The organism is Paenibacillus sp. IHBB 3054 (genome assembly GCF_051594305.1).
Taxonomy (GTDB): domain Bacteria; phylum Bacillota; class Bacilli; order Paenibacillales; family Paenibacillaceae; genus Paenibacillus_AQ.
Genome location: NZ_JBOFBG010000011.1, coordinates 115,343 through 173,013, shown reverse-complemented (window position 1 = coordinate 173,013; position 57,671 = coordinate 115,343). Strand labels below are relative to the sequence as shown.

Genomic DNA, 57,671 nt, shown 5'->3' with positions numbered 1-57,671 from the left:
GAACGAGATCTATAAAAGCGTCTACCCGGCTGACCTGCAGGCCAAAGTTGAAGAAGTGAAGCAGAAGCTCATCAACAAAGAGATTACTGTAGACAATGCAATGGGCATGGAAACCTCGGAAGTTGAAGCTATCCGTAATGCCGTTAAACCTTAATCGTATTTAAGATTTAACATGTTAACTCATGCAGTTGGAATTCTTCCGCAAGAAGATTTCCAGCTGCCTATTTTTGCAGACACCTAAGTTGAAAGGCGTTGATGACCCATGCAGAACGCTCTGCTGGAAATGCGGGGAATTACCAAAGTATATCCAAATGGCGTCGTTGCAAACAAAGACGTTCACTTTTCTCTGCGTGAAGGAGAGATCCATGCGATTGCGGGAGAGAATGGGGCCGGCAAATCGACCCTGATGAAGATTATGTTCGGGATGGAAGAGCCGAGTGAAGGCGAGATCTACATCAGGGGTGAAAAGGTGAAGCTGCAATCTCCCCAGGACGCCATTGACCGGGGCATTGGCATGGTCCATCAGCATTTCATGCTGGTGCCGTCCTTTACCGTAGCCGAGAATATGGTGCTTGGCATGGAGCCGCGCAAAGGCGTGAGCTTCAACTACAACGAAGCCGTGCGGTTGACCGAAGAGACGGCGCGTAAATATAACCTTGCGGTGAATGCCAAAGCCAAGGTCGAGGATCTTACCGTCGGCATGAAGCAGAAGGTGGAGATTCTGAAGGCACTGGTACGCGGTGCCAAAATTCTGATTCTGGACGAGCCGACAGCGGTTCTGACTCCGCAGGAAACGGAAGAGCTGTTCCATGAGCTGCAGCAGCTTAGGGAGCAGGGTCATACGATTGTGTTTATTTCACACAAGCTGAAGGAGGTCAAAGCGATCTGCGACCGGATTTCGATCATGCGCGGCGGCAGAAGCGAAGGTGTCTTTCAGACTAAGGATGTAACGGAGCAGGAAATTTCACGGCTGATGGTGGGCCGGGATGTGGTCTTGAAATATGACAAGGACAACGTGGCTCTTGGGAACTCCGTGCTTTCTGTAGAGAGCCTGGGTGTCCATGACAGTCAGGGCAAGGCGCTGCTGTCAGACATTAATTTCTCTGTCCGCGCAGGGCAGATTGTTGGAATCGCCGGTGTGGAAGGCAATGGACAGTCGCAGCTGATTGAGGCTCTGACAGGCGGACTTCGCGGAGTGTCTTGTACCGGATCTGTCAAGGTGAAAGGGACGGAGATCCGTGAATCAGATATCCGTGACATCCGCAGCCTGGGCGTCTCTTATATTCCAGAGGACCGGATGCGGCAGGGCTCAGCCGGGGAGGCCAGCATTTCCGATAACCTGATCTCTACCCGTTACCGCTCCAAGGATATGAATAAAGGCCCTCTTCTGCATGGCTCCAGAATTGCCAGCCTGGCCGCGTCACTGGTGGAGGAGTTCAAAGTGCGCTGCTCAGGACCGCAGCAGCCGATTGCCATGCTGTCCGGAGGAAATATGCAGAAGGTTGTAGTGGCGCGGGAATGTTCGACCGGTCCGGAGCTGCTGATTGCCGAGCAGCCGACCCGGGGCGTGGATATCGGCGCGGCCCAGTTCATTCACCAGAAGCTGCTGGAGCTGCGTTCCGGCAGTTGTGCCATTGTGCTGGTGTCGGCGGACTTGAATGAAATTCTGGAGCTGAGCGATCAGTTGCTCGTGATGTATGAAGGTCAGATTGTTGCCTGCTTCGATGAGCCTTCTAAGGTCAGCGAAGAGGAGCTCGGACTATATATGCTGGGGATCAACCGGCAGGACAAGCAGCACACCGGGAGGGCCGAAAACCATGTTTAAAGTCAAATATTTTGAGGCAATCCGGACAACAGCGGTCATATTGATTGCACTGGTCATCGCCTTTATGATCATCTCGCTGGTCAGTGACCAGCCGCTCAAGACGATTGGCATTTTCTTATGGGAGCCTATATCGACGAAAGGGCATATCGGCAACGTGATCGAGATGGCCATTCCGCTGATGTTCACGGGTCTGGCCGTCTCCCTGCTGTTCCGGGCCAATATGTTCAACCTTGGTGCGGAAGGAATCTTTTATTTCTCCGGGGTAGTGACCTTGGTGCTGGCGATCCATTTGACCCTGAACAGCTGGATTCATCCGCTTGTGGCGATTGCAGCCGGTTCGATTGTAGGCGCTTTGCTGTCGGCGATTCCCGGAATTCTCAAGGCCAAGTGGAATGCCAACGAACTCGTTACCTCTTTAATGTTCAACAATATCCTGTTCGGGATTGGCCTGTATCTGCTCAACTATCATCTTCGTGATGCCAAGGCATTCGCCAACGTTTCTTTTAAATTCGAGAAGACGGCGCAGCTGGATAAAATCTTTCAGGGAACCCGGATTCATACCGGTCTTATTATCGTGCTGGTGCTTATTGTGCTCGCCCATCTGTTCCTTTACAAAACCAAGTGGGGCTATGAGCTGCGGATGACCGGAGTGAACCGGGAGTTTGCCCGCTACTCGGGAATGAAGACCGCCAAGGTCATTATCCTCGTCCACCTGATTGCAGGATTTATCGCCGGAATGGGCGGATCGGTGGAGGTGCTGGGGATGTACAACCGGTTCCAGTGGACCTCACTGCCGGGTTACGGTATGGACGGTGCACTTGTTGCGATGCTGGCCAAAAATAACCCGCTGTCCGTGATCGCCTCGGCGCTGTTCCTTGCGTATATCCGTATTGGAGCGGATCTGATGGCACGCCTGTCCGATGTACCTTCCGAGATGATCTCGATCATCCAGGCTGTCATTATTCTGCTGATTTCCGCTGAACAGTTCCTGAAATTCTGGAAGAACCGGATGCTGCTGAAGGAGGCGAAAAATAACGCATGAACAGCCTGCTGGATGTTATTTTTACCACGGACTTCGCGTTCTCTCTGCTGCGTGTAACGACGCCAATTCTGTTCGCCGCGCTGGGGGCGCTGATCTCAAACCGGGCGGGTATTATCAATATCGGGATGGAAGGGATCATGCTGGTGTCCGCCTTGGCCGGTGTTATTGTAAGTGCCTATAGCCACAGTGCCTGGATAGGGCTGCTCGGTGCGGTGCTGTCGGGGACGATCATCGCCGGAATTCTGGCTTTTTTCACCCTGAGATTCAAGACGCATATCATTCTCGGCGGTGTGGCGATCAATATGTTCGCATCCGGAGGGACGGTATTTATCCTGTATCTGCTCAGCGGGGACAAGGGTTCTTCCACCTCCCTGGCGAGCAAGGTGCTGCCGAGTGTGCAGATTCCGCTGCTGAAGGATATCCCGGTGCTTGGCCCAATCCTCTCGGGTCACCATATCCTGACCTACTTCTCTATACTGTCTGTGCTGATCGTCTATTACCTGCTGAACCGTACACCGCTTGGTTTGCGCATCCGTTCCGTAGGGGAGAACCCGCATGCAGCCCAGTCGGTTGGTGTCAGTGTGATCAAGATTCAATATGCGGCTCTGCTGCTTAGCGGATTTTTTGCCAGCCTGGGCGGCGCTTATATGTCGATGGGTTATCTGTCGCTCTTTACCCGCGATATGATTGCAGGCCGGGGCTGGATTGCTATTGCGGCAGAATCAATGGGCCGGAGCACAACGGTCGGAACGGCGCTTACCTCACTCCTGTTCGGGGCGGCTGATGCGCTATCCAATGCGCTCCAGGTGCTGAAGATCCCGGCGGAGCTGATTGCGACGCTTCCTTATGTGGCAACGGTCATCGGCCTGGTGATTTACGCGGTCTCCGAGACCCGGAAGAAGAACCGCAAAATAAAAACTACGACCACGAAATAATTCAGAATTCACATATACACACACAAGGGAGCGAACGTTATGCCAACACCTATAATTATTGACTGCGATCCGGGGCATGATGACGCGATTGCCATTCTGCTCGCGCTGGCTCATCCGGAGAAGCTGGAGATCCGGGGAATTACGACGGTTGGGGGCAACCAGATTCTGGACAAAATTACCGACAACGCGTTGAAGGTGCTCAGCTTTGTGAATGCCGACATTCCTGTGGCTAAAGGAGCTGTAGGTCCGCTGCTCGGCAAGCTGGTTACGGGCGCAGAAGCGCATGGGGAATCCGGGATGGACGGCCCGGCACTTCCGGTCAGCAAATTCAAGCCTGTAGATCAGGGGGCGGTAGAATTTATGTTGGATATTATCCGCTCTTCGGAGGAGAAGATTACACTTGTGCCGATGGCGCCTTTAACGAATATAGCCCTGCTGATCACTGCTTACCCAGAGGTGAAGGAAAGAATCGAGAAGATTTCACTGATGGGCGGCGGCTTGGCATACGGAAATGTAACAGTGACTGCAGAGTTCAACATTTATGTTGACCCGGAGGCGGCCCGGATCGTCTATGAATCCGGTATTCCGATTGTGATGAGCGGTCTGGAGGTGACGGATCAGGCGGCTATATTTGAGGATGAAATTCTCGAACTGAAACGCCGGGGACCCGTCTCTGTCATGGTAGGGGAGCTGCTTGATTTCTATTCGATATATGGCAAAAAAATGGGCTATGTCGGCAACGCGCTGCATGATCCGTGTGCCGTGGCCTGGCTGCTGCACCCGGAGCTGTTCGAATCGCAGCATCTGTATGTCACGGTGGAGACGGAAGGCAAGCTGACCCGCGGGATGACCGTGGCCGACAGAAGGAAGAAACCGGACCGCGCCGCGAACACGGAGGTGCTGCTGGGGATCGACCGGGAAGCGTTCATGAAGCTGCTGTTTGATTCGCTGGACAGACTTGACCGCGAGCTTCTGCTTGCGTCCGGGGGGAATTAGCGGATGGCTGGATGGGAACAGCTTCAGGAGACGGTCCGGCTGGAACTGCTGCAGCGGATGGAAGAAGGCTGCCAGGCCGGTAGTCTGACCGACAAGCTTGCCGCCGCCGGAAGCGATGAAATGAAGCTTATGGAGGTATACCGTGAGCTGATGGAGCTCAAGGTAGCTGAGGATTTCCCGTACCGGGAGCCGTCCGGTCTTGCGGAAATCCGCAGCCTGCGCCCGGATGGACCGCGGAAGCTTGACGCCCGGTGGAGTCCGGCGGAGTGGAGGGACAAATTCTACGGGGCTTGGCTGGGCAGAAGTGTCGGCTGTGCGCTGGGCAAGCCGCTGGAATACTGGGATTACCTGTATGGTAAAGACGGCCGGGCTGGCAGAATATTGAGCTGTGGTTCCAAGGTGCAGACGCGTGGCCGATTACCGGCTATACCCCGGAGCATTCACGGGCGGAGAAGGAATACGGTCTGGGCTTAAGCGGCTGGTCCTTTACCAGTACCCGGGAGACCATCCGGTATATGGAGAGTGACGACGATATCCGCTATACGGTCCTCGGTCTGATGCTGCTGGAGCAGAAAGGCTTGGACTGGGATTCATGGGATATCGGCAAGCTCTGGCATGGAAACCTGACATATAGCCAGGTCTGCACAGCAGAGACCCAGGCTTACATGAATTTTGCCCGGGAAACTTCCCATATGCATGGAGAAAAGCCGGGTGATTGGCCGCAGCGGCAGGAGCGGGTGCGGATGTTTCTCAATCCGTACCGCGAATGGATCGGTGCAGCAATACGCGCGGATGGTTTGGCCTACGGTGCGGCTGGACATCCGGAGCTCGCAGCAGAGCTGGGCTGGCGGGACGCATCCTTCTCGCATGTGAAGAACGGAATCTATGGGGAGATGCTGAATGCCGCGATGATATCCGCCGCCTTCGCCGAGCAGGATAACGAACGCATCCTGGAGATCGGGCTCAGCGAGATCCCAAGCACAAGCCGTCTGGCCAGCGATGTGCAACGCGGAATCGATATTGGCCGGAAGGCCAAAAGCGAACGTGAGCTGGTGAGCACAATCTGGGATCAATTCAGCCATTATGATCCGGTGCACACCAATAATAATGCTGCGCTGGTCGCCGCCTCACTTGTCTATGGCGGCAATGATTTCGAGAAGGCCGTAGTCACCTCTGTGTACGGCGGGATGGATACGGATTGCAACGGTGCCACGGTCGGCTCGATTATGGGAGCGAAGCTTGGCGCGAAGGAGCTGCCGGCGAGCTGGACAGCACCGCTGAATGACACACTATATGCCGATCTGCCCGGCTTCCATCCGATAGCCATTTCGGAATGCGCCGAGCGGAGTTATCAGGTATTTCTGAAGATCCGCAAGGAGCTTGATCAACGAGATTAGCATGTTGGAGTGAAGCATAGGGATGTTCCAAAAGTGGGTTTTCTATGACCAGGGCTCGCCTTCTTCTTTCTAAAAACCACAAAAAGTGAACAGAGCAGCGATTCTCCCGTTAGTGGAGAATCGCTGCTCTTCGTTTTTGCTCTATTGCGGCTTACTTCAGCAAGTTATGAGTAAGCGAAAGTCAACCGGCCTCAAGCGTCACTTTTTCTATGCCGCAAAGCAGAAATCCCCGGAAGCCCCAGTTGTTCTTCAGTTGTCCAAACACACACTCCGGTTTCGTAATCCGGCGCACGGCCAAGGCGTAACCGTCCTCACTCCGTAGCATTTTCCGTGCCTGATTCTGATACCGTAATCGTTCCAAACTGACGACCACTTCCCGATTCCCTGATGCTTTTGTACAACATTCCTCAGTGCGCAACCGTCACAGCTTGGGCTAAGGTAATGTCGTTTTCGAATTTCATACCAACTCTCTGAGATTTCCTTGCTTTCTTTGCGATAATGCAGCGTTTGTCCGGCTGGGCACGTCCACGTATCCTCGGCTTTATCGTAGCCCCAGTTCTCAATCTTTCCGGCATTCTCTTTCCAGGCTTTGCTTTCTCTTTATGGTAGTTGAGATGGTTGGTGGTACTTCCATTTTACCGAAAAGGGCGATTTCTTTTTCGTTTTTAAAAGATTGCAGAAACTTTTTCTGCTTAAACAGTGGAGAGAACGGACTGATTGTGGAAAAGCGGCAGCGGTCGCCTTGGTCTCCGGATTTTCACCGCTAAGGGAAATAAAAAAAATCTGGAGAGCACAGCGATTGGAACAACGGTCCGTTCGCGGAGCGTCCACCCAAGTGATCACGTTGATCCTGCTCAAAAATGAGGGTGTCCCAAGTAGCCATTTCATGGCTTTTGGGACACTCTATTGAACCGGGAAGATCTAAAGCTTCTGCGGGAGTACCATGGGAAATTCCCGTAATTTACTGAATTGGGAAGTTCTCTTGGATAAAGAGTTTATGCCCAGAACCTATTCCATAATTTAGTCTTTCTGTGTTAGCATGATCTATAGTAATTTTGCTAACGCAGTTTATTTATGTAAAAAAAGGATATGAAGGAGCGAGACTCATGCTGAAGGTCATGCTTGTTGACGATGAACCGTGGGTTCTTGAAGGTCTGAGAACGATGGTGAATTGGGGGAAGTTCGGTTTCGAGATATGCGGGGAAGCCCTGAACGGCCCGGATGCGCTCAGGCTTATCCAGGAGCAGAAGCCGGATTTAGTATTAACGGATATCAATATGCCCGTATTCAATGGTCTCGAATTGATTGCCAAGCTAAATGTAAGTATGGCCAAGCCGCCAAAGTTTGTCATTCTAAGCGGTTATGACGATTTCCAGTATGCCCGGACCGCGCTCCGCCAGCGGGTGGATCAATACCTGCTGAAGCCGATCGACGACGAAGAAATCGAGTCCTTGCTGGGCAAGATGCAAACGATCATTCAAAATGAAATCGCTTCCAATGTGGATCGTCAGAAAAAGCGGGCATTTATCGTAAATAATCTGATCACTCGTCTGATTCAGGGTGAGCATAGTGAAGAGCTGCGGGTTATGGCGGTCAATCTGCTGAACCTGCAGCCGGATACGGAGCTGGTATGCATTCTTATCGCCCCGCCTTATACCGCCGCCGATATCGACCAGCGCCTAAACGATTATTTCCCCTGGGAATCCACTTGTTTCTTTCAGGATGCGGCGGGCCGGTCGGGCATGATGATTCAGTCGGCTTCGATCAGCTGCGATAGTCTGGCGGAGAATGCCAGGCGGCTCCAGAAAGCACTTGCGGAACAGCTGCTTGAACCGGCAGCCATTATGATCAGTGACAGAACGACCGGGATGGAGTCCATGCGGGAAATTTATTCGCAGACGCTTGAAGTATGGAAGCTGAAGTACCACCGGGAGAAGGGCGGGGTCTTTTTTTATAGTGACCTCAAGAGAATGAGTGCAGGGACGGAGCTTCAGAATGACAATCTGGAGAGGCTGCTGGAGAAGGTTAAGGCTAACGATACGGCTGGAATTGAGCCCAGTATCAGGGAACTATTCTCTTCTTTTGCAGAACAGCTGCTGACTGTTGAAGCGGTGCAGGCTCAGGTGGCTCATCTGGAGATGACGTTATGCCGGCTGCTCGCAGAGATGAACGGGGACCCGGTTACCCTTATGAATGAGCTTCAGAAGGAACATGGAGAACTTGGCAGTCTCGCCGATTATTTTATGCTGGGCAAATACGCGGATGGACTATGCAGGCAGACAGCTGTCTATCTGGCAGAGCTGCACAGCGCCAATGAAGGGAATACGATTTTTAACGTTATCCAGTATGTCGATCTTGAATTCCGCAACAAGCTGCAGCTTCAGGAGCTGGCGAGACAATTCCACATGAATTCCGCTTATTTGGGACAGTTGTTCCGTAAAGAGACAGGCCGCAGCTTCAGTGAGTATTTGAATGAGAAACGGATTGAAGCAGCGAAAGGACTTCTTAAGCGGACGCAGCTGAAAATCTCCGATATTGCCCTTCAAGTCGGGTTCTCCAATACGGATTATTTTATCGATAAATTCAAGCTGATCGTGGGTGTTGTACCCTCGGTCTATAAAAAGGCCAAAAAGAATAAGCAGCTCTAAGAAAGCCGGGTGCATGAGGCATGGAAACCAAAAAAGTAAAAAGATTCGGAAATATCGTCAACGACATTCCGCTGAATTATAAGTTCATCCTTATTTACATCGTGGGTGTGCTGTTGCCGATTATGGTAATCAATCTGGTCTTTTTGGACCGGATCACGGATTTGATCAAATCAAGGGAGCAGCAGAACCTGGAGATTTCTTTGGAGCGGGCGCGAAAGGATGTTCATGATTTTATCGAGGGAGGCGTAGCTGTCAGCTATACGCTGTCTGCGGATAAGAGTTTGTATGAAATGCTGGACCGGACGTATAAGGACTCGATCGACTTTTACAATACCTATGATGAGCAGCTGCGGGACCGGCTCAACAGCTATATGCCGGTGAATAATCAGATTGAGCGGATCAGTGTGTTCACCAATAATACATCGATTGTGTCCGGCGGCAACTATCAGGTCATGAACCAGAAAGTCTGGAAGAGCGAATGGTACAAGCAGGCGAGAGCATCGGGCAACCGGGTTATTGTCACCGCTTACAGGACCAGCGAGAACGAGCTCGGCACCTCCTCCATTCCCATGCTCAGCGTGGTTGAGCAGATGGACAATTACAGCTCACTGAATAAATTTGATAAGCTGCTGCGGATTGATCTGGATCTTAGTGAAATTTACGACATCATTGTCAGGGAAAAAGACTATCTGAGCCTGTACCTGGTCAACGAGCAGAATCAGATCGTCATGTCAGCGGACGGCGGTTACCAGCGGGTGACAGATGAGCCGTATCCGCTGTTCGGACAGCTGGATGAAGGCAAGCAGGAGGATGTTCATGTTGTGGCTGTGGGCACAGCCAACTACCTCAAGGGCTGGAGAATCATCGGAATTACCCAGGGAGAACGGATTGCCCAGGCCATTCTGGATATGCAGCTGTATGCGGCAGTTCTGGCGACTACAGTCACCCTGCTGACCTTCTGCTTTATCTACGTGATGTTAAGATCCTATAATTACCGCGTAAAACGGCTGTCCAGACATATGCAGAAGGTATCGAACGAAAAGTTTGAGCTGATCCGCATCGATGAGGGCCGGGATGAGATCGGCGGTCTGATCCATAATTTCAACCGGATGACATCCAGGATCAATTCGTTGATTAATGATGTGTATAAGCTGGAGATTCAGAGTAAGAATCTGGAGATGGAACGGGTCAGGGCGGAGCTCAATTTCCTGCAAAGCCAGATGAACCCGCATTTTCTGTTCAATACCTTAAATGCAATTCTTGTGGTCTGCACCAAAAACAACTACTCCGATGTAACAGATATTGTGAAGAGCTTGTCGAAGCTGCTGCGCAGACTGCTCAGCTGGAAGGAGGATGTGGTGTCGGTACAGGAGGAAATGTTGTTTATTGAAATGTATCTGAAGATTGAAAAGTTCAGGTTCAGAGATAAATTTGACTATCAGTTTGACATCGATGAACAGGCGCTGCGGTACAAGATTCCAAAGCTGAGCATGCAGCCGCTTGTGGAGAACTCCTGCAAGCACGGCCTGCAGACCATAGAGGGGCTCGGCATTATTAAGGTGAAAGCTGCGGTTCAGGATAACCGCCTGCAGATTACGGTTTCGGATAACGGCAAAGGAATGGAAGCCGCGAAGCTGAAAGAGCTGCTGTCCGCGATCTCCACGGAGGACTCCTCTGGAGCGAACATCGGACTCCGCAACGTGTACCGTAGACTGGAGCTGAATTATGCGGATCAGGTCCGCTTTGAGATTGTCAGTGCGCCGAACCAGGGGACGATAGTTTCCTTCGGTATCCCGCTTAAGCTGCTTGAACAAATTAGTCCGCCGGGAAATGAGGGGAACCCATGAAGTATAAAGTGCTGTTGATCGATGATGAACCGAGTGCCCTGGAGGGGATGCTTCTATGGATTGATTGGCAGGAGCTGGGGTTCGAGGTGTGCGGAACCAGCAGCAATGGCAGGGAAGGGCTGCAGCAGATGAAAGAGCTAGAGCCGGATCTGGTCATTACGGATGTGAATATGCCGCTGCTGAACGGGCTGGAGATGATTGCGGCCTGGCAGCGGGAGGGCCAAAGAGAGATTAAATTTGCCATATTGAGCGGCTACAGCGAGTTCGAATATGCCCAGACAGCTATCCGGTACGGCATTAACCATTATCTGCTCAAACCGGTATTTCCGGAAGAGGCGGCGGAGGAATTGCGGGAAATACACCAGGAGCTGAAGCAAGAGACCCGCAGCCGGATGATGAATCTGATCGCGACGTCGGAGGAGAGCAGCACTCTTATTAAGGAACTGCTGAATGAAAATCCGCTGGACAAGATCTATATGGCGCTGTATGCCAGGCTGTCGGAGGACATCAGCTACTGGAACCTGTGCCTGATTCAAAGTGCGCCGGAAATGTACGCGGAGGTAAGAGAAAAGGCGGCATCCCTGCTGACCGGGAAAGCTGCGATGTATTTGATTGATCTGGAGGCGGGAAGCTTCTGCATTGTGTATGGGAGTTCCCCGTATGCCGTGGAGGGCGAGGGTATTCATGAACTAACGCTTGCCTTGCGGGAGGCGTACCCTGGCCAGCCCTTATTTATTGCGGGTGGAGACCGTGAAGAATCCTTGTGCTGTATAGCGAGCTGTTACCGGACGGCCAAAGAAGCACTTATGCATTACTTCTACCAGCCGGAGTATCTCGGATTGTTGGCCTATCGGGAGATCCGGGAACAGCCATTCAGCTATCACTATGATCCTATCCGGCTGATCGATGCCTTGCTCAGCCCGGTCAACACATTGGATATTGCCGGTTACCGCCAGTCTGTGGAAGAGGCAGCCCGCGGCTTCCGGGAGAAGCTGGTCGCCCCGGAGGTGGTGAAGAAGTTTGCAATTCATATTATGTACCGCATTCAGGAGCTGACCCCTGAAGCGGGCGGAGAACACGGGGCGAATGCGGCCAAGGTCTTTAAGCTTCCTGAAATTCAGCATTCCATGATGAGTTTGAGCGGGTTAATGGACCATCTGCGGGCCTTCGGCGAGAGCAGTATTGAACTGCTTCTGCAGGAGCAGGACAAGTGCTCGCACGGGATCGTACGGGAGATCAATCAGTATATCCAGCAGCATTACCGTGAAAGTCTGAGCATTCAGAAGCTGGCAGAAGTCTTTTTCCTGCACCCGGTTTACCTGGGACAGCTGCTTATGAAGAAGAACGGGATCAACTTCAATGAGCAGCTTCATAACCTGCGGATTGCGGAGGCCACGGTGCTGCTGCGTGAGCATAAATTAAAGCTTTCAGAAATTGCCGAGCAGGTGGGCTATGCCAATTATGGACAGTTTCTGAAGCAATTTGAGAAGAAAATGCATATGGGTCCGAATGAATACCGGAATACAAAGTTCTAAACTTTTTGGGGATACACCTTTAATTCAGTCGTATTTTACAGGCATGTTCACCTCTATAATTTATAAATGTAAGTGCTTACAACATGCAGCGTCAAAAAATTATGGAGGTGCTTTATGGGGGGCAAGTCTAAAACAACGTTTAAGTTTTCCCTGATTATGCTGTTATCCCTGAGCTTTACCCTCGCCGGATGCGGCGGGAACAACAACACCAAGAACAACGCTAAAGCGGAAGAGACCGGTGGAGCACAAACTACGGCGGCTGCAACTACGGGCGACAAAATCGAGCCGTTCAACATCAGCATCTTCCTCGGCGAAGCCGGACAGCAGCCGACGCCGGACAATAAGATTTACAAGAAAATCAAAGAAGAAACGGGTGCCAGCTTCAATTTTGAATTTTTGGCGGGCGACATCAACCAGAAGCTGGGTGTTATGATTGCCGGCCAGGATTACCCGGATATGATGACGGGCAATACGAAGCTGACGGCTGCAGGCGCCTACATTCCGCTTGAAGATTTGATTGAACAATACGCACCGAATTTGAAAGCGCATTACGCCGATTACTGGAACATGATGAAAGACCCGAATGACGGACATATTTATATCCTGCCAAATTACGGGGTGTACAACGGTAAGGTCAATAGTGCCTATTACTCGGGTCCTGCCTTCTGGATTCAAAAGGCAATTCTCAAGGAGTTCGGTTATCCAAAGGTCAAGACGCTTGATGAATATTTCGATCTGATTGAAAAATATAAGGAGAAATATCCAAAGATTGACGGAAGCCCGACCATCGGGTTCGAAATTCTTAACTCTGACTGGAGAAACTGGGGTCTGTTCAATGCGCCGCAGCATCTGATCGGCCATCCGAACGATGGCGGTGTAGTTGTAAATGACGGCGTGGCCGAAATTTTTGCAGACAAAGATTATGCCAAGCAATACTACCAGAAACTGAACGAAGTCAACCAGAAGGGTCTGATCGACAAAGAGACCTTTGTTCAGAACTACGACCAGTATATGGCGAAGCTGTCCAGCGGTACGGTTCTGGGGATGTTTGACCAGCACTGGAACTTTGGCTCCGCCGAAGAATCGCTGACCACGCAGAATAAAATTGAGCGTACTTACGTAGGTCTTCCACTTGTATACGATACGGCTACTAAAGACTACTATCGCGATAGAGCGGCTTTGAACCTGAACAACGGCTTCGGTATCAGCATCAACGCTAAAGATCCGGTGAAGATTATCAAACTGCTGGATACACTGATCAGCGAAGACTGGCAGAAGACGTTTGCCTGGGGGATTGAAGGCGAGGATTACATCGTGAACGAGAAAGGCCGCTTCATGAGAACGCAGGAGCAGCGCGATCAAGCTACAGATGCGACATGGCAGCTTGCCAACAAGGCCAAATCGCTGTACAGCTGGATGCCTAAAATCGAGGGCAGCTTCAACGACGGCAACGCCACCGGCGTATCCGAGCAGCCTGAAGAATATCAAGCCGGCTTAAAACCTTTTGACAAGGAGTTCCTGGATGCTTACGGCTTTAACAGCTATGTAGATTTCTTCAGCGAACCGCCTGCCAACCCTGTCTATTACCCAGCCTGGTCCATCGATTTGGTGGAAGGCTCGGATGCCAAAATTGCCAGCACCAAGCTGAATGAATTGTCGACAAAGTTCCTGCCTAAAGCCATCCTTGCCAGCCCGGCAGAATTTGATTCCGTCTGGGGCGATTATGTCGGAGAGGTTAAGAAAGCCAATGTAAAGGCTTATGAAGACAAGATCAATGAGCAGATTAAATGGAGAATTGATAACTGGAGTAAATAACGAAGCAAAGGTGGGGGGCCGGTTCCGGCCTTCCACCTGCTAAATTAAAATGATTGAGTGGGGAGACAACTACTATGGATGAGACCCTAGAAATAGATACCGTCGTCCGGCATCCCAAGAAAAAGAAGAAGAAGAAGCGGCCCGTCACCTGGTCGTTGATCAAAAGCCAGAATCAGCTCATATGGATGTCTGTACCGCTAATGCTCTATATTATTCTTTTTGCCTATGTTCCCGTTTGGGGCTGGACGATGGCTTTCCAGAATTACAAGCCGGCCAAGTCCTTCAGCGAACAGGAATGGGTAGGATTGAAGCAATTCAAGTTTCTGTTTACCGATGATAATTTCCTCCGGGTGCTGCGCAATACATTGGCGATGGGGATTATCAATCTTGTGCTTGGTTTTGTTACGGCCATCGTACTCGCGCTGTTGCTGAATGAAATCAAGAAGGTGTTCTGGAAAAGAACCGTACAGACGATCTCCTATCTGCCGCACTTTTTGTCCTGGATTATTGTTACCGGCATTGTGGCCACCTCGCTGTCCATCAACGACGGGATTGTCAACATTGTTCTGATGAAGCTGCATCTGATTAAAGAGCCGATTCTATGGCTCAGTGAAGGCAAGTATTTCTGGGGAATAGTAGGCGCTTCGCATGTATGGAAGGAAGTTGGCTGGAATACGATTATTTATCTCGCGGCCATTGCTTCCATTGATCCAGCACTTTATGAAGCCGCCGAAATTGACGGCGCGAACCGCTACAAGAAAATGATGTTTGTAACTTTGCCTGGTATTAAAGCAACGATCGTAATTCTGATGATTATGTCCATAGGGCATGTCCTGGAAGCGGGCTTTGAGGTTCAGTACCTGCTCGGCAACGGGCTTGTTGTGGACTGGGCGGAAACGATAGATATATTCGTGCTTAAATACGGGCTTGCCCAAGGGAATTATTCACTCGCGACTGCTGGCGGGATTTTCAAAACCGTCGTCAGCGTAACATTGCTGCTTATGGCTAACGGAATTTCTAAGCGGCTTGGGGAAGAGAGGCTGTTATAACCATGGATAACCGACAGATTAGCCCTCAGAAAAAAGCAGGCTTCACGATGAAAAAGAGCTTTGGCACCGGCAGGCTTGAACCGATTTTATTCACTTCGTTCAATACGGTCTTTATGATCTGCCTGGTGCTTGTGACATTATATCCGTTCCTCAATACCATTGCTGTTTCGTTCAACGCGGGCAATGATACGATCCGCGGCGGCATTTACTTATGGCCGAGAGTCTGGACTGTTCAGAACTACAAGGCGATCTTTGCCTCGGGGACGATTTATGACGCATTTCTGATATCAGTAGCGCGCACAGTGATTTCAACGATTCTAAATATTTTCCTGACGACCATGCTTGCCTACACGTTAAGCCGGAAGGAATATGTATTCCGCAAGCCGATCACTGTGATCTTTGTACTCACCATGTATTTCAGCGCCGGCTTGATTCCAGGGTATTTCCTGATCAAGGATCTGCACCTGCTGAACAGCTTCTGGGTATATATTCTCCCGTCCATGATCAGCGCATTTAATATGATCGTCATCCGTACGTACATCGGCACGATTCCGGAAAGTCTGCTGGAATCGGCGAGAATCGACGGTGCAGGGGATTTTAGGATTTTTATGAAGGTTGTTTTCCCTTTGTGCAAACCGGTGCTCGCTACCATTGCCTTGTTTGTGGCTGTCGGCGCGTGGAACTCCTGGTTTGATGCCTTTATCTATACCTCTTCCAGACAGAATCTTAGTACCCTGCAATATGAGCTGATGAAGCTGCTGTCTTCAACGATGAACTCCAACAGCAATCCGAACGTTTCCGCCGGGGTAGGGATGGACCAGGAATCGGCCAGAGCATTGGTGACGCCGCTGTCGATCCGGGCCGCTATTACCGTAGTGGCTTCGGTACCTATCTTGCTCGTCTATCCGTTCATGCAGAAATATTTTGTTGTGGGCCTGAATGTGGGCAGTGTGAAGGAATAACCCAATCGTAATTACTGATACAGAAAGGTTGTCTGCAGGCTATGAACTCGTCTTCAACACAATACGCGAACCCGGTTCTTCCGGGTTTCTATCCCGATCCGAGCATAACCCGGGCTGGGGAAGATTATTATCTGGTGTGCAGCTCCTTTGAATATTTTCCGGGAGTGCCGATTTTTCACAGCCGGGATCTGATTCACTGGAAACAGATCGGCCATGTGCTGGACCGGATCAACCAGCTGGATATCCGCGGCTGCGGCAGCTCCGACGGCATTTATGCACCGACGATCCGCTATCATGAAGGAACCTTCTACATGATTACAACGGATGTGCGGGGAAGAGGCAACTTTTACGTTACAGCAACCGATCCTGCGGGGCCCTGGTCAGATCCGATCAGTGTCCCGTTCGGGGGGATCGACCCTTCCTTGATGTTTGACGAGGATGGCAAAGTTTATGTGACCACTCAGCAGGGAGCTAATTATGATTCCCATGTCATCCAGTATGAGATTAATATCACTACCGGAGAGGCGTTGACCGAACCGGTTGTTATCTGGACCGGTGACGGCGGGCCTTGGACGGAAGGCCCGCATTTATACAAGATAAGCGGATTGTATTATATTATGGCGGCTTCAGGCGGAACGGCCAAGGAGCACCGTGAGATTATCGGGCGCAGCAGTTCTCCGTATGGGCCGTTCGAGCGGCTGCCGCAGCCCATTCTGACACACAGAGGGATCGATCACCCGATTCAGTATTTGGGCCATGCCGATTTGATTGAGGGGCCGGACGGGAACTGGTGGGCTGTCTTTCTGGGTGTGAGGCTTGGAGAGCACGGCTATGGGGTGCTCGGCCGGGAGACGTATCTTGCACCGGTGCACTGGAATGAAGACGGCTGGCCGATGATTGATAATAATGAAGGAACAGTTGAGCTGGAGATGAACGTGGCGCGTCCGTCAAAAGGCTCGCCGCAGCCTGTTGAATATAACGGCCGTCATGAATTTGCAGACAGCGTACTGCCGTATGCACTGACCTTTCTGCGCAATCCGGCAGAGGGCAGCTGGTCTTTGCAGGCACGTCCGGGCTGGCTGGCGCTTCGCGGACAGCCGGGAAGTCTGAACGAGATCGGCCAGGTGGCTTTCGTCGGCAGAAGGCAGCAGCATGTGGCTGCGGAATGGAGTACCCTGCTGGAGCTTGATAGTGGGGCGGACGGTGAAGAAGCTGGTCTATGCGCGCGCATGAATGAGCAGGCGCATTATGAAATTGGTCTGGCACAAAAAAACGGCCAAAGAGTGATATCCGCCTATTTGACGGTGAGAGGACATACACAGCTTGCGGCGGAGGTTCCTGCCCCAACCGGCAAAGCCTACCTGAAAATTGCAGCCGATGCTGCCGAGTATGGTCTCTTCTATTCCTTGGACGGTGAGAAATGGATCAATCTGGCTTCGGGAGCTGCCTATACCTTGTCGCCGCAAGCGGTAGAAGGCAACGGTTTTACCGGTGTCGTAATCGGCCTGTACGCTACAGGCCATGGCAAAACAGCGGAAGCGATGGCTTACTTCGACTGGTTTGATTACCGCTCATTATAGGCTCACAAAACTTGAGTCTATGCTCACAAAACTTTTAGGAGGGCAACTCATGAGGGGCATTAACAGCTTTACCGAGCCTGCGCTGAAGGCAGTGTTCGCGGACGATTTCAAGATTGGAGCTGCGGTGAATCCACGGACGATAGTGTCGCAGGAGCATTTGCTTGCCTACCATTTCAATAGCATTACCGCTGAGAATGAAATGAAATTTGAGAGCTTGCATCCGGCAGAGGATGTTTATGATTTCAGTGAGGCGGACAAGCTGGTTGCCTTTGCCCGGGAGCATCAGCTGGCGATGCGCGGCCATACTCTGGTCTGGCATAATCAGACGACCGACTGGCTGTTCCAGGACAAGGCAGGGAGTCCGGTTAGCAAGGAGACGCTGCTGGACCGGTTGAAGTCGCATATTGGTACGGTTGTTGGACGTTACAGAAATGATATTTACGCCTGGGACGTAGTCAACGAAGTGATTGCCGATGAAGGGGAAGCGCTGCTCCGTCCGTCCAAGTGGCTAGATATTGCCGGGCCGGAGTTTATTTCCAAGGCGTTTCAGTTTGCCCATGAAGCCGACCCGAAGGCTCTGCTGTTCTATAACGACTACAATGAATCGCATCCGCATAAACGCGATAAAATCTACGCTCTGCTGAAGTCGCTGCTGGAGCAGGATGTACCGGTGCATGGTGTCGGTCTGCAGGCGCACTGGAATTTATACGATCCGGCGCTGGATGATGTCCGCGCAACGATAGAGAAGTATGCTGCACTTGGGCTTCAGCTGCAGCTGACGGAGCTGGATATGTCACTCTTCCGCTTTGACGACAAACGGACGGATCTGAAATCGCCTCCCGCAGAGCTGCTTGAACTGCAGGCAGAGCGTTATGATGTGATGTTCCGGCTGCTGAAGGAATACCGTGAGGTAATTTCCTCGGTGACCTTCTGGGGAGCGGCGGACGATTATACCTGGCTGGATGATTTCCCGGTCCGCGGGCGGAAGAATTGGCCGTTTTTGTTTGACGAGCAGCATGCTCCGAAGCCTGCTTATAACCGGCTTGCTGTTCGGAACAGCTGAGACTGGAGCGCGTGAGAAGGCAGACGAAATCATGATTACGGCTGGAGGAGTTTCGGTGCAGAATTCAACTAAAGCATTTCCCCCCAGTTGGGCGTTTTAGGGCCGCTGCACTGCTGTATTCAATTTTGCAATACTCACCAAGTGCGGTAAGTCCCGTCAGCCCGAAACTGTGTATGCTATACTGTGGCTAAAGAGGTGGGTCGGCCATGGAAAGCTTTACGGGCAAAGGTGTCCGAGTGTTTGCGGAGAAAATAATCAGAGTGTTCGCCGTATTATCCGTATTCGCTGTGCTGCTTAAATATTATGCCGCTGATCCCGGATCAGCGGTATTTTTGGCGTGTTTTGCTTTGCTGCTGCTAATCAATGATTATGCCAGAAGCAGATACTTATCCGTAGCGGGGACGCTGTGGTCTTTTTCTTTTGTGTTGAGCAATTTATGCGCTGGTTTTTTGCTGTGGAAAGTGTATTGTACCGGAACACAGCTTTATATCATTATTTTGCTTGTGGAGCTCATCGTGGGTACGCGGAAGGTGCCTGTGCCTCTTTTGCTGTTGCATATGGGGATTTTCAGCGCTTCTCTGGCAGCCGGTCATACCGCAATAAAATACATAATAACTTCCTATGCAATCATGTTCGCCATTGTCTACCTATTCAGGAATGCTATGATTGAGAAGGCCAGAACACAAGTGCTGAATCAGGAACTGGAGAAGGCTAATTTGGCGCTGAAACAGTATTCAGTAACGGTCAGAGAGCTGACGCTGAGCAAAGAAAGAACAAGGATTGCCCAGGAGCTGCATGATTCATTGGGGCATTATCTGACTGCATTAAATATGCATCTAGAATTCGCCCACAAATCCGTAGAGCTGGAAACGGACAAAATCAGGAGTGTTGTTGGCCAATCCTACCAGCTGTCAAGAGAATGTATGGTGCAGCTCAGACAGGCTGTGCTGCTGCTAAATGAGGAGCATAACGTACAGGAGCTTTCACTCCGGCGTCAGCTCCTTAACCTCTTCGCCCATTTCCAAGCGGCCGGGCAAACCCGGTTTGAACTCATTATGGATGAGGATATAGAAGCTGTGAACTTCGAGATTAAAGACTGCATTTATAAAACGGTTCAGGAATCAATCACTAATGGAATCAAACATGGGAAAGCCACACTTTTCTCCCTGGCCATTCATAAAAATCCCCGGCAGATTTCATTGCTTATTGCCAACAACGGAACGGAATGCAGGGAGGTTATCAAGTCAAACGGAATTCAGGGGATCGAACAGCGGATTCACGCTTTGGGCGGTACCGTTCAATTCGATTCTAATCAGGATTCAGGTTTTAAAGTGCAGGCGAATATTCCTAAAATGGTTGATTTCTAGCATAGGCAAGGAGGAGCAGCAGTTATGGTGAATATTATAATTGCAGACGATCAACTGATTGTCAGGGAAGGCTTGAAAATGGTTTTGAGCCTTCAAGCGGATGCAAAGGTAATCGGAGAGGCAGCGAATGGACAGGAACTGCTCCGGCTGCTGGCCGATTACTCTCCTGACGTGATTTTGATGGATATCAAAATGCCGCTGATGAATGGGATTGAGGCGACCAAAGCTGTGAAAGAGGGGTATCCGGGGGTTAAAGTAATCATCCTTACTACTTTTAATGACAGGGAGTTTATCCTTGCCGGGCTTAAGCATGGAGCAGATGGATACATCCTTAAGGATTCGGCTTCAGAGGATATCATGGCGGCCATTCGATCGGCCTGCGAGGGTAACATTATGCTGAATCCGCAGATTACCCGGGAATTGGTGGACGCCCTTAACTCGGCGGGGACGATTCATAGTTTGCCAACGGAGAGTAGAACTCCGACTGTCTCCCCCTGGCTCACGCCAAGAGAGCTTGAGGTGGCCAAGGGGATTATGGAGGGAAAAAGCAACAAAACTATCAGCAACGAGCTGTTTATTACAGAAGGCACGGTAAAAAACTATGTTTCCAGAATGCTAAACAAACTTGAATTAAACAACAGAACCGAATTGACCCTGTATTTGCAGAAACTTAATATATAACTCCGCATGATAACCCGTTCTTCAGGAGAGAGGGCCTTTTTTTCTCCTCCTGACCTTCCTTCCTCTAACCTGTATGACTAAAGTAATACTGAAATTGCTTACTAAAGCAACCCCTTGATTGGGGACTTAAGTGAATATCCCTGTTCGAAGCGTGGCGATAAAATGATAACAGAGTAAGAGTTATCGCAAAGGGGACCACGCTGATGCTTGAACTGAACCATGTGACGAAGAAATATAAGGATTTTACGGCTGTAAAGGATATTACGTTAAATGTGCAAAGCGGTGAAAGGTTCGGCTTGCTCGGACCGAATGGGGCGGGCAAATCAACAATGGTGTCGATGATAAGCACTGTGCTAAGGCCAACCGCAGGGACGATCACTGTCGATCACAAACCGCTCAGCGGAAAGCCCAGAGAGATCAAGAAAATAATGGGGATTGTACCGCAGGATTTGGCGTTGTACCAGGCGTTAAGCACGAAGGACAACCTGGAGTTCTTTGGCAGTCTATATGGACTTTACGGCAGCAGATTGAAGAGCAGAACCGAGGAAGTTCTGGACATCATTGGACTCAAAGAACGAAGAAACCAGGCGGTGTCAGAACTGTCGGGAGGAATGAAACGCCGGGTCAATATCGGTGCCGCGTTGATGAATGATCCTAAATTGCTCGTACTAGATGAACCTACGGTAGGGATCGACCCCCAGTCCAGGCATCATATTCTGGAAACGGTAAAGAAATTAAACCAGGACAGAGGCATGACGGTTATTTATACCAGCCACTACATGGAAGAAGTGGAGTATCTGTGCAAGCGGCTTGCGATAATCGACCATGGTTCCCTTATTGCGCTGGGGAGCAAAGAGGAGCTCAAGCTGAACTTGAAGGCCTGCGATACGCTGACGGTGGATTATAGTGAAGGAAATGAAGCAGCATTGGGCCAGCTCGAGCAAATCTCCGGTGTCACCAAGGCAACCGTGGAAGGCAAACATATTAGTATGCTTGTCTCTACCGGGGAGAGAAGTGTGATTGACATTGTTGATGATATTAGGAACCTGGGCATCCGGCTAACCGGATTCAAGTACGAAGAGATGAATCTTGAAAGCCTTTTTCTCCAAATTACAGGCAAAGCCTTAAGAGAGGAGTAGAAGGTGATGCCATGCGAAAACTGATCACATTATTTTTACTGGATTTCCGGTTGCTGACCAAAAATAAATGGTTCTATCTGAAGCTGATTTTGTTTCCTTCTCTACTGATTCTCATTCTGGGCACGGCATTCGGCGGATCAGACTCCAGTGTGAAGGCGTTTGACGTTGCTTTTTATAATGCGGATAACAGCGTTGCTGCTCAAGGGAGCCCGCTGGTTTTGGGGAAATCCTTAAAGAATGTTTTTATGCGGGAAGATCTGCGGAAAGTCATACATTTGCAGGAAGCGGCCAGCTATGACGAAGGCAAAAAAAGAGTCGAAGACGGTCATGCCGCTGTTTTTATATATGTGCCGGATAACTTTACGAATGCTGCAATAAAGCAGGAGGCGGCGAACCTTGTTGTGATCGGAGAATCTGCCAAAACGCTCCAAACGGCAATCGTGAGGACTATACTGGAGCAGTTCTGTGAGCAGCTCAACCTATTAAATGAAGAGAAGTCTGCGGTTCTCCAGTTCTCAAACGGCGGTAACGGCCTTCCGCAAGCCCAAATCGCGGAGATTCAGAGCCATATATTCAATTTCAGCGGCCGTTCCCCGGATATCCCGACGGTTTCAACGCAAAAGGATGCGGTGCCGGTAGCTGCGATACAGTATTACTCCATTGCCATGGTAGTTATGTTTTCGATCATGACGGCCTTTGTGCTGGTGCACAGCATCGTAGATGAGCGGCAAAACCATACTTTATTCAGAATACGTTCAACGCCTGCTTGGGATGTGCAGTATATTTTAGGCAAATTGAGCGGAATTATACTGGCGATTGTATTGCAAATGTCTTGCGTAATTCTCATCAGCTGGCTGGTGTTCGCAATGAGCTGGGGCCAGCCCCTTGAGCTTTTGATGATAACGGTTGTGTATGCTTTTGCCATAGGAAGTCTTGTGCTGCTCTGGGGATTTATTGCCAAAGACCATACGACTGTGTCCAGCTTGGCTTCACCTGTGCTGTATATTTTCAGTTTTTTGGGCGGAAGTTTTGTCAGTAGAAGCGAATTGCCGGAAAGTCTGCGGACCATTCAGGGGCTGCTTCCCAACGGAAAAGCAATTAATGCGTACCTCAGTATCAGCCAAAATAACGGACTTGCCGGATCGTATAAAGATTTGCTGGAGCTGATAGGGCTTGGAGTCATCTGTATTATCGTATGCATTAGTCAATACAGTGGGAGAAGGTGGAATTTTCGTGCAATTTATCATCATGCTGAAACATCAGCTGAAACAGATATTTAGCAATCGAATAGCCGTTTTGGCGATGATGGGTCTTCCACTAATTCTAACGTATCTGTTCTCGTTCTCCACAGGCAGTATGCCGGATACTATATATGCTGCAGATGATGATCACAGCATCTACTCCAAGCAATTATTAGAGCTGATTAGTCAGCGCAGCGGCTTGCGGGTGATTAATACGGATGTGAAGAGCATTAAGAATAAGGTGGACGCGCAGGATATTCCTTTTGGATTTGTGATCGGGCAGGGTTTCAGCAGCATGTTGCTGTCAGGACAGGAGCTTCCCCTCAGCTTTGTGCAAAATAAGGAGAACGGCGAGGGGGCGCTGCTGAAAGAGATCATCGCCGGTGAAGCTGGCACAATTCGTAAAGTAGTAAATGACTCGGAGTATATGTCTGGTCACTTACAGCTGAATGCTGATTCTATGTCCAGATATTTATTTACAGCATTAAAAGGTGCTTCGAAACCTAGCATTAATGTGCAGACTCTGAACAGCGGTGAAGAGGGAGAGAACAAAACTGCTGCCGAAAGGTTTACAGGCTTTATGGCGATGTTCATTTGGTTTGTGGTCGTTCAGGGCTTAAGATCGCTGGTCGACGAAAAAGAAAACAAAACCATAAACCGGCTATTGAGCACACCCGTCAGCTATATGAAATATCTGCTCTCAAAAATGGCCGCAGCGTTTTTATTTGGCATTATTTATATTTCAGTCATACTGCTCTCAGGAAAATATCTGCTGAGAATAAACATGATAAATCATAATCTGCCTGTTCTCATTATGCTGCTTGCCATTTATTTATTTGCCTTAATCGGCTTAACCATGCTAATCCTTCCATTTATGAAGAGCCAGAAGCAGTTTACCTCCTCAGCTTCCATTATTGTCGCGGTTACCGGGATGCTGGGGGGTTCCTTCTTTTCTATGCAACTCGCTCCTAAGGTTATGAGGACTTTCGGTAAATTCACACCCGAGGCATGGGTTATCCAAGTAACATCCGTTATGAATATCCGGGACGGTTCGATAGGCTCAGCAGTTATCGCCCTTGCCGGGATTGGATTCTTGGGACTGGCCGGAGCTTATGTATTTATGCGCAAAGAGCTTAGAGGATTAGAGGGATGATTATAATCATAACGGTGAGTGGGAAGTGATAATATTGGGCATTACAGAGCTTGCAGGAATCATCGAGCTGCTCGCAGGTCTCATCATCAATGTATGGATTGGAGCGTTTGGGAGAATCATCTTTAAAAAGGATGACAAAACCTCCAGAATTGTACTGAGAATCTTGGGTGTGTTCTTGCTGATTAACGGGATCTCAAGAGCCTTTCATGTCTGAAGTTTGCGTCCTCCTGACCGGGAGGATTTTTTGTTTGTTAATTTCTACTTCTGCGGGCATGTTTTTCTTCCATTCCACTTATATATCATTTTGAGAAAAATGATGACACAGACGACAAAATACCTTATTATTTAAAGAGATTTTTAATGAAACAGATTTTAAATAATTATAGTACACTGTTTGAGGGGATAAAAGGCTATAGTATAGGCGTTCTGGAGAGGGGGGCTTACATATTCTATTGCTGAGTGGGGTGAGTAAAAGCTTCAAGTTGAAGGAAGGCAGCTATCATGCTGTCCGGCAGGTATCGCTTGAGGTGAAGACAGGAGCTGTCCATGGCATTATCGGAGCAAGCGGGGCAGGCAAATCGACGCTGCTGCGGCTGATCAATCTGCTGGAGCGGCCGGATGAAGGGAATGTTACGGTTGACGGCAAGAAGCTTACCGGAATGGCGGAAAAGGCTCTGCGTGAGGAGAGGCAGAAGATCGGTATGATCTTCCAGCAGTTTAATCTGCTCGGCAATGCTACAGTCAGCCGGAATGTCGCCATTCCGCTGGAGCTGGCCGGTATGCCGCGGAGCGGACGGATGAAGCGGGTGGAGGAATGCCTGCAATTCGTCGGACTTGCGGACAAGGCGCAGCAGTATCCCGCCCAGCTCAGCGGCGGGCAGCGGCAGCGGGTAGCCATCGCCCGGGCGCTGGCGAATAGCCCGAAGCTGCTGCTCTGCGATGAGCCGACCTCGGCACTTGATCCGGGAACAACGGCAGATATTCTTGCTGTGCTGAAAGAGATTAACAGCACACTCGGGGTCACGATTGTTATCGTCACCCATGAGCTGGATGTTGTCCGCAGCATCTGCAGTGATGTATCTGTGATGGAAGAGGGCAGAATCGTGGATTCCTTCTCCCGCGGGGAGATTGGTTTTACAGCGCCTGTCGGCTATACCGGTTCCTACCGTGAGCAAATTACCGGCAAAGCGGGGGAAGCCTATGTTTGAGGATATGCTGAAATACCAGGATCAAATGTGGCAATCAATAGGGGAAACCTTTGTAATGGTAGGCATTTCGGTAGGCGCAGCCGTATTGCTGGGGCTCCCGCTGGGAACGCTGCTTTATTTTTGCCGCAAAGGCCAGCTGTATGAGAATCAGCTGCTGTCTCTTATCCTCAACAGCATCGTCAACGTTGTCCGTTCATTTCCGTTCCTGCTGCTTGTCGTGGCGCTGATTCCCGTCACCCGCTTCCTCGTGGGGTCGGCGATTGGTACGGTAGCGGCTACTGTGCCGTTGTCTATTGTTGCTATTGCCTATTACTCGCGGCTGGTAGAACAATCGCTGCTGGAGGTTCCGAAGGGGACGATTGAAGCGGCCTTGTCCATGGGAGCTTCAAAGGTTTCGCTGATTTTCAAGTTTCTTTATGTGGAGGCCCGTTCCGGTCTGGTGCTTGGATTGACTGCTTCTACGATTAGCTTTATTTCGTTCTCAACTGTAATGGGCGTTGTCGGCGGGGGCGGAGTCGGCGATTTCGCCATCCGTTACGGGTACCAGCGCTTCGAGACGGAAGTGATGATCTATGCGATTGTCGTGATGATTGTGCTCGTGCAGGTGATTCAATTTACAGGCAGCACTGCGGCGAGACTGCTGGATAAACGCTGAGGAATTTGCAAGCATCTATGACCTTGAAATCAAAATATAAATTGGGGGTTAGTTATACTTATGAAAAAAACAATGCTATTCGCGCTTACACTGCTTGTATTGATTGTTGCCGGTTGTGGAAATAACAAGGAGAATGCAGAGGCGCCCGCTGCAGACAGCAAAGAGCCTGTAAAGATTAAAGTGGCTTCGCTGATTCCGCCGATGACGGATATTCTTGATATTGTGAAACCGCTGCTGCTGAAAGACGGTGTAGATATGGAGGTTGTGGTGCTGTCCGACAATGTGCAGCCGAACGAAGCGCTGGCGAACAAAGAAGTGGATGCGAACTTCTTCCAGCATGTTCCCTACATGGAACAGTTTAATGCCAGCAAAGGCTCCAAGCTGGTCGCTGTACAGCCTGTATATGATGCCATTTACGGCGGGTATTCCAAACGTTACAAGGCGATCAGCGAACTGCCGGAAGGTGCAACACTGGTAATGGCCAACGATCCGTCGAACATTGGACGTTCCCTGCAAATGTTCGCGGACGCTGGACTCATCAAGCTTAAGGAAGGCGTAGGCATTAAGGCTACACAGGCCGACATCACCGAAAATGCCAAGAACTACAAGTTCGAGGAAGTGGACCTGCTGATGCTGGCCCGGATGCTGGACGACGCCGATCTGGTAGCGATGACTCCGGCTTATGCCAGTCCGCTGGGCCTGACGCCGAAGAAGGATGCACTGATTACAGAACGCGAAGATTCCGAATTCACCATCACCCTGGTAGCACGCGAAGACAACAAGGATTCGGATGCCATCCAAAAGCTGGCCAAGCACATCAGCGGACCTGAAGTGAAGAAATTCCTTGAAGATAACTATGCGGAGATTGCGTTGCCTGCGTTTTGAGGCAAGGTAGCCGCAGCAAGCTCTGCAGTGTTTTAATCCGGCCCAGCGACTATTGATATAAATGGTATGATGCCGACATGCAAAAGCAGCCTTCACCACTAACGGGAGAAGGCTGCTTTTTGCTATAGCCGTTTTGTCAATGTAACCGGATGTTCCGGCATCGCTGAAAGTATATGTGTTATTTTGCAAACATATCTCTGCTGAGGTATTAGCTGCGTACATTTAAGGACGTAACCACCTCGTACTGCGCCGATTCAAACCAGCTCCCCGTAGTGAAATCCCGTCCCTTTACAAGGACTTTGTCGGTATAGACCTCCACATAGTAGCCTTGACTGCCGGTCTTATGTTTATCCGCATTCGTCCAGAGGTAAGCAACCGAAGCACTATTGAACATGGTAGCCGTCTCGCCGTTGCCGGGGTACATCGTGTTGTCGACTTCAAGCTCCCAATGCGTATGGCCTGTAAAAAGAAGTGTCTGAGGATATTTGGACAGGATGGAGCGCAGCTCCTTATCTTGAGTGACGCCATACCACTCTTGTGACTCCAAAGATCCGGCTACAGTGTCCTTCAGCGGCTGATGCAGGAAGAGAAAAACAGGCTGCTCAGGCTTCGAGTGTCCGTCCACCAGCTTTTCCCCAAGCTTACGGTCCAGCCATCGAAGCTGCTCCTCCGACAGTTTACAGAACGTTGGCAGACCTTCCTCTGTTCCCAGGAAAATAAAATGATACCCGCCGATCCAATGGTCATGATAGGGGCCGGGCATTCCCATGCGGGAAGTGTACATTGCCAGGCGGGATTCCCAGTGGCCGAGGCCAACGTCATGGTTCCCCAAGGTGTAACGGATCTCCGGGAGTGCTGCCTGATGCAGCTGCAGGATGCGGTGGACTTCCTCGTATTCTTCCAGTAAGCCATGATCCGTAATGTCACCAATATGCATAATTCCGCTGCTGCCCTGGGCATGGTGAGCCAGATCGTGCAGCGCCCGCTCGAAATTCAGATTATACTCATGGGACGGATCGGCAGTAACATGAGTATCGGTGATAATTTGGAAGGTGAGCAGCGGCTGTGGTCCGCCTGGTTCATTTGTACTCATTTGCGAGAGAGCCTCCTTTGGATTGCATGGTATTAAACTGAATGCAAAGTTTATGAATAGAACTTTGTTAATGCCCCTTGGCACTAATGTTCAAGCCCACTATTCCGGCCACAATCACAGTCACCCATAATAGGGAGGACAGTGTCAGCCGCTCCCCGAAATACACCGCTCCCACGATGGAGATCAAGATGATTCCTGCACCTGACCATACCGCATAAGCTACCCCGACCTTGATCGAGGTGAGCGCCACATTCAGCGAGGTGAAGCTGATCCCATAGAACAGGAACATCAGCACGGAGGGAAAGAGCCGGGTGAAACCGTGGGATATTTTCATGGAGATGGTTCCCGAGAGCTCGAACAGAATCGCCAGCGCGAGAAAAACCCAGGCCCACCCCCCTTCGGCCCTCACCTTGTATTCCTTCCAATACTTAGTTCTGCATAGGACTGCACCAGAGAATCTGCATCCGGCAAAAGACCGTGCACTGATATATCCGCTGCGCCGGCAATCCCGACGGCTACAGCTGCCCCGGCGGCCTTAGCCATCCGCATATCACCGTTTGTATCGCCAATCACGGCGGCCTCGGCAGGTTGTACCCCAAGCCGCTCACAGGCGAGCAGCGCCATATCGGGGAACGGCTTGCCCCGCTCAACCTGATCCGTACCGATCACGGCAGAGAAATAATGTTGGATACCGAGCCAGCGGAGGTGATTTTCGGCCGCCGCTGTTTCATCGGCAGTCACTACAGCCAGAGCAATGCCCCTGGCTGTGCAGTCGTCAAGGAACCGGAGCAGGCCGGGAAGCGGGAGCACCGGGCGGCTGCGCTCCAGCATCACATCTGCTTCCTGACGGCAGAGCTCTACCAGTTCCTTGGACTCGGCCCAGGATAAACCTAGCAGGTAACCCTGCCAGGACAGAATGGCGTAAAGGTCGCTCATCGTCCCCATGGCCAAGGGACCATTCCGGTCATAGTCTGTAATTCTACCCTCAGCATCGTGAACGGTTCCCAGCAGGGAGGCCAGATACTGAACCGGGAATTCGAGGCCGCGTTGTTCCAGCTGCCGGGTGAACTGTCCCAGGAAACACTCGCCCCAGCTTCCCCAGAGGGAAACGAACTGCAGCAGTGTGCCGTCCTTGTCGAACAGAATCGCGGATATGGAATGTTCCCCTTGCGGAGTGATGAGCTCAGGCATGCTGCCGCCCCCTTAGATTTAATAATTCACGTCCTATTTCTCGCTAAAAACGGATACCTTCCTTTTAAGGACGGCGAAGCCGTTTTCACTTGATACGATATATCGCTTATTTTACTTTATCAAGTGCGGCCTGGGCAGTTTGCTGCGCTTCCTTCAGGGCCTCAGCCGCCGGGATATTTTCAATCTGCACCTTGTCCGCAGCAATGGTCAGCGCATCATTGATTTTGCCGCCGGTAGGGTCCTGAAAGGGGGCGGAGGCGTGGGACGCCTGCATTAACGGGATTTTGATCTGCGGATTGGTCTCGCTGAAGGAGACGAATGCCGGATCTTCAAGCGCAGACTGGCGGACGGAAATATATCCGGTGTTGATTGACCAGAAGGCGGTGTTCTCGGAGTTCGTGAAGTAGGTCAGCCATTTCATCGCTGCCAGCTTCTCGTCATCCCCGGCTTTGGCAGGAATACCGGCCATGATCGCTTGTGCCACGGGCTTGCCTTCGCCAACCCCGGCCCAGCCCGGCTGCTCCATTGCGGAGACGATGCTGAAATCCAGATCACCCTGATCTCCGCTGGAGCCAATATAGCCCGCCGCTTGGCCTTTCATCACATCGTCAATGGTCTTGTACCAGTACTCCCAGCCTTGTCCGCCGGAGTGGATGCGCATGGTCTTGTCCTCGTGAATCCATTTGCGGAACAGATCCCAGGTTTCAATCCACTCAGGAGAGTCGATCGTTACTTTGGTGCCATCCTCGCTAAGAATGCTGCCGCCCTTGCTGAGCACGGCATCGATCATGTTGCCGGAGCCCCACATCGGCTCCCAGCCGAAGAAGGTTGTTTTGCCGCCGTCTTTGACGGCCATTTTCTCAGCGGCTGCCGCCAGGTCTTCCCAGGTCTTTAGCTGGCTGGCATCGATGCCGCTTTTCTCAAAAGCATCCTTACGGTAATACATAATCTGTGTCGTTCCGTACATCGGAAGGAAATACTGCTTGCCGTCAACCTGGCCCTGGTTCAGAAAGGTCTGGACAAAATCCTCTTTATTAAAATCCGGCTGCTGGGCGATCAGCTCATCCATCGGAGAGAAATATCCCTTACGCGCCCAGTCCATATTGGAGGAGAGCACGGCTGCAGGAACCTGTTCGGTAGCAATGGCCGCCTGAAGCTTCTGCTCGGTTTCGCTGTAGTCTGCCTGCACGATGCCTTTGACGATGACCTCCTGCTGCGAGGCGTTGAACTTTTGGATGAGCGATTCCATATTCTCGCCAAGCTTGCCGCCAAGTCCATACCAGAATTCAATGGTTACCGGTTCGCTTTGGGCTGGAGGGGCATCTGCCGCTGGAGCTGTGGAGGCACCGCCCCCCGCCGTAACGTTGTCCGAAGCGGAATTTCCGCCGCAAGCCGTGAGCACTGTGAATCCGGCAATCATAGATACCGCCGACAACCTTTTTAATACGTTCATCATCATTCTCCTCTTTGTTCAAAAATGTAAGATTCAGCCTTTACTGGAGCCTGCCGTCATATTGACACTTTGCATAATCGTTTTCTGCGCCAGCAGGAAGACAAGCAGCAGCGGGGCGATGGTGAAGGCGCTGGCGGCCATGATCAGCGGCCATTGTAATCCGTATGCACCCCCTTCCACAAAAAAGCTGCGCAGGCCAGCCGAGACTAACTGCAGGTCTGGGTCTTTGGTAATCAGCATCGGCCAGAAATAATTATTGTACTGATCAATGAAGGTAATCAGCGCAAGCACGGCAAAGGATGACCTCGTAACCGGCACCAGCACCGTCCACAGAATCCGCATATGCGAGGCGCCGTCCACTTCACCGGCCTCCACCAGCTCATGCGATACCTGCAGGAACGCTTGCCGGATCAGAAAGATCGCGAAGATGCTTACAGAGTTGGAGAGAATCAGGCCGCCGTAGGAATTCAGCAGGTGCAGCTCGGACAGCACAAGATAGCCGGGCAGGTAGACCGCTGTAGCCGGAACCATATAACCGAACAGGATCACTCCGGCAAAAAGTCCCTTCAGGCGGAATTTCATATGCGTCAGCGCATAGGCCATCATGCCGGAATTGATGATCTGCAGAATGACGATGGAAGTGGCGACGAAAATGCTGTTGCCCATGTATCTTGCAAACGGGGCCTCATTCCAGGCTGCGGCAAAATTTCCCCAGAGCGGCACTTCAGGCCAGAGTGTAGGCGGGGAACGCCAGATTTCATCATTGGTTTTCAGTGCGCTGGTGACCATCCAGTAGAACGGGAAAGCCATCAGCAGGGCAAGCGTGGCAAAAAAAAGATGACGGGCCGGTCCGCCCAGCCGTGTGAATATACGCAAGCGGTGAGACCTCCTCTTGGAAAATGTACGGATTATTGATAATGGGTCGTCCGTTTGCTGATGCCAAATGAGAATACGGACAGCAGCATGCAGATGATGACAAGAACAACAGCTACACTGGAAGCCTCTCCAATCTGGAAGGATTCGAAGGCGGACTGATAATACAGATACAGCAGCGTGCGGGTGGAGCCGGAGGGGCCGCCTTGGGTCAGCACGTTGATCTGATCGTAGGCCTGAAGGGCCTGGATAAGCTGCACCACGAATAGAAACAAGGTGGTTGGCGAGATCAGCGGCAGAGTGATGCGAAAGAACTTCTGCGCAGCGCTTGCGCCATCAAGCTCCCCGGCTTCCAGCAGGTCTGAAGGCACATTCCGCAGCGCCACCAGATAAAAGATCATCGCCCAGCCCACGGATTTCCAGATGGTCACCAGGAGGACTCCCACAAGCGCCCATTTGGGGTCCTGCAGCCAGCCGATTTTCCCGAGTCCGAGGAAATCAAGCACCGTATTGGCAAGGCCGACCTCAGGCTCATAGATCCATGACCAGACAATGGATACAGCGACGGTTGGCGTGACCCATGGCGAGAACAGCAGCACCTGATAAAGTGCGGAGCCTTTCAGCTTGCGGTTCATCAGCAGCGCAAGTCCGAGTCCCAGGAGAATGATCGGCAGCACACTGCCCGCACAGAAGAGCGCGGTCACTCTCAGCGCTTTGTAAAAGGCCGGGTTGCTGAAAAGATCGGCATAATTTTGCAGTCCGACAAAAGTTTTCTCCGGGCTCATAAAGTCCCATTCCGTGAAGCTGAGATACAGCACATACAACAGCGGCGCCAGCCAGAACAGAACGAACGGTACCATCGCCGGCAGCGTGAACAGCACGGGCTTCAAGCCGTTAATAACCTTTGAGCGTGTCATTTTCGTTCCGATACCCCATTCCATCAGCTTTGTTTTGCGGTATAATGCAGAGGAAAGCTCCTCTGTTCAAAAAAAATTGTACACTCATGAGACGACCCCGTGGTTAAGCGGAAGTAAACATCGTTCGGAAATTGTGTAAAATTTGCAGAAAACCTGTAACGAAGCTTCAGTATTGTGTAATGTAGAGGGAACGATTCTAAAAAAGAGTGAAGGTGCAGCGAATGAAACAGGCCGCATTTGGCGAGGACAACGAGCATTTATCACCACGGGAGCAACTGCTGCGACCGATGATTGATGCGATAGCGCAGACGATGGATTTATATGGAGCGAATTATTCTTACGGACAGCTATACGGGATTATGTTCTTTGAGGACAAGCCGATGACGCTGGAGGAAATGAAGCAGGTCATGAATATGAGCAAAAGCAATATGAGCTACGGCGTCCGCTCCCTGATCGCTTCCCGGATGGTGACCAAGCTGGACGAGAAACGCGAGCGGAAGGAGCTGTATGTAGCCGAGACTGATTTTTTTCAGGCATTCAAAAACTTCTTCACCCTGAAGCTTCAGCGGGAAATTGATGTCATGCAGGAGGCGATGGGTACGGTGATGCCAGAGCTCCAGGAGCTGATCCAGGCGAAGGATACTCCTGAAGAGGAACGGCAGGCCTGCCTGCGGGACCTGGACAAGCTCCAGCATGCGGGAGAATATTATGCCTGGCTGCAGCGGTTTGTGTCGGGGCTGGAGGAAGGGGAATTCTTTGGCAGGGCCGGACTACCCGGCAGGGAGTAGAGGCTGAGCAACAGTTATGCGGCAACTGTGCAGCAAGTGAGCCATATAGGTTGAGCTTTGTGAGTATATCGGCCCGCGGGGGCTGAACGCTCTCCTCTCAAGTAGCGCCAAAGCGGGAAACACTTGCTACCAGCTGTACTGAGGGGATTTTTTTGCGCGTGAAAACAGCTTTACGAATCGTCATTTTCTGGCCCTGTTATGGCTCTTCAATTAACGATAAAGAAAATAAATACTTGTGATGAATAACGGTTCGTTTGATTATGGGCCTTAACTATTACGATTAGTTATTATCGGAATAAATCATGCTATAATATTGCCCAGGAGGCGGTTCCTTTGGATGAACTGGATATCAAAATTCTGAAGCTGCTGGAAGAGAACGGAAGACTGTCCCACGAAGAGATTGGCAAGCTGCTGCATATCTCGCGGCCCTCGGTGCATCAACGAGTCGGCAAGCTGGAGAAAAGCGGTGTGATCAAAGGGTACAGAGGCATTGTGGACTGGGGCAAGCTGGATCAGAAAATCAAGGTCATGATCTCCGTGAAGGTTGTCAGCCAAAGTTTCCGGGAAGCGGCAGACCAAATCATCAGCATTCAAATCCCGGGTGTGAGCATTCTAGAATGCCAGCGGATGGCGGGAGAGTGGTGCATGCTGTTAAAAGTGAGGGTGACCTCACCGGAGCAGCTTACCCTTTTGCTTGATGAAATTCTCCGGGTTCCCGACTTCAAAGAAACCTCGACGACCTTTATTTTATCTACATTATATGAAAATGGCATTAAGGGAATATAGAGAGGGTGGTAGTGCGTGAAGCAGAAAGCCAGGGCAAATTCAGTATACGCGGTTGGCATCGCGTTGTTGTCTGTTTATTTATTTTGGGGAGGAACTTATGTCGGCATGAAGGTCGCGATAGAGACCATGCCGCCCTTTCTGATGGCCGGAATCCGCTTTTTTGTGGCCGGAGCTTTACTCTATGTCATTTCCAGATTAAGCGGTGCTAAGCGCCCGGCAGGACGCGAGTGGCGGTCTTCGGCCATCGTCGGCGCACTGCTGCTGCTTGGAGGCAATGGACTGGTGGCCTGGTCGGAGCAAAGGGTCTCTTCATCTATTGCTTCTCTGATCGTCGCTGCGGTGCCCGTCTGGATGATGCTGTTCGGGTGGTTTGGCCGCAGCGGCAAGCGTCCAAATCCCGGTGTTATCGCCGGGATTGTGCTTGGACTGCTGGGCATCGCCGTTCTGGTCTTCCAGCCGGGGCAGGGAGACAATGGCACTGCAACCGACCTGATCGGCATTATTACCCTGCTGGCAGCTTCCCTTAGTTGGGCGGCAGGTTCCATGTACTCACGCATCGCCCGGATACCGGATTCTCCGCTGATGTCAACGGCTGCGCAAATGCTGACAGGTGGCGCACTGCTGCTGGTTTTCTCCTTCTTTACCGGCGACTGGTCTAAGATGGACGTTCCGGCCATTTCCCTCCGTTCGTACGCAGCTCTGGGTTATCTAATCGTCTTCGGCTCGATTATAGGCTACACGGCCTACATCTGGCTGCTAAAAAACGCCGATGCTACACTGGTTTCGACCTATGCGTTCGTGAACCCGATAGTCGCCGTATTCTTGGGCTGGCTGCTCGCAGGTGAGCTGCTCACTGTCAACACGTTGACCGCCGCCGTGATTATTATTGCCGCCGTGGTGCTGGTTACCATTTTCCGCAGCCGGGCTGTACCGGTCAGCAAGGAACAAGGAACAGGGCAGTTGAACGTTAAGAGCAAAAGCCCGCTGCGCAGCTCTCTGCCGAAATAAATAGCTTCGCAGCGGAGAGCTCGATGCCGTATTTGATCTGGATAAATTCAATCTTGGAAGTAAATAATGGTAATAGGATTGGAAAATTCAATTAATTTAGAGGAGGAACAATCGTTTCAATATTGAATATTGGAATTATTCTGGGAAGCACACGCCAAGGCCGTGTAAGCCCGCAGGTGGGCGAATGGTTAAAGGGCATTGCCGACCAGCGCGGCGACGCCAATTATGAAATTGTGGATATCGCTGATTTCAAGCTTCCATTACTGGGCGAAGCAGATGCTTCAGAACTAGCCGGGCGTTGGAATGAAAAGCTGAATTCACTGGACGGCTTCGTCTGGGCGAGCTGTCTATCGCGGATGTCCGTGTTCATCCGGCGTTATCCCTTTTCACTGACTTTGAGAACGGCCAGACCTTCAAACCGGCGAATCTTCACCTTACGAACGTAAATGGCATGCTGGATCAAGTGGTTGCCTGGAGCGGTGCACTGAAGACGCTCCGTTGACGATCCTGCTTAATATACCAAACATCCCTCAATCCAGGCGGTCCTGGGGTGAGGGATGTTTGGCGTTTAAGCGTAATTTCCGCCTATGCTTACTATTATTCTACTGCAACGAGGTGGAACAGCCTGCTCTGGAAGTCACCGTGCAGCTCCGGTAGGAGAAGTCCGGCATACATCAGCCGGTCGCCGCCGTATACGGTACCGGTCTCTTTAAGCACGTAATCCTTGTCCGGATCAAGTCCCTGAAGGCGGAGACGGGTGCGGGCGGTGTTTGGTCCGGCCAGTACACGGAAGTAGCCGGCCAATGCCTCGGACCGGTCCTCGGCGACGAACATCCAGGCTGTTTCATTGCCTTCAAACGGTGAAAGCAGCCGGTACATATCCCCTTGCTGAACAAGCGAACGGATTTCTTTGTAGAAGGCAACCTGGGCAGCCGCTTCCGCCTGCTCCTCTTCGGTGAACCGGGTCAGGTCCAGCTCATACCCGAAGTTGCCGGACATCGCCACATCGCCGCGCATGGAGAGCGGGGTGCTGCGGTGAACCTGATGGTTCGGCACAGCCGAGATATGTGCGCCCATGGCGCTGGCCGGATAGACAATGCTTGTGCCGTACTGGATCTTGAGGCGCTCTACGGCATCGGTATTGTCACTGGTCCAGGTCTGCGGCATGTAGTGCAGGATGCCCGGATCGAACCGGCCGCCGCCGCCGGAGCAGCTCTCGAACAGCACATGCGGGAAGCTGGATGTGATTTCTTCCATTACCCGGTACAGCCCCAGCATATAGCGGTGGGCAGTTTCCCCCTGGCGCCCGGGCGGCAGCGACGCGGAGCCAATCTCTGTCATATGGCGGTTCATATCCCATTTGACATAAGTGATCGGAGCCGAGGATAATACGCTGCTAACGGCATCTATAATGTAGTCGCAGACCTCCGGCCGGGACAGGTCGAGGATCAATTGATTACGGCTTTGGCTGCGTCTGCGGTCAGGCACATGCAGGCACCAATCCGGGTGGGCACGGTACAGCTCACTGTCGGGGGAGACCATCTCCGGCTCGAACCAGAGGCCGAACTGCATGCCAAGCCGGTTCACCCGTTCCGCCAGATCGGACAGGCCCTGCGGCAGCTTGCGTTTATCCACGAACCAGTCTCCCAGGGAAGTGGAATCATCGTCCCGGCGGCCGAACCAGCCGTCGTCAAGCACGAACAGCTCAATGCCAAGCGCTTGTCCGGCACGGGCGATATCTTCGATCTTGTCCGCATCGAAGCCGAAATAGGTGGCTTCCCAGTTGTTGATCAGTACCGGACGCGGTTCATCGCGGTACAGCCCTCTTGCCAGACGGGTACGGTACAAGCGGTGGTAAATACGGGACATGCCGCCGATCCCCGCATCAGAATAGGCGAGCACAGCTTCCGGCGTCTGGAAGCTTTCGCCCGGCTCAAGCAGCCAGCGGAAGCCGAAGGGATTGATGCCCATCGTGACCCGGGTGGACCCGTATTGGTCCACCTCGGCCCCGGCGCTGAAGCTGCCGCTGTAGACAAGGCTGAAGCCATAGGCTTCTCCGCTGTCTTCCCCGGCATTCGGGGAGAGCAGGGCCAGGAAGGGGTTCTGCTGATGGCTGCTCGCTCCGCGTTTGCTGTCGATGCCCTGATTTCCGCTGCGCAGCGGGGCGCGGACCAAATGGCGTTCCCGGGCCCAGGAGCCGGAAAGATGGAGCAGCTCGAATTCATCATGCGGGAAATCGAGCGCCAGGGACAAGGCCCGGTTCAGCTTAAGCGGGGCGGTTCCGGTATTGATCAGCCGGGCCGAGCGGATAATGGTATCGAAACCCTTCATGACCGTGTAAGACAGTTCGGTCCTGAGGCCGGCAAGTGAATCTTCCAGCACCAGTTGCAGCGTTTCGGCTTCCTCTTCAGTCTCGGCGTATACAGCCGGCAGGCCTTCCAGCGCTGGTTTTCCCTTGAGGATGCTGTGGGACACGTAAGCCAGTTCCGTGACCGTTGTGCCGTTGGCCAGCTCAGCTACGTAAGCGGGCTCCCTGAAATCGCCCGAACCATAGCCCGGATATTCGTGGGGGAGTGTATCCAGGGAGAGCGAAGGTTCTGCCGGATCAACGGTGCTGCTGAAGCCCATAGCTCCGGGATCGAATAAATCGGAAACGGCAGAGCTGCGGATTTTTTTGCCCCAATGCAGATGTAGGGGATACGTACCGCGGGCCAGGCCGAATACATAACTGGTATTTTCAGTTTGCAGATGGAAGATTTGCAGCTTCGCATCATAGTGAATGGACAAGGAAATAACCTCCTAAGGTGGATGCTGAAGTAATGAGACAGCCTCATTATAAGTCTGTTTCGCATTCAAACGTATGGAGGAATGCAGAATGAATATGGAGGAATGTAGTCTCTTTTGCAATTGGATAAAGGGACGGACCTTAAAAAGCAGACCCGGCTGCCCGGATCTGCTTCATCGTTAGGGGTTATTCTGCTTGCCGCAATCTTTCAACAACCGTCGCCTTGGTCAGCAGGCTGTAGGAGCTTAGCGTTACAGTGTACGCAATAGCGGCCAGGACCGGAATGACCAGAACAAACGGCAGCCAGCTGAAGTGGTAGACTGTAAAGGCTATATTATCCGCTATGTTTTTGGAAATGATGTAAGTCAGAAATAGGCCTAAGCTGGAGGTGATCGCCACGGTCAACAGGACATTGTACATTCCCTCATAGACCAGAACCTTTTTCAACTGCCGCTTGGTCATGCCGATGCTCTCCAGTAAGGCGAATTCATTTCTGCGGGTAATAACCCCGGTAATGACGGTATTGATATAATTGAGGACGCCTATGAGCGCAATGACAAAGCTGAGACCGTAGCCGACCGTCTGGAAAATGCGGATATACGAGCCAAGCTCCTCCTTGTAATCTTCTCTTGATTTGAAGACCAGCTCATCATTTGAAGCTACAATTGCCTTAACCTCCTGTTCAACACTGCTCAGCTTGGCCGGATCGGCGTGAATGGTTGCTGACAACCCCATAGGCGGATTGCTTCCCGCCGGCAGCTCCTTGGTTAATTCTGAGGCGGGAAGGAAGGTGTTGTACCCATAGATTGGATATGATTGAGTAGTTGCTGCATAAAGGGCATCGAGCTTTAAAACGGCCATGACTTCATAACTCTTTCCCAGACCCGGATATTTGATAGAGTCACCGGGATGATAATAAGTTTCATAAGCATCTTCCCCATGCATCATAGCCTCTGTCACCAGCACATAGTTACCGGAAGCGAACTTCTGTTTATCGAAGGTTCCTTCAATAACATCCTTCTGCACCAGGTCATACCAGCCGCCATCAATGCCGTACAGGTCAAGCATAATGAAGTTATTCTTAAGAGTCTGTACAAGGAAAGGTTCGGGTTGAGGCGTCTCTGCTCGAGGTTTCAGTGCAGCGCGTATCGTGTCATCCAAAGTGTATTTTTCGAATTTATAATATACGTTGTCCACCTGTTCGACTCCGTCAATCTTATCCAGAGTACTTTTGAACGCTGCCGAAAGTTTGTAAGGATCTCCGGCCTGTTCGCCTTCGGTATACAAGATAGCGTTATTGCGGATTACAAAGTCACCGGCGATATAAGTCTCCAGGTACTTATTGACATCCAGCGATGAGATCACGGTAAAGATAACACTGAACAAGACCATGCTTAAGGAAAGCGAGGTCAGCATAAGAAACAGCTTCTTTTTATTGCGGAACAGATTGGAGAAGGCCATACTGTAAAGTTTTGCCCCGCGTTTCGAGTGTTTGTTCATCCGCCGTTTCACGCTCACACCTGCGAATCTGACTGCTTCCACCGGGGAGATCCGTGCGGCCATCCGGCCCGGCTTGCTGGCAGCGATCCAAAGCGTCAGGTAGGAGAAAACGGCAGCCCCAATAAAAATCCACGGGCTGGCTGAATAGGAAGCTTCCATAGATTCAGGAGAGATGTTACTAAGCATTGGGGTCAACCACCGGCCAATACCATAACCGGAAGCCAGGCCAAACGGCAGTCCGGCAAGGTACAGCAACTGCGCCTGACTTATAATAATTCTCCTGAGTTGTCGCGGCGTGGTCCCGATTGCCTTCAGCAGGCCGTAAAATTTGACATCCCGCACAACCGATATGTAGAAGATATTATAAATCAGCAAATATCCGCTGAGCATGATAATGAGTATGACTCCCATATAAGGAACAAATTTGATGATGTTATCCGAAAGGGAGGAAGTTGTGTACCCCCAGTTTATCCCGATCGGAGCATCTACACCTGTGTCCTTGAGTACCTTATTGAGCTTTTTTTCGATATCGACGGCATTGTTGAACATCACACTTAGCCCGGAGGTATTCACATAAGAACCGCTAGCTATGGACTTCTCCCGATCGATAGTGGACAGGTTCTTGTTTACAAAAGCCTCCGATACCAAAGCCAGCCCCGACATGGCCAAATTTCTGTCCGCGTAATAGTACCCCGAAACAATAAAATCCTGCTGAATCACGCGCTCCCCGATATCTATATCCAGAGCAACCCGCTGGCCCAACGCATGCCTGATGCCAAGCTTGTCCATCACCCAGGTGTTCAGCACAACCTCATTTTCTGCGGCAGGCAGCCCACCTTCAATGAATGTTATAAAACCATGCTTTGCGCTGTTCTCATCCATCTGTAAGACCTCTACCCGACTATCCTTGAACACATCATTTTTTAACTCTCCAGCTTTAAGTGTGACTCCGTATTCCCGAATGGAGGGATGTTTCTTCAGCGCTTCGACCTGTGCCGGGGCCAGATATTTGAAGCCTCCGTGGAAGTCAGAGCCAACCGTTTTCATCTGGGCTAATTCCATCGATTTGTTGATGCTTAAGACCATGGTGAAGATGGAGGTAATGAGCAGTGTAGTCAGGATGACCGCGCAGATTACGGCCAGATTACGCATTGGATTGGCTTTCAGGCTTTTTAGAGCAAGGCGGTTTACAATTTTGCGGTTGTTGGTTGTGATCATAACGTCTTAACCCCGGTGGATACCGTCTCGTTGCCGGAAACAATGCGTCCGTCTTCAATTCTAATAATGCGGTCGGCAGTCTGGGCGATGGACTCGTTATGAGTAATCATGACAATGGTCTGATTGAATTTCTCGCTCAGCTGCTTCAGCAGAATAAGAACCTCCTGACTGGTTTTGCTGTCCAGATTCCCTGTAGGCTCGTCAGCCAGAATAATGGAAGGTTTAGTTGCCAGCGCTCTGGCAATCGCAACACGCTGCTGTTGCCCGCCGGAAAGGTTAGACGGCAGATTGTGGATTTTCTCCTGAAGTCCCAGGGCCTGGATTACTTCATCCAGATATTTCTGATCAATTCTGCCGCCGTCTAGTTCTATAGGAAGCAATATATTTTCGAGCACATTCAGAATCGGGACCAGATTATAGCTCTGAAAGATGAAACCAACCGATCTGCGTCTAAAAATCGTTAATTTCTCATCACTCATCGCAAAGATATCGTTCCCATCCACAATCACCTTGCCTTCAGTGGCCCGGTCCAGGCCGCCGAGCATATGAAGCAGGGTGCTTTTTCCGCTGCCGCTGGTGCCGACAATGGCCAGAAACTCGCCTTTTTCTACAGACAGAGAGACATCGTCCAGCGCTTTAACCGTCGTCTGCGGATCTTTGCCATAATATTTCTTGAGGTGTTCTATTCTTAATATAGGCATGGTGATTCATCCTCCATAATCTTTGATGCTCTTAAGATATCAGACAATTCTAACTGGACAGTGTCTGAAATCTGATGATAATGACACATTTAGATTTGGGGTAGAAACATAGAGATCTTTGTTCCTCTGCCTGGCTCGGATACCGCTGTAATAAAACCTCCCTGCATGCTGATAATCTTCCGCGTCAAATACAGCCCGATTCCAATGCCTTCATACTCCCTGGCGCTGTGTCCCCGGTAGAATCGTTTGAAGATGTGCTTAAGCTCATCCTGGGGAATTCCCATGCCTGTGTCCGAAACATCTATCCGGGTAAACATTTCATTGCTTTCAGTCACGATGGAAATTTTACCGCCTGCCTCTGTGTACTTTACCGAATTTTCCAGAAGATTGAATAAGGCCTCGCTGGTCCATTGCGGATCATGACGGGCTTTTGTAAGGTGATTGCATTCGATATGAATATCGATCTGTTTACTTTCCGCACGGGTATAGATATGGGATACGGCCCGGGTTATCGTCCGAATAACGGGATTGACCGTGCTGTGCAGGGTGATCATCCCCGTTTCCAGCCGGGACATCTTGACCAGGGAGGTAATCAGCCATTCGAGCTTTTCTGATTGCGACCCAATATGGCTGACCAGTTGCCGGGATTCTTCATCCAGCTCCGGGACTTCGGCAAGCAGTTGGCTATAGATCATGATATTGGATAGGGGTGTTTTGGTCTGATGTGAAATATCAGAGATCAGCTCTTTGATTCTGTTCTTTTCCGTTTCCAGGTTCTGTTCATTCGCTTTGGAGATCTCAATGTAACGCAACAATTTATGTTCCATGGAAGAGAGGAGGGTTTCTTCAAAATCGGTCATTTTCTCCCGTCCGTAAATCGCCCGGTCCACCATTTCATCCAACGTATCCACGAAGGATGTAACTTGCCGCCGCAACGACCAGTTCCAGGCAGCACCCATGACGAGCATTAAAGAGACAAAAAGTGCAGTGAGTTCCGGGAGTGCCGGATGATCCCCTTGTAGAAAAAGGACCACTCCAGCATAGCCGAATACCAGGAGAATGAAGATTGCCGAAAATATAAAGCTAATGCGTTTGGAGTAATGGATCTGTCTGCTGCTGCTCATGGGTTTGGCCTTTCCGCCCATAGATATCCCAAACCGTAGACTGTTTTTATGTATTGTGGAGCCGAAGGCTCGTCCTCGATCTTGGCCCGCAGCCGTTTGACAGCTACTGTCAGCGCGTTCTCATCCACAAACTCAGCCTCCTGTGACCAGATCTTGTCAATTAACTGTTCTCTATTTAAAATAATGCCGGGGTTCGTGACAAATATTCTCAGCAGCTTCAGCTCGGTTTTGCTAAGGATCAGTTGCTCTTGGTTCTTATAAAACTCCAGCTTTTCAAAATCGAAGCTTAAGGGACCTATCGTTATTATGTCCTCGCTGTGCGGGGCAGATCTTTTGAGGACGGCCATGACTCTTGCCCTTAAGACCATCAGACTGAACGGTTTCGTAATATAATCATCGCCTCCCAGCTCAAACCCTGTAACAATATCAGGCTCCATGTCGTTCGCGGTCAAAAAGATAATCGGCACCTGCGAGGTTCTTCGGATCTTCTCACAGTAATCCAGCCCGCTTCCGTCGGGAAGATTGATATCCAGAATAATAAGATCAATCTTAAGGGAAGAGAGAAGCAGCTCTGCTGAGGCTATGTCATAAGCCTGCTGTATAGATAGATCATTCTGGGAAAGGGTCAGGGCGATGCCTTTATTGAGACTCCGGTCATCTTCAACGATTAACAATGTCTTCAAGGTGTGTGCTCCTTTGTTCCTCTGCATGCTGCAGAAGCTATATTAAGGGATACCTGCAACAATTATACACACTAGCTATGTTTAAAGTCTCTCCCGGCAGAGAGTTAGGCTTGTTTCCGCCCCCGGCAGCCTGCAGTCCTACTCCTGCCCCGACTAAAGTCCAGTTCATAAAACCGTCCACGGTCTGTTTTGAAAGTCTGCGGTTTACCCTAGAATAAGGTTATAAGGTTGAGGTCAACGAAAGGCGGTGAGAAAATGCAAAATAGAAAAGGAAACGGACTTGCGGTTGTGCTGATCGTGCTCGGAGCAATAATGCTGATGGGTATTGCGCTTCCTCTGATTCATGGAGTCTTCAGAATTCTGTTCCCGGTATTGCTGGTTGTTCTCGGATACTACGGAATTAAAAGCGGACGCAAAATTATCGGCTGGATCGTAATGTTCATCGGTGTAATGTCGCTGATTGCCAAGCTTTCCTGGATCATCGGACCCCTGCTCGGTATCGCGCTTGTGGTTTGGGGAATCTCAGTACTGAAGGGCAAACAAAACAGAACATACTAAGTTTTTAGAAGTTTACTTACTAAGACGCAGGGAGGGAGCAGGAAATCATGAGTGTTTTTCGCCGCATGAGGGATATCACCGTAGCTAATCTAAATGAACGTCTGGAACAAAGCCAGGACCCTGTGAAGCTAATTGATCAATTTCTCCATTCAACCCGTGAAGAAATCAGTGAAGCTGAAAGACTGTATCAGCAATACGCTTCCCACACGAAGCAATTGCAGCAGCAAGTCAACCAGGCAACGGCCATGAAGAATAAGCGTGAAGAACAGGCGCTGTTGGCACTTAAGGCAGGAGAGGATCATCTCGCCAAGCTGGCTTTGCAGGAAAAGATCATTCACGAGGAAAAGCTGGAGCAGTACAGCGGGCTGCTGGAACAGAGCCAAGTATCGCTGTATGAGCTGGAAAGCCAGCTTAATGAACTGAAAGTCGAATATCAGACCGTATATAACAAACGCCAGTATTATGCAGCACGGATGGAGTCGCTGAGACTTCAGCAGCGGATGAACCAAAGAGCCGGAACCTACGGTAACGGCGGTGATGTTCCCAAGATGTTCGGACGGTTGGAAGACCGGATGAACGACTGGGAGCTGGAAGCGAAAAGTCTGCGCGATTTGCGCCGGATGGGGCAGGAATACGCAGTGCAGGCTGGAGAAACCGTAGCGACTGTGCTGGAAAGAGAAATGGCCCGTCTGAAGGAGAAGCTTAACAATGACGGAAAGGAGTAGTACTATGAGCCGATTGTACCGTTCAACCCGTGACAAGGTAATGACAGGGCTTGCAGGAGGAGTGTCCGAGACTCTCGGTATTGACTCCACCCTGTTCCGGATATTGCTCTTGGTCAGCATCCCCTTTACCGGGGGCGCAACCATTCTGGTGTACTTTGTTGCAGCGCTTGTCATTCCCAAGGAGCCAACGCAGTATAATCCTTTTGGCCCTGGACCCGGAGCTCCGGGCGGCCCTTATGGCGGCCCTTACTCCGGAGGACCTGGATATGGACGCGGCCCGCAAGGCCCGCAGGGTCCTCATGGACAGGGAGGATATGGTCCGAATAACGGTCAGCCCGGCTATAACCCCGGTTATGACAAAGCAAATGCTTACTCGGCCCCGGACTCCGGTCTGGATGCCATGATGAAGGATATTGAGAAGAAGGCCCTGCAGAAAGAAGTCGAAGAGCTTAAACAAAAACTTGCTAAATACGAGAAGGGAGAAGTGTAAAACATGGGAGTATTTCAACGGATTAAAGATATGACAAAGGCGTCGGTAAACGACTTGCTGGATAAGGTAGAGGACCCAATTGTAATGCTGAACCAATATCTGCGCGATATGGAGGCAGAAATTCACGAAGCTGAGGTTACCGTAGCGAAGCAAATGGCCAATGAGCGCCGGATGAAGCAGCGCGTCGATGAAGCAGCCAAAATGTCCGGACAACGTGCGGCACAGGCTGAGCTTGCTCTGAAGAATGGCCAGGAAGAAGTAACCCGCAAGCTGCTGGAGGAAAAAATCTATTTCGACCAGAAGCAGGTTGAATACAGCGATCTTCATGCTCAAGCTGAAGTACAAGCCAAAGAACTGGTACAGCAGCTGCATGACATGAAGGATGAGTTCTACAAGCTGCGCAACAAACGCAACGAGCTGGTATCCCGTGCACAAATGGCGAAAGCCAAGAAGCAAATGTCGCAAATCAGCAGTGTTCATGCCATCGAAAGCGGCAGCGCATCGCTCGGATTCCACCGTATGGAAGAAAAGATCATGCAGCTTGAAGCGGAAGCAGATGTTATGCGTGCCCCTTACAGCCCTTCGGCCGGTGTATACAGCAAGCCTGTGGATGCCGAGAAGCAGCTTAAAGTGGATGAGCAGCTCGCTGCACTTAAGAGCAAGCTGAACACAACTTCTTCATCCCCGTCACTTGACAAAAAAGAATAATAAGCCAGTTCCTAAACAATAGGCGTATATGATATGCTGAACAAGGTAAAGCCATACGGTATGGATTCTCCATACCGGTATGGCTTTTGTAGCGGGATGCGGCTATAGGTGGAAGTTTCTCCAATTCATGATGCATACAATCATCGATTGGAGAAATTTCAACATTAATCAGTTTTGCTGCGCAAAACTTTAGGTTTATGCTTACGAAGTTAGTTTTGCTCCGCAAAACTTTAAGGAGGTGCGAAATGGATAAACGAAACCGTTTGATTGCCATCGGACTGATTGGAATAGGCTGCTTAATGATATTTGGCAGATGGATCGGCTTTTTCTCCATTGTCGCGCTCCTGTTCCTGCTGCTGGGGATTTACCGGACGACATCGGGCAGGGTGAAGCAGGGTTATACTCTGCTTGGAGTCGGTGCCGTACTGATGCTGCTGGATCATTTGCTGCTTGTATTGGGGATTTGTCTGATCTCACTGGGGATGTTTTTTGTGAAGTCCAAAAGAATGCAGAAACGCGGCGGGTTCATGCAGAAGCAAAGCTTCTCTTCCCGGTTTGACTGGGACCTCTCCCCATGGGTGATGCGCAGTCTGAGTGCATGGCATGTGATGGGTGAAGCCGATGTGGATCTTTCGCTGGCTATGGCGGAGGATAAAGAGACCATCATGCTGTTTCAGGGCATTTTTGGCGATATGGATGTTCATTTGTCGGAAGACTACGGCGTGGAGATTGAAGCCTTTGTGCTGTTCGGCTCGATCGAATTCGGCAGCCATCGGGATACCGGAATGCTGAACCGGCTCAATTGGAAATCGGCCAATTATGACATCAGCGAGAATAAGGTGAAGATTAATGTATCTTATTTAATGGGCGACCTGGATATAAGCATGTCCTAAAAGGGATGAGTGTTAGCTAAGAAGGGAGGGCTCCCGGCGTGGAGGAAAAGAATAGGAGTATGGTAACACGCAGCATGGGCGAGGGGGCTCTGTTCTCCTTTGTCATGCTGCTGGTTATCCTGTACATTATGTATACATACGGATATTTGCAGCCCTTTGAATATTGGAAGATCGGGGTAAGAACGGCGGTGACGCTAATTCTGCTGCCGATGGTTTTCGGGATTGGCTTCGGTTTCTACCAGAGCTTCCGTATCAAGCGCAAGCTGGAGCGGTTGCGGGCAACACTCGTAGCCTGGGAGAAAGGAAATCTTACCCCGGCCATGCCGGAACTGGGTACGGATGAACTGGGCAGGCTCGGCGCACAGCTTGGCCGGATCAGCGGCAAGTGGGAGAACCAAGTGAACACACTGCAGCGGCTGTCCACCAAAAACGCCAAGCTTGCCGAACAGGCGCGCGTATCGGCGATTATGGAGGAAAGGCAGCGGCTGGCGCGTGAGCTGCATGATGCTGTATCGCAGCAGCTGTTCGCGATCTCCATGACAGCGACGGCTGTAGGCAGAACGCTGGAGAAGGACTTTGACAAGGCACAGCGGCAGATTGCGCTTATCGAGGAGATGTCCGCCGTAGCCCAGTCGGAGATGCGGGCACTGCTGCTGCACCTGCGTCCGGTGTACTTGGAGGGCAAAGGTCTGGAGCAGGGGCTGCAGGAGTTGATAAAGGAACTGGAGATCAAGGTTCCTATGGAGATTGTGTTTGAGATGGACCCGGATGTGCATCTGCTTAAAGGGATCGAGAATCATTTGTTCCGCATTGTGCAGGAGGCCATTTCCAATACGCTGCGCCACGCCAAAGCGGATAAGATGGAGATCCGGCTGCACCGCCGGGGAGATACCGTACGGCTCACGCTGCGGGATGACGGGATTGGCTTCGAGATGGATGAGAGTAAGCAGACTTCCTACGGCCTCTCCAATATGCAGGAGCGGATCAATGAAACCGGAGGTTCCATTCAATTTATCACCGCACCCGGCAAAGGGATGCGCATTGAAATTACTGTACCACTAGTTAATGAATAAGGGGGCAAGGGCAAACCATGGAGATAGAGGAAGCGGAAGCGATCAAAGTACTGCTCGTGGACGATCATGAAATGGTCCGGATCGGACTTGCTGCGGTGCTTGGCACCGAGGACGGAATTGAAGTTGTGGGCGAAGCCGGGAGCGGAGAAGAAGGCATTCGGCTGGCCCAGGAATATAATCCGGATGTGGTATTGATGGATCTTGTGATGGACGGCATGGACGGTATCGAAACAACGAGACAGCTCCTGAAGCTTTATCCGGATTGCAAGGTAATCGTGCTTACCAGCTATTTGGATGACGAAAAAATGTACCCGGTCATTGAAGCCGGAGCCTTCAGCTATTTGCTGAAAACCTCGCGGGCCAGTGAAGTAGCGGATGCCATCCGCGCGGCGGCAAGAGGCCAATCGGTGCTGGAGTCGCAGGTAGCTTCCAAAATGATGAACCGTTTCCGTAACAACGCCAAAGGAGAATCACCTGCCTACAAGGAGCTTACCGAGCGCGAAATGGAAGTGCTGAAGCTGCTGGCCCAGGGCAAATCCAATCAGGATATTGCTGACCAGCTGATTATCGGGATCAAAACTGTGAAATTTCACGTGACGAACATTCTCGCCAAGCTGGGTGTGGAAGACCGGACCCAGGCAGCTATATATGCTTACAAGAACGGTCTGGCTGAATAACAGCCTCAGGAAGTATATATCCTCTTGAACCTGGACATCCTTTCTAGTAGATTACTAGATTGGTTCGAGAGGGAGATGCGGAGATGAAGCTGCGGAACAGAGGAAGAGGGAAGGCCACATTAGCGCTGCTATGCATGTGTATTGCGGCACTATTACTGGCGGGGTTCCGCAGTGGGGCAGGCGGAGAGTCTGTGACGGCATCGGCTGCGGCTGATGTTATCATTTCCGAAGGGGCAGGACTGGAACAAGGTCTGGAACTGCTGGTTACAGCCGGACGGAAATCCACTGAACCGGGATCCCCGCTGCGGCTTGTGCTGAAATGGCAGGGGGAATACAGCGGTAACGCTGCGGAATCTGCGGAAGCAGCTGCCGGACTGGCTGAACGTCTCGGACTTGGAACGCCGGAGCACAGTGAAGAAGATGGACACGCAACCTTCCGTGCTGCCGCTTCTTTTAACCCATCAGGGAAAACCTCCATGTTCTGGAGCGGGATTGACCAAAGCAGCAGCTACGTGATCGTGACTCTGGAAACGGCTGATTTGCTCAAGGCTACGGCCTTTCAGGCAGCGGCGCAAGAAGCGGGTGTGCAGATGCAGGCTGCCGGCATCGAGCCGGAGTGGAATGTTTCCCTGCAGGGCGTGGCGTCCACACAGGGAACCCCGCGCGAAGCCCTTGTTCATACGGAACAGGCCATCGCTGCCGCGAGCTCCGGCTTGCAGGCGGTTGAAGATTATGAAGACGAAACCACGTACAGCCGCTCTTACAGTGTCCCGGGCTTGGCGCGTTATGTGAGCAGCGGGAAGCATGCTGTCGCTATGCAGACAGCTGTTCATAAGAACGGCAACAACAACAGCAACCGGGTAACAATCGGGCTGCCGCTGATCACGATTGAATATTGAGGGTGGATTCGATGAAATCCGAAGGTAATAGACATTAATTGTTATATAAGCTGGAGTATGTAAACGAATAAGAAAGATTAATGGAAAATTACGAAATCCCGAGAAAAACTGTCAGGAATGTGATAGCATCCTTTCTGCGAATATGATAAAATGACATCACGCCGTCATGCGTTTTTTATAATTTGACGGACGTTGAGAATGATTGTCAACTATATTACATACAGAGAGATGAGGAGCCATGGCTGAAAATCAAACCCTTGATGCACTGCATACACCCGGCGCTGTATTTTTTATCTTTGGGGCAACCGGAGATCTAGCCCGGCGCAAGCTTTTTCCGGCGATTTACAGTTTGTACCGTGAAGGTAAGCTGACACATGATTTTGCGGTAATTGGCGTGGCTCGGCGTCCCCGCACCCAGGAGGAATTCCGGGAAGATGTGAAAGAGTCCATTCGCGAATTCTGCCGCTACCAGGCGGGAGATGCTACAGAATGGAATGAGTTCGTGCAGCATTTTGAATACAAGTCTTTGGACATCAATAATATCGACGGCTTCCGTGAGCTCAACGCGCAAACGGAGGTAATCGAAGAGAAATTCCGCATTCCGGGCAACCGTCTGTTCTATCTCGCCCTCGCTCCTGAGCTGTTCGGCAGCGTATCATTCAACCTCAAAGCTGGTGGCATGCTGCAAAGTTCAGGCTGGAACCGTCTGGTGATCGAGAAGCCGTTCGGTTACAACCTGGAGTCTGCTGAGCAGCTGAACGAACAGATCCGCCAGGTGTTTAAGGAAGAAGAGATTTACCGGATCGACCACTACCTGGGCAAGGAAATGGTGCAGAACATCGAAGTCATCCGTTTTGCGAATGCCTTCTTTGAACCGCTCTGGAACAACAAGCACATCGCCAACATTCAGATCACCCTCGGTGAAACCGTTGGGGTGGAAGAGCGCGGCGGATATTACGATCATGCGGGAGCGCTGCGCGACATGGGCCAGAACCATATTTTGCAGCTGCTGACGATGATCGCTATGGAACCGCCAAGCCGTTTGCTGGCTGAAGATATCCGTGACGAGAAGGTCAAGGTGCTTCGTTCGCTGCGTCCGTATGCTTCCTCCGAAGAAGTGCGTGAGAACGTGGTGCGCGGCCAGTACACCCAAGGCCTATATAAAGGCAAGACCCTTCCGGCTTACCGCCAGGAAGACAAAGTGGATCCTGAATCCAATACCGAGACGTATTTCGCGGCGCGTGTATTTGTGGACAATTTCCGCTGGGCAGGTGTTCCTTTCTACATCCGTACGGGTAAACGTCTCCCGGTGAAGACGACGGAAGTGGTTGTAGAGTTCAAGGGTATGCCGACCAATGTCTATTTGGGTCAAAAGCATAACCTCGAGCCCAACCTGCTCGTCATCCGTGTGAATCCGATGGAAGGCATCTATGTGAAGATCAATGCCAAGAAACCGGGCTCGGAATCGGAAATTCAGCCGCTGGCTATGGATTTCTGCCAAAGCTGCATGGTGGGGATCAACTCGCCGGAAGCTTATGAGCGTCTGCTGCATGATGCGGCGCGTGGAGATTCGACCTATTTCACCCGTTGGGATGAGGTTTCGTCGGCATGGTCGTTCGTGGACCGTATCGCCAAAGCGTGGAAGGAAGAAGCGGCTGATCTGGCTTCGTACCCTGCAGGTTCGTGGGGTCCGGTGGAAGCCGATCAATTGCTGGCTCAGGAAGGTTTCCATTGGTGGCCGGTAAACGGACAGGAAGAAGACAATGTGGTCTGGCGGGTTAACAGCTAAGACCTGAATAAGCTGCAAGATTTAAGCTCCCCCTGCAGAGGCTGCAGGGAGAGCTTTTTTGCGATACCCCGTTAGTATGGGACTGGTTTTGTCCAAATATAAGAATTTATATGTTTCACACGATAACTTATCCTTCTATTTCTCGCTGAAACGATACCGTCCTTAAAAAGGACGGCAAAGCCGTTTCCACTTGGTGAAATTCACGCAAAATAGCCTCATATGGGCCGAGAGCTGTACGGAATAGGCTGCAATCGCTGTTTTTCTTACAAGATATTTGGTATAAGCCGCTTTTTTGTAGATAAAGTTTGCCGGATTTTGATATACTTTAAAGGATGCTTTCACTAGAAGCGGAACTGGAGACTATTATGGGATAACAATGAATTCACCAATGAAGGGATTTGTACTCATGAGCAGAGCGCCGATTTGATGAACAACCCGTGTGATATAAGCAGAAGCATGAATTTATATATGAAGGGATATGTGCAATGAATAAGGCACCGGATCAGAAGCTGCAACAGGAAGTGGACAAACGCAGAACCTTTGCGATCATTTCCCACCCGGATGCGGGTAAAACAACACTTACGGAGAAGTTGCTGCTGTTCGGCGGAGCCATCCGTTTAGCGGGATCGGTTAAAGCCCGCAAGGCAAGCAAACATGCAACAAGTGACTGGATGGAAATAGAGAAACAGCGCGGGATTTCCGTTACTTCCTCTGTGATGCAGTTCGACTATTTAGACCATCGGGTGAACATTCTGGATACCCCGGGTCACCAGGATTTCAGTGAGGACACCTACCGTACGTTAACGGCTGCGGATAGCGCAGTGATGCTGATCGACGTGGCGAAGGGCGTAGAAACACAGACTATCAAGCTGTTCCAGGTCTGCGCCAAACGCGGCATTCCGATCTTTACGTTCATCAACAAGCTGGACCGTGAAGGCCAAAGTCCGTTTGATCTGATGGAAGAGCTTGAGAATGTGCTGGGCATCCGTTCTGTTCCAATGAACTGGCCGATCGGCAGCGGACGTGAACTTTGCGGCGTGTACGACCGGATGAAGAATCAGGTGGAGCTGTTCCAGGGTGATGACCATTCCGTAATTAAAGTGCAAAAGGTGGAAAGCTACCGTGACCCGATCATCCGTGAGATGGCCGGTGAGTACCTGCATGATCAGCTGTGCCAGGAGCTGGAGCTGCTGGACGTTGCGGGCGATCCTTTTGACTATGAGAAGGTACTTCGCGGAGAGCTTACTCCGGTATTCTTCGGCAGTGCGATCAACAATTTCGGGGTGCAGACGTTCCTGGACAACTTCCTGGATCTTGCACCGAAGCCGGAGCCGCGCCGCAGTACAGTTGGCTCCATTGAGCCGACCAATGAGAAATTTACCGGCTATGTATTCAAAATCCAGGCGAACATGAACCCGGCCCACCGCGACCGGATTGCTTTCCTGCGGATCGTGTCCGGCAAGTTCGAGCGCGGCATGAGTGTCAAGCATGTCCGTGCAGGCAAGGACATCAAGCTGTCCCAGCCGCAGCAGTTCCTGGCTCAGGACCGCGATATCGTCGAAGAGGCGTATCCGGGCGATATTATCGGGCTGTTTGATCCGGGTATTTTCCGGATTGGCGATACACTCAGTCAAGCCGGGGATATGGAGTTCGATGAGCTGCCTACGTTCTCACCAGAGATTTTCTCCAAAGTAAGCATCAAAAACGCACTGAAATCGAAGCAGTTTCAGAAGGGTATTGATCAGCTGACGGAAGAGGGCATGATTCAGGTGTTCCGCACGGTCAACTTTGACGATATTCTGCTCGGAGTAGTCGGACAGCTGCAGTTTGAGGTGTTCGAGTACCGGATGAAGGGTGAATATGGCGTGGATGTTCAGCTGCAGCGGATGTCATATCAGTTCGCACGCTGGATCGTGGATGAGAACAAACCGGACCCCGGCAAATTCCGCATCAACTCTACACTGGTTACTGATAAGAAGGGCAACTACGTGGTGCTGTTCGAGAACGAATATGCGATGCGTACAGCGATGGAGAAGAACCCGACTGCGAAGTTCCTGGAAACAGCTCCTTGAGTGTAGGCTGTTGACGAATTCAGGCTGCAGGTGCAGATGATATAGCAGCACCTGCAGCATTTTCAAATAGGTAGTAAAAACCTCCGCCCCCATGTGTGCAGATGCACCTTGGGTGACGGAGGTTTTTGGCTCATGAGGCTTTCTAGGATGTGATGGATCCGGGAGTAACCTCCTCCAGATGTCTGTGGAGCAGACTAATCACATGATCCTGCTTGGCCTCTCCGAGGTCCTTCCAGACCATTTCGAACACGACGCCAAGCCCGGGAAGCGCAGCTTCCGGCCCGTCCACGGAGCCTTCAATCATGTGCCGCAGGTCTTCTTCGGACTGGCCGTGCACTTTATGGAGAATCGCCTGGCGCAAATCAATGGTAACCGGCATAATGTACCCCCTTAAAAGTTTTGTGAGTAAGGCTTCCTGCATTCCTTCGTACAAAACTGCTTCGAAAGCATGTGCTTAGTTTTGTGAGCAAGGCTTCCTGCAATTCTTCGTACAAAACTGCTTCGAAAGCATGTGCTTAGTTTTGTGAGCAAAGCATCCTGCCAATGGTTCGCAGAACCGGCTTTGGAAGCCTGCTCATGCTGAAACGCCCTGTACTAATGTGCCCTGCGGCGATGCTGAAAATTCAAGTTTGTGTGTGCTTATGCTATACTGTGTGAGATGTAAAATGTGAGCGGGAGGTACACGGACATGGCTAAAAAACAATATGCCATCATCGGAATGGGACGTTTCGGCTCAAGTGTAGCCAAGGCGCTCAGCGGGATGGGATTTGATGTGCTGGCCATCGATTCGGATGAGCAGCGCACACAGGAAATTTCGGGAATTGTTACCCATGCCGTATCCGCGGATTCCACCGATGAGGAAGCGTTGCGCGCACTGGGCATTCGGAATTTCGATGTTGTCGTTGTGGCAATCGGAGAAGATATTCAGGCGAGTATTCTCACGACGCTGATCTTGAAGGACCTTGGGGTGCCGGCGATTCTGGTCAAGGCTAAAAGTGAGCTGCACGGCAAGGTGCTAAGCAAGATCGGTGCAGACAAAGTCATTTACCCTGAACGGGACATGGGCATGCGGGTTGCGCATCATCTGGCCTCGCCGAACATCCTTGACTATATTGAGCTGTCGCCGGATTACAGTATTCTGGATATGAAGGTTCCCAGGCCGATGCTGGGCAAAAACCTGCAGGAGCTGAATATCCGCGCCAAATATGGCTGCAATGTGATGGCGATCCGCCGGGGCGAAGAAATGAATATTACTCCAAGAGCCGAGGACCGGCTGGCCGATGGCGATGTTCTTGTCATCGTTGGCCACAAGGACAACCTGACCAAGCTGGAGATGGCATATCAATAACGCACGAGCAAATGAAGTGTAACGTGGCTTTCGTGGTGCTGTAGGAAGTGTTAAGTGCGCTGCCGATAGTGGCCGGATTTGCTTAATTGCACTCTGTACAGCTATTTGCTTCGTTAACCGCTTGTTTAGAAGGATAGATGTATTTAGTGCAATTAAAATTTAGCATACCCCCGGTTTATAGCCATAATGATGATTATAAATGTACAGACTACAACTAAATTGGAATTAGGGGTAAAAAGCGTGATTCTAGTTGCAGAAAATACACTTAAAATGAAGCTGTGTGCAGGTGCAGCGTGTTAGAGAAATATATGGGAAGATCGTAGTGACTGCAAGGAAAAAGGCAGCAAAGATGCGATAACTAAGCTGCAGGTGAAAAGAAAGGTAGGACCTCATGGAAATTATGTCTCCGCAAAATACGCGGGTGAAGGAATGGGCCGGACTGCAGGAGAAGAAACACCGCGATAAGTCCGGCAAATATATTGTGGAAGGTATTCATCTCGTACAAGAGGCGCTGCTGGCCGAAGCCGATGTGGAAATATTGGCGTATGACCTCGATAAGGGCATGCCATCTGAGCTGAAGGAACTGCTGCAGGCGGTACAGGGCATGGAGGTCATCGGCGTGTCTGCACCGGTGATTGCGAAGTGCAGCAGCACCAATACACCGCAGCCGGTATTTGCGGTGGTGCGCAAGGAACAGCAGGGCGTGGAGACGATCCTTGCGAAGCCGGATAGTCTAGTCGTAGTGCTGGACGGAGTTCAGGACCCCGGCAACGTGGGGACGATCATCCGCAGCGCGGATGCGGCAGGCGCGGACGGCGTGATCCTCGGCCAAGGCTGCGCCGATCTGTACAACCCGAAGACCATTCGTTCCACGATGGGCTCGATGTTCCATCTCCCGGTGGTGGAGGGTGATTTAAGTGTTGTTTTGCCGCAGGCGCGGGAACGCGGCGCACTCTTAGTCAGCACCTCGCTGACCGGTGAGGACTCCTGCTACACCCACGATTTTCACGGCAGCCAGTGGCTGCTGATCGGCAGTGAAGGCAAGGGCATCTCGCCGGAAACGGCCGCGCTCGTCGATAAAAGCATTATCATCCCGATGGCTGGCCGTGCCGAATCGCTCAATGCGGCGATGGCAGCGACGATACTGCTGTTTGAGGGGATGCGGCAGCGGGGGTATAACTAAATAATAATTCCTGTCCATTTTCCCAATAACTGTCCCTGAATAAAAATAACTGTCCACAAATACCCAAAGACTGGAGAAGATCGATTCTTTCCTCGATCCAATCCCCAGTCTTTTTTCATCTTCTGCGGCGAACCCATGCAGGGATCTCTCAGTCTTTTCCCGAATCATACTCAAGCAGAAACCCAAGCAACTCAAGGGTTCAGAAGTTTTGTGGGGTCTTTTACTCAAGCTCTTACTCAAGCTATTCCCCTGGTTTTTGAGAACCTGATCCCCAGCTTTCCCCCTGCCTTTTCAGACACTAATTTTTATTCGTTTTCGTTCACAATTGAACCAGTTTCTTTCCAGTTTTCTGCTCTTGTTACCTGATACGGAGGGACACTAATTTTTATCTTGAAAATGAAGGGGAAGCCTTGTGGGGCAAGGGATTGGGGAGGGTTGGAAGAGGGAAACATTTGGGACAGGAATTTTTATGTCTTTACAGGGGGTTTTAACTAAACAATAATTCCTGTGTGAGTTATAACATAAAGTAGGACTGTTTTTAAGCATGAATGAGACCGCTTATAGCTTCAAAATGAGACCGAGAAATAGCAGCAATCCCTTGTGTGACAAGAGATTGCTGCTATTGGTATGTGGGCAGGGCTATAAGTAATACAGCGTACAACCGTTATTTATACCACACTGAATTTTTAAATCATATGGTAAGACATACCAGACCATTTTGTACTTCTGTAATCAAATTATTAGCGAAAACCTATTTAATTTTCAAAATATGAAATGCAGACTTCAAAACTGCTACAAGGCAGCCCTGAACAACTTAATAAAATATACGTAACACCGTCTCGTTCTCAGGTTGTTTACTCTCGCTTACAACCTCGACCCGCGAGACGGTGTCCTGTCCTCCTGGAACAACGATGGGCGTAACAGTAGAACATCCGTTTTCCCGGAGAGTTTCCATATCAAATTCCAGTAGAAGTTGTCCTTTTTTTACCCGGTCGCTGTTGCTTACATGAGCTGTAAAGCCCTTCCCTTTAAGAGAAACGGTATCCATGCCAACATGAATGAGCAATTGAACGCCGGAATTGTGCTCGATGAGAATAGCATGCTTACTCTTTTCCATGATATGGGCGATAATGCCGTCAAAAGGAGCAATGACCCTGCCGGAATCTGGCAAGATGGCGAATCCCTCGCCCATCGCTTTACTTGAGAAGGCTTCGTCCTGAACTTCATCCAGAGCTAAGAATTGACCGGAGAGAGGCGATGAGATATCTATGGAAGGCGATTCTATCTTTTTTTTCTTAAACCCAAACATAGGTTTTCCTCCTGTAACTGTGTGTTAGAATAGCAATGTAACAACGAATAGGGGGCCTGCCTTGTGAACAAAAGAGACTTTGTCATCCATGATCTGCTCAGTAAAATCTATCAAAAACATTATTCAGACTGGAAGCTTCCTACAGAAAGAGAATTGGCAGCGCAATATAAGGTTTCCAGATTTACAATACAAGAATCCATTAAGAAGCTGAAATATATGGGTATGGTTAAGGTTGTCCAGGGCTCGGGTATTTTTATTAACAAAAATATTCAAGCCAGTCCGCTGATCTACAACTCACTTACAGAAAATCCTTATTCCAATATTCAGTCTAAGGTCATCGAACTGCAGAAGCTTCCTTCCACCCCTAGTGACCAGCAAATCTTTAATATAACTGCCGAGGATGAAGTGTGGATGTACCAGCGCTTGAGAATCGTTAACTATCAGACAATGCAGATTGAGCAGTCGAGATTGCCTGCGACATTATTCCCTGTATTAACACAGAAGGATGCCGAGAATTCCATTCAGTCATTTGTGAAAAAGCATAAGTTTACTATCTCACATTACCTGAATACTTATGAGGCAATCTCGCTTGATAAAGAACAAGCGATGTTCTTGCAGCAAAAAAAGAAAAGTCCAGCAATGAAAATTTCAAGCCGTGGAATTCTGAATAACGGTACCATTTTTGAAATCAGTGAAATTGTGGCTGTCGACTATAAGTGCACGTACTTGACGGCCTTCAACAACGAGCATCACAAAAGAAGAAACCTCTGATACGCAGCTAATCATTGACCTGAAACTCTCCGT

51 protein-coding genes and 3 pseudogenes (1 of these 54 cut by a window edge) are annotated in these 57,671 nt (G+C 50.7%); 40 read left to right on the top strand and 14 right to left on the bottom strand.

All coding sequences use genetic code 11. The features are described from left to right. The 6 genes and pseudogenes from ACQ76X_RS15000 to ACQ76X_RS14975 all read left to right on the top strand — a co-directional run. Nucleotides 1-154: the 3' portion of a BMP family ABC transporter substrate-binding protein gene (locus tag ACQ76X_RS15000; protein ID WP_438494848.1), read on the top strand. The gene continues 983 nt to the left of window position 1, outside the view; 154 of the gene's 1,137 nt are visible here — the last part of the coding sequence; its start codon lies off the left edge, out of view; it ends in the stop codon at nucleotides 152-154. A gap of 108 nt (nucleotides 155-262) precedes the next feature. After that, a complete protein-coding gene (locus ACQ76X_RS14995; protein ID WP_438494847.1) occupies nucleotides 263-1,825 on the top strand; it encodes an ABC transporter ATP-binding protein in 1,563 nt (520 codons plus the stop codon). Then, the gene (locus ACQ76X_RS14990; protein ID WP_438494846.1) at nucleotides 1,818-2,867 is read left to right on the top strand and encodes an ABC transporter permease; all 1,050 of its coding nucleotides are present in this window, start codon (nucleotides 1,818-1,820) and stop codon (nucleotides 2,865-2,867) included. Before ACQ76X_RS14995 ends, ACQ76X_RS14990 begins: the two co-directional genes overlap by 8 nt. Further along, complete coding sequence (locus ACQ76X_RS14985; protein ID WP_038596443.1) at nucleotides 2,864-3,802, top strand: ABC transporter permease; 939 nt, start codon at nucleotides 2,864-2,866, stop codon at nucleotides 3,800-3,802. The genes ACQ76X_RS14990 and ACQ76X_RS14985 overlap by 4 nt, the downstream gene beginning before the upstream one ends. Before the next feature lie 39 nt (nucleotides 3,803-3,841). Then, nucleotides 3,842-4,798 carry a nucleoside hydrolase gene (locus ACQ76X_RS14980; protein ID WP_438494845.1) on the top strand — a complete coding sequence of 319 codons (957 nt, stop codon included), beginning with the start codon at nucleotides 3,842-3,844 and terminating at the stop codon, nucleotides 4,796-4,798. A 3-nt stretch (nucleotides 4,799-4,801) separates the two neighbouring features. Then, a pseudogene (locus tag ACQ76X_RS14975) lies at nucleotides 4,802-6,195 on the top strand (ADP-ribosylglycohydrolase family protein). A gap of 151 nt (nucleotides 6,196-6,346) precedes the next feature. On the opposite strand, the pseudogene ACQ76X_RS14970 reads toward ACQ76X_RS14975, so the two are convergent. After that, nucleotides 6,347-6,806: pseudogene (locus ACQ76X_RS14970) on the bottom strand (transposase); the annotation flags it as partial. Nucleotides 6,807-7,301: 495 nt separating this feature from the next. Here ACQ76X_RS14970 and ACQ76X_RS14965 point away from each other — a divergent pair. From ACQ76X_RS14965 to ACQ76X_RS14885, 17 genes are all read left to right on the top strand, one after another. Further along, the gene (locus tag ACQ76X_RS14965; RefSeq protein WP_438494844.1) at nucleotides 7,302-8,843 is read left to right on the top strand and encodes a response regulator transcription factor; all 1,542 of its coding nucleotides are present in this window, start codon (nucleotides 7,302-7,304) and stop codon (nucleotides 8,841-8,843) included. Nucleotides 8,844-8,863: 20 nt separating this feature from the next. Next, complete coding sequence (locus ACQ76X_RS14960; protein WP_438494843.1) at nucleotides 8,864-10,690, top strand: cache domain-containing sensor histidine kinase; 1,827 nt, start codon at nucleotides 8,864-8,866, stop codon at nucleotides 10,688-10,690. Then, the gene (locus tag ACQ76X_RS14955; RefSeq protein WP_438494842.1) at nucleotides 10,687-12,225 is read left to right on the top strand and encodes a response regulator transcription factor; all 1,539 of its coding nucleotides are present in this window, start codon (nucleotides 10,687-10,689) and stop codon (nucleotides 12,223-12,225) included. Before ACQ76X_RS14960 ends, ACQ76X_RS14955 begins: the two co-directional genes overlap by 4 nt. A gap of 114 nt (nucleotides 12,226-12,339) precedes the next feature. Beyond that, nucleotides 12,340-14,040, top strand: coding sequence for a sugar ABC transporter substrate-binding protein (locus tag ACQ76X_RS14950; RefSeq protein ID WP_438494841.1), 1,701 nt, complete (start codon nucleotides 12,340-12,342; stop codon nucleotides 14,038-14,040). Between the two features lie 74 nt (nucleotides 14,041-14,114). Continuing rightward, complete coding sequence (locus tag ACQ76X_RS14945; RefSeq protein ID WP_438494840.1) at nucleotides 14,115-15,089, top strand: ABC transporter permease; 975 nt, start codon at nucleotides 14,115-14,117, stop codon at nucleotides 15,087-15,089. A 2-nt stretch (nucleotides 15,090-15,091) separates the two neighbouring features. Continuing rightward, nucleotides 15,092-16,051 (top strand): carbohydrate ABC transporter permease, encoded by a 960-nt coding sequence (locus ACQ76X_RS14940; protein ID WP_438494839.1) that lies wholly within the window; start codon nucleotides 15,092-15,094, stop codon nucleotides 16,049-16,051. Nucleotides 16,052-16,092: 41 nt separating this feature from the next. Next, a complete protein-coding gene (locus ACQ76X_RS14935; RefSeq protein ID WP_438494838.1) occupies nucleotides 16,093-17,631 on the top strand; it encodes a glycoside hydrolase family 43 protein in 1,539 nt (512 codons plus the stop codon). A 49-nt stretch (nucleotides 17,632-17,680) separates the two neighbouring features. Further along, nucleotides 17,681-18,694, top strand: a complete 1,014-nt coding sequence (locus ACQ76X_RS14930; RefSeq protein ID WP_438494837.1) for an endo-1,4-beta-xylanase — start codon at nucleotides 17,681-17,683, stop codon at nucleotides 18,692-18,694. A gap of 206 nt (nucleotides 18,695-18,900) precedes the next feature. Beyond that, entirely contained in the window at nucleotides 18,901-20,061 is a 1,161-nt protein-coding gene (locus ACQ76X_RS14925; protein ID WP_438494836.1) for a sensor histidine kinase, read from the top strand. Between the two features lie 27 nt (nucleotides 20,062-20,088). Then, complete coding sequence (locus ACQ76X_RS14920; RefSeq protein WP_438494869.1) at nucleotides 20,089-20,742, top strand: response regulator; 654 nt, start codon at nucleotides 20,089-20,091, stop codon at nucleotides 20,740-20,742. A gap of 203 nt (nucleotides 20,743-20,945) precedes the next feature. Beyond that, nucleotides 20,946-21,881 carry an ABC transporter ATP-binding protein gene (locus tag ACQ76X_RS14915; RefSeq protein WP_438494835.1) on the top strand — a complete coding sequence of 312 codons (936 nt, stop codon included), beginning with the start codon at nucleotides 20,946-20,948 and terminating at the stop codon, nucleotides 21,879-21,881. An 11-nt stretch (nucleotides 21,882-21,892) separates the two neighbouring features. Beyond that, nucleotides 21,893-23,161 carry an ABC transporter permease gene (locus tag ACQ76X_RS14910; RefSeq protein WP_438494834.1) on the top strand — a complete coding sequence of 423 codons (1,269 nt, stop codon included), beginning with the start codon at nucleotides 21,893-21,895 and terminating at the stop codon, nucleotides 23,159-23,161. After that, entirely contained in the window at nucleotides 23,115-24,275 is a 1,161-nt protein-coding gene (locus ACQ76X_RS14905) for an ABC transporter permease (RefSeq protein ID WP_438494833.1), read from the top strand. The genes ACQ76X_RS14910 and ACQ76X_RS14905 overlap by 47 nt, the downstream gene beginning before the upstream one ends. Nucleotides 24,276-24,309: 34 nt before the next feature. Beyond that, nucleotides 24,310-24,489: a hypothetical protein gene (locus ACQ76X_RS14900; protein ID WP_438494871.1), complete on the top strand. Its 180-nt coding sequence runs from the start codon at nucleotides 24,310-24,312 to the stop codon at nucleotides 24,487-24,489. A 232-nt stretch (nucleotides 24,490-24,721) separates the two neighbouring features. Next, on the top strand, nucleotides 24,722-25,483 hold the full coding sequence (locus ACQ76X_RS14895; RefSeq protein WP_438494868.1) for a methionine ABC transporter ATP-binding protein: 762 nt from the start codon (nucleotides 24,722-24,724) through the stop codon (nucleotides 25,481-25,483). After that, entirely contained in the window at nucleotides 25,476-26,138 is a 663-nt protein-coding gene (locus tag ACQ76X_RS14890; RefSeq protein ID WP_076112570.1) for a methionine ABC transporter permease, read from the top strand. The genes ACQ76X_RS14895 and ACQ76X_RS14890 overlap by 8 nt, the downstream gene beginning before the upstream one ends. A gap of 60 nt (nucleotides 26,139-26,198) precedes the next feature. Next, nucleotides 26,199-27,023 carry a MetQ/NlpA family ABC transporter substrate-binding protein gene (locus tag ACQ76X_RS14885; protein WP_438494832.1) on the top strand — a complete coding sequence of 275 codons (825 nt, stop codon included), beginning with the start codon at nucleotides 26,199-26,201 and terminating at the stop codon, nucleotides 27,021-27,023. Between the two features lie 208 nt (nucleotides 27,024-27,231). Here ACQ76X_RS14885 and ACQ76X_RS14880 read toward each other — a convergent pair whose 3' ends face one another. The 6 genes from ACQ76X_RS14880 to ACQ76X_RS14855 all read right to left on the bottom strand — a co-directional run bounded on the left by ACQ76X_RS14880 (nucleotide 27,232) and on the right by ACQ76X_RS14855 (nucleotide 32,550). Then, complete coding sequence (locus ACQ76X_RS14880) at nucleotides 27,232-28,116, bottom strand: metallophosphoesterase family protein (RefSeq protein ID WP_438494831.1); 885 nt, start codon at nucleotides 28,114-28,116, stop codon at nucleotides 27,232-27,234. Nucleotides 28,117-28,183: 67 nt separating this feature from the next. Then, on the bottom strand, nucleotides 28,184-28,525 hold the full coding sequence (locus tag ACQ76X_RS14875; RefSeq protein WP_438494830.1) for a DMT family transporter: 342 nt from the start codon (nucleotides 28,523-28,525) through the stop codon (nucleotides 28,184-28,186). Continuing rightward, complete coding sequence (locus ACQ76X_RS14870) at nucleotides 28,522-29,307, bottom strand: HAD family hydrolase (RefSeq protein ID WP_438494829.1); 786 nt, start codon at nucleotides 29,305-29,307, stop codon at nucleotides 28,522-28,524. The genes ACQ76X_RS14875 and ACQ76X_RS14870 overlap by 4 nt, the downstream gene beginning before the upstream one ends. Before the next feature lie 106 nt (nucleotides 29,308-29,413). Further along, a complete protein-coding gene (locus ACQ76X_RS14865) occupies nucleotides 29,414-30,760 on the bottom strand; it encodes an ABC transporter substrate-binding protein (protein WP_438494828.1) in 1,347 nt (448 codons plus the stop codon). Between the two features lie 33 nt (nucleotides 30,761-30,793). Next, entirely contained in the window at nucleotides 30,794-31,636 is an 843-nt protein-coding gene (locus tag ACQ76X_RS14860; RefSeq protein WP_052092313.1) for a carbohydrate ABC transporter permease, read from the bottom strand. A gap of 32 nt (nucleotides 31,637-31,668) precedes the next feature. Further along, nucleotides 31,669-32,550, bottom strand: coding sequence for a carbohydrate ABC transporter permease (locus ACQ76X_RS14855; RefSeq protein ID WP_342437212.1), 882 nt, complete (start codon nucleotides 32,548-32,550; stop codon nucleotides 31,669-31,671). 221 nt (nucleotides 32,551-32,771) lie between these two features. Here ACQ76X_RS14855 and ACQ76X_RS14850 point away from each other — a divergent pair, with 221 nt between their 5' ends. From ACQ76X_RS14850 to ACQ76X_RS14835, 4 genes and pseudogenes are all read left to right on the top strand, one after another. Then, nucleotides 32,772-33,338, top strand: a complete 567-nt coding sequence (locus ACQ76X_RS14850) for a GbsR/MarR family transcriptional regulator (RefSeq protein WP_438494827.1) — start codon at nucleotides 32,772-32,774, stop codon at nucleotides 33,336-33,338. A gap of 333 nt (nucleotides 33,339-33,671) precedes the next feature. Beyond that, nucleotides 33,672-34,124 (top strand): Lrp/AsnC family transcriptional regulator, encoded by a 453-nt coding sequence (locus ACQ76X_RS14845; protein ID WP_438494826.1) that lies wholly within the window; start codon nucleotides 33,672-33,674, stop codon nucleotides 34,122-34,124. 15 nt (nucleotides 34,125-34,139) lie between these two features. Beyond that, complete coding sequence (locus ACQ76X_RS14840; RefSeq protein WP_438494825.1) at nucleotides 34,140-35,132, top strand: EamA family transporter; 993 nt, start codon at nucleotides 34,140-34,142, stop codon at nucleotides 35,130-35,132. A gap of 110 nt (nucleotides 35,133-35,242) precedes the next feature. Further along, nucleotides 35,243-35,634: pseudogene (locus ACQ76X_RS14835) on the top strand (NADPH-dependent FMN reductase). 95 nt (nucleotides 35,635-35,729) lie between these two features. Here the strand turns inward: ACQ76X_RS14835 and ACQ76X_RS14830 are convergent. The 5 genes from ACQ76X_RS14830 to ACQ76X_RS14810 form a co-directional block, all read right to left on the bottom strand. Further along, the gene (locus ACQ76X_RS14830; RefSeq protein ID WP_438494824.1) at nucleotides 35,730-37,919 is read right to left on the bottom strand and encodes an alpha-galactosidase; all 2,190 of its coding nucleotides are present in this window, start codon (nucleotides 37,917-37,919) and stop codon (nucleotides 35,730-35,732) included. A 184-nt stretch (nucleotides 37,920-38,103) separates the two neighbouring features. Beyond that, a complete protein-coding gene (locus ACQ76X_RS14825; protein ID WP_438494823.1) occupies nucleotides 38,104-40,635 on the bottom strand; it encodes an ABC transporter permease in 2,532 nt (843 codons plus the stop codon). Continuing rightward, the gene (locus tag ACQ76X_RS14820; RefSeq protein ID WP_342437209.1) at nucleotides 40,632-41,336 is read right to left on the bottom strand and encodes an ABC transporter ATP-binding protein; all 705 of its coding nucleotides are present in this window, start codon (nucleotides 41,334-41,336) and stop codon (nucleotides 40,632-40,634) included. Before ACQ76X_RS14820 ends, ACQ76X_RS14825 begins: the two co-directional genes overlap by 4 nt. Before the next feature lie 89 nt (nucleotides 41,337-41,425). Continuing rightward, on the bottom strand, nucleotides 41,426-42,460 hold the full coding sequence (locus ACQ76X_RS14815) for an ATP-binding protein (protein ID WP_438494822.1): 1,035 nt from the start codon (nucleotides 42,458-42,460) through the stop codon (nucleotides 41,426-41,428). Further along, a complete protein-coding gene (locus ACQ76X_RS14810) occupies nucleotides 42,457-43,143 on the bottom strand; it encodes a response regulator transcription factor (protein ID WP_438494821.1) in 687 nt (228 codons plus the stop codon). The genes ACQ76X_RS14815 and ACQ76X_RS14810 overlap by 4 nt, the downstream gene beginning before the upstream one ends. Nucleotides 43,144-43,398: 255 nt before the next feature. Here ACQ76X_RS14810 and ACQ76X_RS14805 point away from each other — a divergent pair, with 255 nt between their 5' ends. The 10 genes from ACQ76X_RS14805 to ACQ76X_RS14760 all read left to right on the top strand — a co-directional run bounded on the left by ACQ76X_RS14805 (nucleotide 43,399) and on the right by ACQ76X_RS14760 (nucleotide 53,027). Further along, nucleotides 43,399-43,701, top strand: a complete 303-nt coding sequence (locus tag ACQ76X_RS14805) for a LiaF transmembrane domain-containing protein (RefSeq protein WP_038596389.1) — start codon at nucleotides 43,399-43,401, stop codon at nucleotides 43,699-43,701. A gap of 47 nt (nucleotides 43,702-43,748) precedes the next feature. After that, nucleotides 43,749-44,426, top strand: a complete 678-nt coding sequence (locus tag ACQ76X_RS14800; RefSeq protein ID WP_038596387.1) for a PspA/IM30 family protein — start codon at nucleotides 43,749-43,751, stop codon at nucleotides 44,424-44,426. Nucleotides 44,427-44,430: 4 nt separating this feature from the next. Next, nucleotides 44,431-44,916 (top strand): PspC domain-containing protein, encoded by a 486-nt coding sequence (locus ACQ76X_RS14795; protein WP_438494820.1) that lies wholly within the window; start codon nucleotides 44,431-44,433, stop codon nucleotides 44,914-44,916. Between the two features lie 3 nt (nucleotides 44,917-44,919). Next, on the top strand, nucleotides 44,920-45,624 hold the full coding sequence (locus tag ACQ76X_RS14790) for a PspA/IM30 family protein (protein WP_438494819.1): 705 nt from the start codon (nucleotides 44,920-44,922) through the stop codon (nucleotides 45,622-45,624). Nucleotides 45,625-45,869: 245 nt separating this feature from the next. Beyond that, nucleotides 45,870-46,517: a cell wall-active antibiotics response protein LiaF gene (gene liaF, locus ACQ76X_RS14785; protein ID WP_076112581.1), complete on the top strand. Its 648-nt coding sequence runs from the start codon at nucleotides 45,870-45,872 to the stop codon at nucleotides 46,515-46,517. Nucleotides 46,518-46,576: 59 nt separating this feature from the next. Then, complete coding sequence (locus ACQ76X_RS14780) at nucleotides 46,577-47,590, top strand: histidine kinase (RefSeq protein ID WP_438494867.1); 1,014 nt, start codon at nucleotides 46,577-46,579, stop codon at nucleotides 47,588-47,590. Between the two features lie 17 nt (nucleotides 47,591-47,607). After that, nucleotides 47,608-48,267, top strand: coding sequence for a response regulator transcription factor (locus tag ACQ76X_RS14775; RefSeq protein WP_341096248.1), 660 nt, complete (start codon nucleotides 47,608-47,610; stop codon nucleotides 48,265-48,267). Nucleotides 48,268-48,350: 83 nt separating this feature from the next. After that, nucleotides 48,351-49,166: a YwmB family TATA-box binding protein gene (locus ACQ76X_RS14770; RefSeq protein WP_438494818.1), complete on the top strand. Its 816-nt coding sequence runs from the start codon at nucleotides 48,351-48,353 to the stop codon at nucleotides 49,164-49,166. A gap of 238 nt (nucleotides 49,167-49,404) precedes the next feature. Further along, nucleotides 49,405-50,955 carry a glucose-6-phosphate dehydrogenase gene (gene zwf / locus ACQ76X_RS14765; RefSeq protein ID WP_438494817.1) on the top strand — a complete coding sequence of 517 codons (1,551 nt, stop codon included), beginning with the start codon at nucleotides 49,405-49,407 and terminating at the stop codon, nucleotides 50,953-50,955. Nucleotides 50,956-51,440: 485 nt separating this feature from the next. Continuing rightward, on the top strand, nucleotides 51,441-53,027 hold the full coding sequence (locus ACQ76X_RS14760; RefSeq protein ID WP_438494816.1) for a peptide chain release factor 3: 1,587 nt from the start codon (nucleotides 51,441-51,443) through the stop codon (nucleotides 53,025-53,027). A 142-nt stretch (nucleotides 53,028-53,169) separates the two neighbouring features. On the opposite strand, the gene sspI is transcribed toward ACQ76X_RS14760, so the two are convergent. Then, nucleotides 53,170-53,406 (bottom strand): small acid-soluble spore protein SspI, encoded by a 237-nt coding sequence (gene sspI / locus ACQ76X_RS14755; RefSeq protein ID WP_038596368.1) that lies wholly within the window; start codon nucleotides 53,404-53,406, stop codon nucleotides 53,170-53,172. A 309-nt stretch (nucleotides 53,407-53,715) separates the two neighbouring features. Here sspI and ACQ76X_RS14750 point away from each other — a divergent pair, with 309 nt between their 5' ends. Both ACQ76X_RS14750 and ACQ76X_RS14745 read left to right on the top strand, forming a co-directional pair. After that, complete coding sequence (locus ACQ76X_RS14750; protein ID WP_038596366.1) at nucleotides 53,716-54,375, top strand: potassium channel family protein; 660 nt, start codon at nucleotides 53,716-53,718, stop codon at nucleotides 54,373-54,375. Nucleotides 54,376-54,766: 391 nt separating this feature from the next. Then, nucleotides 54,767-55,558, top strand: coding sequence for a TrmH family RNA methyltransferase (locus ACQ76X_RS14745; RefSeq protein WP_438494815.1), 792 nt, complete (start codon nucleotides 54,767-54,769; stop codon nucleotides 55,556-55,558). Nucleotides 55,559-56,372: 814 nt separating this feature from the next. On the opposite strand, the gene ACQ76X_RS14740 is transcribed toward ACQ76X_RS14745, so the two are convergent. Further along, a complete protein-coding gene (locus ACQ76X_RS14740; protein WP_438494814.1) occupies nucleotides 56,373-56,867 on the bottom strand; it encodes a PTS sugar transporter subunit IIA in 495 nt (164 codons plus the stop codon). Between the two features lie 63 nt (nucleotides 56,868-56,930). On the opposite strand from ACQ76X_RS14740, the gene ACQ76X_RS14735 reads away from it, so the two are divergent. Further along, nucleotides 56,931-57,638: a GntR family transcriptional regulator gene (locus ACQ76X_RS14735; protein WP_076112612.1), complete on the top strand. Its 708-nt coding sequence runs from the start codon at nucleotides 56,931-56,933 to the stop codon at nucleotides 57,636-57,638. Nucleotides 57,639-57,671 lie beyond the last annotated feature (33 nt).

What these genes read in the sequence shown, in the direction of transcription:
- ACQ76X_RS14995 (WP_438494847.1), top strand. Translation starts at nt 263, where the DNA reads ATGCAGAACGCTCTGCTGGAAATGCGGGGAATTACCAAAGTATATCCA.
- ACQ76X_RS14990 (WP_438494846.1), top strand. Translation starts at nt 1,818, where the DNA reads ATGTTTAAAGTCAAATATTTTGAGGCAATCCGGACAACAGCGGTCATA.
- ACQ76X_RS14985 (WP_038596443.1), top strand. Translation starts at nt 2,864, where the DNA reads ATGAACAGCCTGCTGGATGTTATTTTTACCACGGACTTCGCGTTCTCT.
- ACQ76X_RS14980 (WP_438494845.1), top strand. Translation starts at nt 3,842, where the DNA reads ATGCCAACACCTATAATTATTGACTGCGATCCGGGGCATGATGACGCG.
- ACQ76X_RS14965 (WP_438494844.1), top strand. Translation starts at nt 7,302, where the DNA reads ATGCTGAAGGTCATGCTTGTTGACGATGAACCGTGGGTTCTTGAAGGT.
- ACQ76X_RS14960 (WP_438494843.1), top strand. Translation starts at nt 8,864, where the DNA reads ATGGAAACCAAAAAAGTAAAAAGATTCGGAAATATCGTCAACGACATT.
- ACQ76X_RS14955 (WP_438494842.1), top strand. Translation starts at nt 10,687, where the DNA reads ATGAAGTATAAAGTGCTGTTGATCGATGATGAACCGAGTGCCCTGGAG.
- ACQ76X_RS14950 (WP_438494841.1), top strand. Translation starts at nt 12,340, where the DNA reads ATGGGGGGCAAGTCTAAAACAACGTTTAAGTTTTCCCTGATTATGCTG.
- ACQ76X_RS14945 (WP_438494840.1), top strand. Translation starts at nt 14,115, where the DNA reads ATGGATGAGACCCTAGAAATAGATACCGTCGTCCGGCATCCCAAGAAA.
- ACQ76X_RS14940 (WP_438494839.1), top strand. Translation starts at nt 15,092, where the DNA reads ATGGATAACCGACAGATTAGCCCTCAGAAAAAAGCAGGCTTCACGATG.
- ACQ76X_RS14935 (WP_438494838.1), top strand. Translation starts at nt 16,093, where the DNA reads ATGAACTCGTCTTCAACACAATACGCGAACCCGGTTCTTCCGGGTTTC.
- ACQ76X_RS14930 (WP_438494837.1), top strand. Translation starts at nt 17,681, where the DNA reads ATGAGGGGCATTAACAGCTTTACCGAGCCTGCGCTGAAGGCAGTGTTC.
- ACQ76X_RS14925 (WP_438494836.1), top strand. Translation starts at nt 18,901, where the DNA reads ATGGAAAGCTTTACGGGCAAAGGTGTCCGAGTGTTTGCGGAGAAAATA.
- ACQ76X_RS14915 (WP_438494835.1), top strand. Translation starts at nt 20,946, where the DNA reads ATGCTTGAACTGAACCATGTGACGAAGAAATATAAGGATTTTACGGCT.
- ACQ76X_RS14910 (WP_438494834.1), top strand. Translation starts at nt 21,893, where the DNA reads ATGCGAAAACTGATCACATTATTTTTACTGGATTTCCGGTTGCTGACC.
- ACQ76X_RS14890 (WP_076112570.1), top strand. Translation starts at nt 25,476, where the DNA reads ATGTTTGAGGATATGCTGAAATACCAGGATCAAATGTGGCAATCAATA.
- ACQ76X_RS14885 (WP_438494832.1), top strand. Translation starts at nt 26,199, where the DNA reads ATGAAAAAAACAATGCTATTCGCGCTTACACTGCTTGTATTGATTGTT.
- ACQ76X_RS14880 (WP_438494831.1), bottom strand. Translation starts at nt 28,116, where the DNA reads ATGAGTACAAATGAACCAGGCGGACCACAGCCGCTGCTCACCTTCCAA.
- ACQ76X_RS14870 (WP_438494829.1), bottom strand. Translation starts at nt 29,307, where the DNA reads ATGCCTGAGCTCATCACTCCGCAAGGGGAACATTCCATATCCGCGATT.
- ACQ76X_RS14865 (WP_438494828.1), bottom strand. Translation starts at nt 30,760, where the DNA reads ATGAACGTATTAAAAAGGTTGTCGGCGGTATCTATGATTGCCGGATTC.
- ACQ76X_RS14855 (WP_342437212.1), bottom strand. Translation starts at nt 32,550, where the DNA reads ATGACACGCTCAAAGGTTATTAACGGCTTGAAGCCCGTGCTGTTCACG.
- ACQ76X_RS14850 (WP_438494827.1), top strand. Translation starts at nt 32,772, where the DNA reads ATGAAACAGGCCGCATTTGGCGAGGACAACGAGCATTTATCACCACGG.
- ACQ76X_RS14825 (WP_438494823.1), bottom strand. Translation starts at nt 40,635, where the DNA reads ATGATCACAACCAACAACCGCAAAATTGTAAACCGCCTTGCTCTAAAA.
- ACQ76X_RS14820 (WP_342437209.1), bottom strand. Translation starts at nt 41,336, where the DNA reads ATGCCTATATTAAGAATAGAACACCTCAAGAAATATTATGGCAAAGAT.
- ACQ76X_RS14815 (WP_438494822.1), bottom strand. Translation starts at nt 42,460, where the DNA reads ATGAGCAGCAGCAGACAGATCCATTACTCCAAACGCATTAGCTTTATA.
- ACQ76X_RS14805 (WP_038596389.1), top strand. Translation starts at nt 43,399, where the DNA reads ATGCAAAATAGAAAAGGAAACGGACTTGCGGTTGTGCTGATCGTGCTC.
- ACQ76X_RS14800 (WP_038596387.1), top strand. Translation starts at nt 43,749, where the DNA reads ATGAGTGTTTTTCGCCGCATGAGGGATATCACCGTAGCTAATCTAAAT.
- ACQ76X_RS14795 (WP_438494820.1), top strand. Translation starts at nt 44,431, where the DNA reads ATGAGCCGATTGTACCGTTCAACCCGTGACAAGGTAATGACAGGGCTT.
- ACQ76X_RS14790 (WP_438494819.1), top strand. Translation starts at nt 44,920, where the DNA reads ATGGGAGTATTTCAACGGATTAAAGATATGACAAAGGCGTCGGTAAAC.
- liaF (WP_076112581.1), top strand. Translation starts at nt 45,870, where the DNA reads ATGGATAAACGAAACCGTTTGATTGCCATCGGACTGATTGGAATAGGC.
- ACQ76X_RS14780 (WP_438494867.1), top strand. Translation starts at nt 46,577, where the DNA reads ATGGTAACACGCAGCATGGGCGAGGGGGCTCTGTTCTCCTTTGTCATG.
- ACQ76X_RS14775 (WP_341096248.1), top strand. Translation starts at nt 47,608, where the DNA reads ATGGAGATAGAGGAAGCGGAAGCGATCAAAGTACTGCTCGTGGACGAT.
- ACQ76X_RS14770 (WP_438494818.1), top strand. Translation starts at nt 48,351, where the DNA reads ATGAAGCTGCGGAACAGAGGAAGAGGGAAGGCCACATTAGCGCTGCTA.
- zwf (WP_438494817.1), top strand. Translation starts at nt 49,405, where the DNA reads ATGGCTGAAAATCAAACCCTTGATGCACTGCATACACCCGGCGCTGTA.
- ACQ76X_RS14760 (WP_438494816.1), top strand. Translation starts at nt 51,441, where the DNA reads ATGAATAAGGCACCGGATCAGAAGCTGCAACAGGAAGTGGACAAACGC.
- sspI (WP_038596368.1), bottom strand. Translation starts at nt 53,406, where the DNA reads ATGCCGGTTACCATTGATTTGCGCCAGGCGATTCTCCATAAAGTGCAC.
- ACQ76X_RS14750 (WP_038596366.1), top strand. Translation starts at nt 53,716, where the DNA reads ATGGCTAAAAAACAATATGCCATCATCGGAATGGGACGTTTCGGCTCA.
- ACQ76X_RS14745 (WP_438494815.1), top strand. Translation starts at nt 54,767, where the DNA reads ATGGAAATTATGTCTCCGCAAAATACGCGGGTGAAGGAATGGGCCGGA.
- ACQ76X_RS14740 (WP_438494814.1), bottom strand. Translation starts at nt 56,867, where the DNA reads ATGTTTGGGTTTAAGAAAAAAAAGATAGAATCGCCTTCCATAGATATC.